This window comes from Vagococcus fluvialis bH819 (assembly GCF_900163795.1).
Taxonomy (GTDB): Bacteria; Bacillota; Bacilli; order Lactobacillales; family Vagococcaceae; genus Vagococcus; species Vagococcus fluvialis_A.
Window position 1 is genome coordinate 1 of record NZ_FWFD01000002.1, and the last position, 57,671, is coordinate 57,671.

Here is a 57,671-nt window from a genome sequence, read left to right on the forward strand (position 1 = left end):
AACGCCTTTTTCATCACTCTATGTAGTCTGGATTCAAAAGGCAGCTCCTGCGGCAGTTTCAGAAATAAAAATCAATTCAAAGGGCGCGAATTATTTTTTGTTTCTTCCAACTGCTTGGAACTAAACGCCTTTTTCATCACTCTACTTCATACACAGTCTTAAACACCTTAGTATGTCCTGGGTTTAGTTCAATCGAACCCCATTTTGGGTGATTGACAATATCAGGTAGTTCTTGGGTTTCTATCGCAATGCCGATTTCAGAGTGCATGCTTTGTCCGTTCACTTTAAAGTCGTCATTAAATCCAGTTGTGGAGAAGATAACTGCTGCTTCTCGGTTAGAAGAGATGTTTAACTTACGACCACTTTTTGTTTCAGTTAAACAAATCTGTGGATGACTTGATTCTAAAATGAAGGCATCGTCAATTCCACCTGTTAATTTAGCTAAGTTATCAGCTAAAGAGGTTGGTTCTCTAAAATCATAACCTGTGTTATCAACAGTTAGGATTTTTCCTGTGGGTAAGTTAATGCTATCTGTTTCAAGAATACCGTTACTTTTAACGAGTAAATCATGACTTGTAATGTCTCGTTTAGCGTTCCCTGAAAGGTTAAAGTAAACATGATTGGTTGGGTTCACAATGGTTTGACTTTCTGAAGTCACCTTTGTGGTCATGACAACAGCTGTTGTTGTTAATTCATAAGTATTAACAACAGTGATTGGACCTGGGAAACCTGAAGCAGTATCCACTAAAGTAAACGCAACTTTTGTGTCACTGATCATCTCGTAGTCCCAAAATTGACACCACCAACCTTGACTGCCACCATGAATATGATGCTCGTCATGAAAGTTTTTTTCTAGAGTGATACCGTTCCACTCTGCATTTTTAATCCGACCGGCAACAGGTCCCACTAAAGCACCAAACTGAGCATTGTCAGCTAAAATACTTTCAGGTGTATCTAAAGAAAGTAAGATATTTTCTTTGTTGCTATCTTTATCAGGGGTTACAAAGTTATGCCATCTTGCACCAAAGTTTAAGAAAGTTGCAGATAAATCACCATTTACTAAGGTAATATAAGCAATCCCTGTTTTTTCATCGATCTTAATTTGATGAGACATCTTATTTACTATTCCAAACAGTTTCTAAATAAGCTAAAGAAAGTTTGCTTGTATCTGGAACAATTGCAATATCGTCTCCTAAGTCTTTAGGTGATCCAACACCGACTGGTAGAGAACCACTTGCTTTAATGGCAGTAATACCAGCTTGAGAATCTTCAATCCCAACAGCTTCTTTAATTGAAACGTTCACTGCTTCAGCAGCCGCAACAAAAATATCTGGCGCTGGTTTTCCAGCAGCCACTGATCCTGGATCAACAATCGCATCGAAGAAATGGCTGATTTCCATTTTATCTAATAAAAGAGGACCGTTTTTACTTGCAGAAGCTAAAGCAATTTTGATGTCAGCCGCTTTTAATTCTTCTAATAATTCTAAAATACCAGGGTAGATATCTTTAGGTGAAATAGCTTGAATCATTTCAACATAGTTGTCATTTTTTACTTTAGCTAATTCAGCAAATTTTTCAGAACTGATTTCGCCAGCTTTATTGCCATGTTCTAAAATTAAAGTTAGTGAATCTTCACGAGACACACCTTTTAATTTTTCGTTGAACGCACGATCAATTGAAATACCTAAATCATCCGCTAATTTTTTCCAAGCTAAGAAATGGTACTCAGCTGTATCAGTAATAACACCATCTAAATCAAATAAAACACCTTTAAACATAAAAAAACATCCTTTCATTTTTAAAAAGCAAGGTGGGTCAAAAGGCGTTTTGCTCCGAGCAACTGGAGGGAAAAGTGAACAATCGCTCTTTTTGATTGATCACTTTTCGTGAAGTTGCCGTGGGAGCTGCCTTTTTATCCCCCGACTAAAAAATTATTCATATAACAAGACAGAGGCTAACGGTAGGGTCAGCCTCTATTTTTATAGCTATCTTTATTTTAATGTATTTTAAATCAGTTGTCTATACAAGTTTATTTTTTGACTGGGGTAGTCATTGTTCCTTCAACGTGATGAACGTCACCATAAACGTCAATATCAAGAGCGTCGCCACTTAATAAAGTGATCGTCACATTAGTATCAATTAAGACATGTAGTAAACGGCCGCGGTAGTTAATGTGGAACGCATATTTACTCCATTTTTCGGGTAAGAATGGGGCAAAGCTTAATTTTTCGTTGTAAGTCTTCATTTGAGCGAATCCTTGAACGATTCCTAACCAGCTACCTGTCATTGAAGTGATGTGTAATCCGTCATCTGTGTCGTTGTTGTAGTTATCAAGGTCTAGTCGGGCTGTCCGTTGATACATTTCAACTGCTTTTTCTTCCATGCCTAATTCAGCAGCTAAGATCGAGTGAATACATGGTGAAAGTGATGATTCATGGACTGTCATTGGTTCATAGAATTCAAAGTTTTTACGTTTTTCTTCCATAGTAAATTCATCGTTAAAGAAGTAAATTCCTTGAAGAACATCTGCTTGTTTGATGAAACATGAACGTAAGATGTGATCCCATGACCAATTTTGGTTTAAAGGTACATCAGTTGCTGCTAAATCAGAAACTGGCATTAATTCTTTATCTAAGAATGTATCGTGTTGAACGTAAACACCTAATTCATCATCTTTAGGGAAGTACATGTTTGCAATAATATCTTCCCAATGGCTGATTTCTTCAGTCGTTAATTTAACCGTTGTTTCAGCTTGGTATTTTTTGTAGTTTTCTAACGTATATTTAAGAACCCAAACAGCGATGTAGTTAGTGTACCAGTTGTTATTAACGTTGTTTTCATATTCGTTAGGACCAGTCACGCCGTGCATCATGTATTGTTTGTTGCGTTTAGAATAGTGAATACGGTCAGCCCAGAAACGAGCGATTTCAGAAAGGACTTCTAAACCTTCTGTTTTAATGTATTCAGTGTCGCCTGTGTAGTTTGTATAGTTATAAACCGCATAAGCAATGGCACCATTACGGTGAATTTCTTCAAAAGTAATTTCCCACTCATTATGACACTCCACACCAGTAAAAGTAACCATTGGGTATAAAGCACCTTTAAGTCCTTGTTGACGGGCATTGTGTTGTGCTTGTGGTAATTGATTGTGACGGTATTTTAATAAGTTTTTAGTTACACTTGGATCAGCTAAGGCTAAGTATAAAGGAACTGCGTAAGCTTCAGTATCCCAATAAGTTGCACCGCCGTATTTTTCACCAGTGAAGCCTTTTGGTCCAATGTTTAAGCGATCATCTTCGCCGTAGTAAGTAGAGAATAATTGGAATAAGTTAAAACGAATGCCTTGTTGTGCTTCGTCATCACCTTCGATAACCACATCAGCTAATTCCCAACGTTTTTCCCATGCAGTAGCGTGAGCTTGTTTTAATTCTTCAATAGAAGAAGCATTAACTTCTGTCATGATTGTTTGAGCCGCTGTTAATTGTTTCCCTTCTTCGATGTCACGACTTGTTGTAATGACTACTTTTTTATCTAGAGAAACCACGTCACCAGATTTAACGTCAAAAGTGAAGCTTTCAGTTGCTAAGAAGGCAGCTGTTTCTTTTTGACTTGTGTGAGTTCCAGTTGCTGTATTTTCCATTAAAGCAGTGATAGTAAATTGTTCAATACCAAAATTATTTGGAACCGTACGAGCAGTCACAACATTTTCAGAAACTTGACGTTCTTCCCAGAACATTTCTTCGTAGTTGCTATCTTCGTTATGCACATTATTATCTAATTTAGAAACAACTTTGATTGTGCCATTTCCTTCTAATACTTCAGCTTTAAGTGAAACCACACCTAATTCTTTCGTCGTAATACTTAAGAAACGCTCAAAAGAGAATTTAACTTTCATGTCACTCATTTCAATCGTGAAGTGACGAGATAAAACGCCATGTTCCATATCTAATTCTTGGTAGAAATCTGAAACAGTTTGTGTTGCTAAGTCAATTTTTGTATCGTTGATGTATAAGTCCATTGCGATGAAGTTAATAGCATTGATTACTTTACCAAAGTATTCTGGGTAACCATTTTTCCACCAACCCACACGTGTTTTGTCTGGATACCAAACACCTGCAATATAAGTTCCTTGATGATTGTCACCACTAAAACCTTCTTCAAAGTTTCCGCGCATTCCCATATAACCATTACCAGTACTTGTTAATGATTCTTGTAAGCGAATGTCTGAGTTATGTAATTCATTCGTTGTTAGTTTCCATGGATCGATATTAAATAATCTTTTTAAATGTTCCACTTATAATTTCCCCCTTAGATTAATGTATAAATCCATGATAAACGCAAACGATTGCGAAATCAACAATAAATAATTAGATAATGAATCTTGTTACCGGTAACGATTTGTTTTGTTTCTATTAATACATCTTTACAAAAAAAGTCTGGAGAGATATAATTTAATTACGAAACCGATTGCGTTAAGATGTGTTTGGCGCAATTGAATTAAGAAAGGTGAATAAAATGAAAAAATTATTGAGTTTTGAGTTTTGGCAAAAGTTTGGTAAAGCCTTAATGGTTGTTATCGCAGTTATGCCAGCAGCAGGATTGATGATTAGTATTGGTAAATCCATTCCACTAATCAATCCAGACATGCATATGTTAGTGACGACTGGTGGTGTTGTTGAGAACATTGGTTGGGCAATTATTGGAAATCTTCATTTATTATTTGCATTAGCTATCGGTGGTAGTTGGGCGAAAGAAAAAGCCGGTGGAGCCTTTGCAGCTGGTATTGCTTTTGTGTTAATTAACCGTATTACAGGGTCAATTTTTGGTGTGACAAGTGACATGTTAAGTAACCCTGACGCTTACACACATACTTTATTTGGTACTAAAATTATGGTTAAAGGTTTCTTTACAAGTGTTTTAGAAGCACCAGCTTTAAATATGGGTGTTTTCGTTGGTATTATTGCCGGTTTTGTTGGGGCAATGGCCTTCAATAAATATTACAATTATCGTAAATTACCAGATGCGTTATCATTCTTTAATGGTAAACGTTTCGTTCCTTTCGTGGTTATTCTTTGGTCAGTTCTTGTTTCATTAGCGTTAGCTATTATTTGGCCATTTATCCAATCAGGAATTAACAACTTTGGTTTATGGATTGCGACAAGTCAAGACACAGCACCAATACTAGCACCATTCCTTTATGGAACATTAGAACGTTTATTATTACCATTTGGTTTACACCATATGTTAACTATTCCAATTAACTATACACAACTTGGTGGTACTTACGAAATTCTTTCAGGTGCACAAGCAGGAACAATGGTTTATGGACAAGATCCATTATGGCTAGCATGGGCAACTGATTTATTAAACTTGAAGCAATCGGGTGATATGAGTCAATACAATCATGTTTTGACAAACTGGACACCAGCACGTTTCAAAGTAGGTCAAATGATCGGTTCTTCAGGTATTTTAATGGGTATGGCTTTTGCAATGTATAAAAACGTTGATGCTGATAAAAAATCTCAATATAAATCAATGTATTTTTCAGCAGCACTTGCAGTATTCTTAACAGGTGTTACAGAGCCTTTAGAATTTATGTTTATGTTTGTGGCAATGCCGTTGTACGGAGTGTACGCAGTGATTCAAGGGTTAGCATTTGCTATGGCAGATATCATCAACTTACGTGTCCATTCATTCGGTAACATTGAGTTATTAACAAGACTGCCAATTTCAATCAAAGCAGGATTGGGTATGGATATTGTTAATTTTGTGATTTGTACGATTGTCTTTGGTGTTGGAACATATTTCTTAGCTAACTTCTTAATTAAGAAATTTAACTTTGGAACACCAGGACGTAATGGTAACTATGAAGTAGATGGTGCGACAGATACAACAGCAACCAATACAGATGCTTCTGGACTTAACCAACAAGTGATTGATGTAATTAATTTATTAGGTGGTAAAGAAAATATTGCTGATGTGGATGCGTGTATGACTCGGTTACGTGTTTCTGTGAAGGATCGTGGTTTAGTTGGTTCCGAAGAAGCATGGAAAAAATGTGGTGCTATGGGCTTAATTATTAAAGATAATGGCGTTCAAGCAGTTTACGGACCTAAAGCGGACATCTTAAAATCAGATATTCAAGACGCATTAGATGCAAATATTGAGATTCCAAAATCAAATTTTAATGATACATCAGTTGAAAAACAAGCTGAAAGTAAACAAGCAATAAATAAAGAAGTCGCATTACTTGCAGTAGCAGCAGGAGAAGTTATCCCAATTGAAGAAGTGAAAGATGAAGTCTTTTCACAAAAAATGATGGGTGACGGATTTGGTGTGAACCCAATGAGTGGTGAAGTTGTTTCACCAGTAGCAGCTGAAATTATGACAGTCTTTCCTTCAAAACATGCGATTGGTTTAGTGACAGAAGATGGCTTAGAAATCTTAGTTCACATGGGACTAGATACAGTAGAGATGGAAAACTCAGCCTTTGATGTAGTTGTTAAAGAAGGCGACAAAGTAGAAGCAGGTCAATTATTAGCAAAAGCTGATTGGAATGCAGTAAAAAAAGCAGGAAAAGGCACAACAATTGTGGTAGTATTTACCAATAGTGATAAATTACAAGCATTAACATTAGACCAAGTCGGACAACAAACAAAAGCTAGCGTGATAGGAAAAGTTAGTTTGTAAATAAGGGTGGCATAAAAATCGCTTTGCTCCGAGCAACTGGAAGAAGTGAAAAACAATCCGCACCTTTGGGATTGTTTTTCACTTGTGAAGTTGCCGAAGGAGCAGATTTTTATGCCCCGACTAAATAAGGATGGTGGAAATGACGTTTTGCTCCAAGCAACTGGGGTAATTGCAGACTTTACATCCAAAATGATTAAAACCAAGTATAAGAAAAGGCTATGGCACGATGCCTGGCCTTTTTCTTTTGAATAGGAAGGATATAAAATGAAAGTTATTAGTTTAAACACCCATAGTTGGATTGAAGAAAAACCTTTGGAAAAATTAGTTCAAATAGGGGATTTTATTTTAAAAGAAGGAGCAGAAGTGATTGCTCTTCAAGAAGTAAATCAAAGAATTTCGGCAGACGTGATTAACCCAGATGGATTTTATTGTTCATATGAAGGAGCAGAAGTTGAAATTAAAGCAGATAATTTTGCTAAATTGTTAGTTGATTATTTAAAAGAAAAAGGGCAAAATTTTTATTGGGGTTGGACATGCAGTCATATCGGTTATGATATTTATGATGAAGGTTCTGCTATTCTTTCAAAATATCCTTTTGAAGCCGAAAGCTTACTTGTGTCACCAACTGAGGATAGAGCAGATTACCATACAAGACGTATTTTACTAGCACATTTAAATGAAGAGAAGCTGACAGTCGGAAGTTGTCATTACTCTTGGTATTCAGAAAATCCAGAAGAAGGCTTTATTTATGAATGGAGTAAATTATTAGTAAACACTGAAAAAATAGGTCATCAAATTTTACTACTAGGTGATTTTAATGCGCCGGCTCACATTGAAGGGGCAGGGTATTCTTTAGTTAGTCAAACTTATACAGATGTGTATCATTTAGCAAAAGAAAAGAAAGGCCAATTTACAGTAGAAAGTAACATTGATGGCTGGGCAGATAATAAAGAAAGGTTGCGAATTGATTTTGGTTTTGTTTTAAACCCAGTTGAAGTCGCAACCTACCAAGTTATTTTTAATGGTGTAGATGGTCCTATCGTTAGTGATCATTTTGGTATTTTATTAGATATGAAATTTTAAGAGGAGAGATCATATGAGTGTTACGATTAAAGATGTTGCTAAAGAAGTTGGTGTGGCACCTTCAACTGTTTCAAGAACCTTAAAAGATCATCCAAGTATTTCACAAGAAACAAAAGAAAAAGTCCGAAAAGCAATGGATAAACTAGGCTATGTGCCTAATGTCTCAGCTCAAAATCTTGCTAACAAATATGTGGATACAATCGGTATTATTTTACCAGTCATTGGTTCAAAAGAAAGAAAAAGTAACCCTTTTTACCTAGAAATTATGACTGCGATGAATGAAGAGGCGAGTAAACAAAAAGTGACGATTTCTGTTGCTTCAGCACCAACACAAGAAGAATTATTAGCTAATGTCGAACTGATGTATCGCCAAAAACGAGTGGATGGTTTTATCTTACTTTACGTAGAAGAAGATGACATGGTTCTGGATTATTTGGTTAAACAAAAAGTGCCATTTACCATGATAGGGCAGCCTTATAAATATTTTAATGAAACAAGTTGTGTGGATAATGATAATCAGCTGCTAGGCTACACAGCAACACAACATTTACTTGATAAAGGCCACAAAAAAATTATTTTTGTAACCAATAATCAAAAAGAGAATTTCTTTAAAGAACGTTATTTCGGTTACCAAAAATGTTTAATGGAAAAAGAAATGACTAGTTTACCTGTTATGTCGTTGATTGATCCACAAAGTTATTTAACGTTTGAAACATGTTTAAAAGAAGAACAACCTACCGCGTGTATTGCCATTGATGATATGTTTGCTTTAAGATTGATTCAAATGCTTAATTTATCTGGTTACAAAGTACCCGATGATATATCTGTGATTAGCTTTAATAATTCAATATTTACTACATTATTACATCCTTATATCACATCAATTGATGTGAACGCAGCGCAATTAGGAAAAACAGCCGTGGAAGAATTTTTAACTCAATTAAAAGAACCAACTGAATTAAAAAAACGAGTGATTATTCCTCATAAATTAATTGAAAATGAAACGGTGATGAAGTTAAAGTAAATTATCATTAAAATGGTATAATATATATAAAGAAGTGTAGCATATCAATGCCAAAGAGGACTAGCATGCAGACTAATCCTCTTTTTTGTCGTCCGGGTTCAAAAGGCAACTTCTCCAGTTGCTTAGAGCTACGTGCCATTTTCACTACTTTGGTTTATGTAATTAAAACTATGTTTAACTGAACTAATGATTTAACTTCTCTTTAATAATCGCTTCAGTTAATGTTTTTGAAAAGTTTAAATGTAATTCTTTACCAAGTTTATCTGCCCACTTTGGAATAGCTAAGGTTTTTTTTATAGGTTCTTCTAATCCTAAGTATTCTATTAAATTAACATTAACCATGGAGATAAATGATTTTTCTGGGTCAAACATAAAATTAAAATCATCATCATCTTGAAACGGGGCATTATGTGTTAAGGACAACTCGTTAATATTGGAAGGTTTTGGAAGCTCTCTCTTATTTTCAAAATCATCGGCTAAACGAATACCCAAATATTCTGAGCCCATTGCGATAGCATCTGGTATATTTATCCCTTGTGTTAGACCATCTAAATCAGGAAAGTAAATTTGAAATGGAACGGACGAACTATTGTCTTCATAATAAAAAATAGCTGGATAACTTATCAACATAATAAAATCCTCCTTATTCAGTAGGAGCTGACTATAATAAGTCAGCGTCCTTCAATATACTCCGTTCAGTTCCCTTTTTTAGTTCACCTTGAGGAATAATGATAGGCCTCGTTAGTCCAGGTTTTGTCATTTTTATATGAGAACCCTTACCACCATTAACTTTTGTAAAGCCATGATTTTTTAAAAACGCGACCATTTCTTTTTGTGTCATCGGCATGTGCACGATACCTCCTGACATGATTATTATAGCACGTGTTACACGTGTAATCAAAAATTAGAGAATAAATGTTTACTTTGTTTAATCCGGATTCAAAAGACAGCGCCTTTTTCACCACTCTAGTGTGTAACACAGTATAATTAGTGTGCAATAGGTAAAGGACTATGCCAATTGTAGAAAGCGTTTCAGAAGTTGGCACGGCTATTGCATATAGTAAGGTGTCAGATAACTTATTGATAATAACAAAAAATTTTAGGGGGAGTTTTTAATGGATGGATTTGTAAAATTCATGGAAGCAAAGTTTATACCTGTTGCTTCAAAAATTGGGGCACAGCGTCATTTGGTAGCGATTCGTGATTCGTTTATGGTGACGATGCCGCTGATGATTTTAGGTGCGTTAGCAGTAATGATCAATAACTTACCAATTCCAATTTTCCAAGATTTCATGAACAATATTTTCGGAGGTGAAGCTTGGAAGGGCTTTGGTGGAAGTGTTTGGAATGGAACTTTTGCAATTATTTCAGTGGCAATTGCCTTTTTAGTAGCATATAACTTAACAAAAGGATACGGAAAAGATGGTGTCGCAGCCGGAATTGTCTCATTAGGTTCATTCTTTGCCTTAGGTGGCGCAACTGGTATGGCTTCAACTGGTCTTTTTATCGCTTTAATTGTCGGAATGGTTTCAGCTGAATTATTCGTTCGTTTAATCGGGAATGAAAAATTAGTGATTAAAATGCCAGATGGTGTTCCACCAGCAGTGGCGAAATCATTTGCTTCTTTACTACCAGCTATGATTATTATCAGTTTATTCGGTTTAGTAGCTGCTGTTTTTGCTGCTGTTGGAGTAACAGATATTGTTGCATCATTCTACAAAGCAGTTCAAGAGCCATTTATGGGATTAGCTAATACTTACCCATCAGCACTTTTAATAGCCTTCATTACACCGTTCTTATGGTTCTTTGGTTTACATGGTGCTAATATGATTGATCCGTTTCTACAATCAATCAATATTCCAGCGATTGATGCGAATGCTTTAGCTGTGTCTGCAGGAGAAAAGGCACCTTACATTGTCAACAAACCTTTTATTGATTCATTTGTTAACTTAGGTGGAACAGGTGCAACATTAGGGCTGATTATCGCCATCTTTTTAGTCGGAAGAAAGCATAAATCTTTCATGATGGTTAACAAATTAAGTGCAGGACCAGGATTGTTTAATATTAATGAGCCAATGTTATTTGGTTTACCAATTGTGTTAAACCCAATCATGTTTATTCCATTTATTTTAGTACCAATGGTTTTAGTAACAACGGCGTACTTCTCAACTAAAATGGGTATTGTGCCAGTTGCGACGGTTATCCCACCTTGGGTAACACCACCAATTTTAGGTGGCTTAATTGCCACAGCAAGCTTCAAAGGTGCCATCTTAGCAGCCGTTAACTTATTAATTTCAATTGTAATCTACATTCCTTTTGTAAAAATCAGTGTTATTCAAGAATTGAAAAAAGAAGCTAATATTTAAAAGAATCATCTCACTCGACAGTTAAAATTCGGGTGAGATTTTTTATTTTGGAAATAAAATTCGGGATTGTAAGAGATATTTTTTATCATATTTGATACTCAAATTTTGACAAAAACTTCGAATGTCTTCTTCATCAAGGGGCAGACTATTTAACAATGCTTGAAACTTTTCTTTTTCTTCTGATGTGGCACATTTTTTGAAGTAGCCCCAAACATGTTGGTAGGCATTGGTTAGGGAACCTTTTGTAGGTGGCGTTTGTTCTGCATGTAAGATAGCTTCTTTAAATTCTTCTTCTAAATTCTCATTTGTAGTAGAAAATAATTGTCTAATATATAAGTACTCTTTTTGGGAATGAGCCATGACAAAGTATTTTTGATACGCCCATTCATTTTCAAGAATTTTAGTCATCATCAAAGACCTCCAAGCTTATTTAACACGTTTTTTTCTATTTCTAGGATAGAAGATAAAACATAGCATCATAGTAATATAAAATAGTAATACTTTGATTCCCATGATAAAGGAGATGTTAAAATTGTCAATGTTATATTGATAGACACCGGTGGTAATGTCATAGCAGTAAATATAAGTCATTGGTAGATATTGGGCATTTTCTTGAATGGGTTGAATAAAGTTAACTAAAAACATGCTTCCAAATAAAATTATACTTGAAAGCAAGAGGGTGGTTAATTTATTTTTAGAAACAAGTGCAAGCAGATAAGTTAGACAAACTAAAAAAATAATCATTAACAGTTGTAAACAGAGGGTTGGTAAAATCGTTTTTTTTACTTCTGCGAAATATATAGTATGAGATGTAAGATTATAGTGTAAAACAGGATAATTGAAACTTCCCATTTTAAAAGGAATCGTTGTGATTAAGAAAGCGACTAATAAAGAACATACTAGAAATGAACAGGCGATAACAAGTCCACTGATTAAATTTTTGGAATGAGTGATTGCTTTTTTTTGTGGTAATAAGTCCATTTTATTAATATCTTCATGAAAGAACGAACCATATAAATTAGATAAAATAAACAAAATAGAGATACTTAAAAGGACAGGGAAAATATAGATAAAAAGGGATAGCGTGTATTGAATGCCAGTATAAGGGTAATTAACGTCTTCGAAAGGAATTGTTTTCTTAGCTAATGTTTCGTATAGTTTTAAGTCTCTATCTAAAGCGTTGATTAGATCTTTACTGGGTTCAGCATAGCTAGTGCTTTTTTGCGATCTTTTTATGTTATCAATCTGTTTTAAATAGACATTTTTCCATTCTTCATTATTAAATTCATTTAGAAAAATTTTATCCTGTTCTATTTGTTTTTTTGAATCCACAAGATTTTTTTCTAAATAGCTTGCCTTTTCAGAGTTGGAATCTTGTTGTGTGGTAATTTCTTGTTCTAAAGTATAAATATTTTCAGCATTTTGTTGGATATTATTTCTAATTTGAGTACCTAAACTTCTTTCTAGACTAGCACTATGGTTTAAAAAAGGAGGAATACTAATAGCTAAAAATAATAAACATAAAGGAATCCATGTTGTTTTTTGTTTAATAACTTGTTTTACTAGAAAAATAAAATGACTCATAGCTTGGAAACCTCCATTGTTTGATTTTTTAGAAGTAATAAATAATCACAAAATTCTTCGATATCTTCTTTATAGTGTGACGATAAAATAATCGTTTTACCTTGTTGCTTTAATTGGGATAAAGTCGTGTACAATATTTTTCTGCTTTCTTCATCTAAGCCATTGGTGATTTCATCCATTAACAAGTAATTGGCATCACTGACTAAATATAATGAAATGAGTAATTTTTGTTTCATTCCTAAAGAATATTTTTTTATAGGTAATCGAATATAATCTTCCATTTGCCATAAAGTAATGATATCTGAAATCTCTTTTGATGAATGCCATTGTTTTTTTATAAAAGTTAAATAATCAAGCCCTGATAAATTAAGATCGAACCATTCATTAGATTCGAAGTAAAAGCAGTGTTTGTTGATTAAAAAATCTGACTTATCTTGAACTTCTTGAATAGAAAAAGAACCAGAATCTATAGGAGTTAGCCCCATAATTGCTCTGAAAAAAGTTGTTTTACCAGATCCGTTAACGGCAACAATGCCATATAAGTGTCCTTTTTCAAAAGTAAATGAAAAACCTGTTAAAATAGGGATCCTTTTTTTTATAGTCAAATGATCAATAAGTAGCATAGTTTCCTCCAAAGATAAAAAGACTGATTAAAAAATCAGTCTCTATTTATTTTACAGTGCTGAATGGATAAGAATTTTTTTTCGTTTAATAACCACCAGAATAGTAGTTCACATGCTCGTATCTGTTGTAGTTCCATCCTCCTCCAACCTGATATTCACTAAAACCTGTATAGCGAGATGAATTTGGTATATTAATATACTGATAAGCATGATAATTCATAGTAGTATTATAATAAGTGTTATAGTCATATCGATATTTTTTTGTAACGCTAACTGCTGAAGCACTAACTCCGCTAAAAGTAGTTATTCCAAGTATTGATAATAAAAATATTTTTTTCTTCATTTTGTATCATCCTTTTCTTTTTAATTTGCTAATCGATTAACTTAAATCTAGTATACTTATTTTTAACGAAGGATAAATAAATATTCGTTATTTTTTAATCATAATATTATTTTTGGATAAATAGAGTGACGTTAATATTTGTTTTTGTGAATATAAGTCTATTATTTTAATATAAAACATCCTTTTAAAAAATAAACGGTTTTTTTATTTAATTGATTTGATAGTAGTTTTAAATTGCTTTAATTTCATTATGTCTATCTTTAATAAAAATAAATTAAACTGAATTAGCACAAAGTACTTAAATTAAAAAAATTTAATGATAAAATAGAAACAGTGACTGTAGAAAATAAGGAGGTAAAAAAATGAATTACCAAGATATACTAGACTTCTGGTTCAAAGAAGCAACACCAGAACAACATTTTAAAAAAGATGATGCGTTTGATGCGTTGATTAAAGAACGTTTTTTAGAGTTACACACTAAAGTAGCACAAGGTGAGTATGCTAAATGGCGTCAAACAATTCATGGACGTTTGGCTGAAGTTATTGTTTTGGATCAATTTTCAAGAAATTTATTTAGAGGAGAAAAAGAATCTTTTGCCTTTGATGGGATGGCGCTTGTTTTAGCCCAAGAAGCGATTGCAACAGGTAAGTTAGATCAATTAACAGTGAATGAAAGAGGCTTTTTGTATATGCCTTTTATGCACTCAGAGTCTGTTAAAATTCATGAAGAGGCACTTAGTTTATTTTCAGAGGAAGGGTTAGAAAACCAACTTGATTTTGAAGAGCGTCATTTTGAGATTATCAAACGATTTTCAAGATACCCTCATCGCAATGAGAGTTTACAAAGAGTGTCAACATTAGAAGAAATCGCATTTTTAAAGGAACCAGGTTCATCGTTTTAAAAGAGTAAAAAGGATTTAGTTAGGAGTTTATGATGAAGTATATTAGAGAGAATTTTGTTAAGACATGGGGATTTATTGGAGAGGCTAAATCTTATTTTCGAGATGTTTTACTGATGCACGGATTTTTGATGTTTTTCTTGAATCCATTTTTAGTAAGTATGACTCGATTTATTTTAAGACAAGGAAATGTCGCATATCTTTCTTATGATAATATCGGCATGATTTTAAAAGAACATCCTTTTGTTTTTCTAGGATTGATAGGTATGATGTTAATTTTAGTGGTGGCTGTATTCTTTGAATTCACTTTCTTACTTTTGAGTATTTATTTTATTCAAATAAGACAGCCGATTTCACTGAAACAGTTAATTAAGGGAACGTTTCTACAATTAAAGAAAATACGAGTAGGGACGCTACTATTTTTCTTGTTTTATTTTTTCTTGATCTTACCAATTAGTGGGATTAAATTTAATTCGGAATTATTGACTAAGTTTAAAATACCTGTTTTTCTGTTAGATTTTATTTTTGAAAATAGAATCATTTTTGTAGCGCTATTTATTTTAGCGTATATCTTTTTAATTTATCTAGCTATTCGCTATATTTTTGCGTTACCCGAGATGATTTTAAAAGATCGTAAATTCAAGGATTCAGTTAAGTTTAGTTGGAATAAAACAAAAGGGAATTTTATAAAAATTTTAAGTCAATTTTTAGTGGTGATGGGAACTTTTGTTGGTATCACAGGTGTATCCTATGCTGTGATTATCTTTATCCAACACTTAGTTGAAGAGTACTTACCTCAGTATGCACTAGGAACAGCAATTGTCTTAATGACAACTCTACAAATAGTTTGGTTATTAAATTTAGTGCTTTCAACTGTGGGAATTTTCTTTGTAACGATTGATTATATGAACCAAGGTAACTTTTTACCATCACGTCCTTCTTGGTTTGAAGAAGAGGAAAAAAGAGAGACAACTAAATGGGTAAAAAGATTAAAATATGCTGGGACAGCTGTTTTAATTATTGGTGTTGTAATTGTTGTGGGAACCTTTAATGAGGATTTTTTAAGCAATCCATCAACCACCAGACCAATTACCGTTTCCCATCGTGGTGTAGATAATGCTAATGGGGTTCAAAATTCAATTACTGCTCTAAAGAAAACCAGTCAAGATACACATCCAGATTATATTGAAATGGACATTCAAGAAACCAAAGACCAGCAATTTGTGGTGTATCATGATTTTAATTTAAAAAGTTTAACAGATGTTAAAAAGAAACCGTATGAATTAAACTTGAAAGAGTTAACAGAAATCACAGTTCATGAAAATGGAATGGAAGAAAAAATTGCCTCTTTTGATGATTATTTAGCAGAGGCCAATCGTCAGAATCAAAAATTAATGATTGAAATTAAACCGACAAAAAATGATAGTCCTGAAATGATTGATAATTTCTTAGCCAAGTATAAAGCAAATATTCTAGAGAATGGTCATATTATTCAATCACTCTCTTTTGATATTGTGGAAGAAATCAAGAAAAAAGAGCCGAAGATTGTGGTGGGTTACATTATGCCATTTAGTGTGGCAGGACCACCTGAGGGCGAGATGGATTTCTTCACATTAGAGTATACAACCTTAAATTCTAACTTCATTAATACAGCTAATGCTGAAGGTAAAGATGTTTATGCTTGGACACCTAATGATGAAGAGACCATGACACGGATGATGTTCTACGGAATTGATGGCATCATTACAGATCAAATGGACATGTTAAACAGTACATTGGTGGATGAGTCAAAAATTACTTATTCGGATAAATTACTTTATTTTGTAATTGGGATGGGTTAAAGAGATGGAGAAAAAAATGAAAGTCGTTATTTTTGATGTGGATGATACCCTTTATGATCAGATTGTTCCTTTTGAAGAGGCATTAAAAGCAAGTTTGCCTCATGCAAGTCAAGAGCTTAAAAAAGAATTAAAAGCCTTATATATTCGCTTTCGCTATTACAGTGATCAGGTATTTCACTTAACAGAAGAGGGAACTCTTTCTTTAGAAGAGATGCGGGTTTACCGAATCCAGGAAGCATTAAAGGATTTTGAAGTGAGTATTACCAAAAAAGAGGCAGAAAAATTTCAACAAGCCTATCGAGACAACCAAGGGAAACTAGAAATGAAACCTGAGATGGCTAGCCTAATCAAGGAGTTATTGGCTGTGGACATGATGCTAGGTATTTTAACTAATGGACCAACTGAGCATCAAAAAGCTAAGTTAGATCAATTAGGGCTAACTAATCTAATCTCAAAAGAAACTATTTTTATTTCAGGTGAAGTTGGATTAGCCAAACCCAGTCAAGCGATTTTTCAACATATTGAGACAAAACTAGATAAAACGAGTGAGCAATTTGTCTATATAGGTGATTCGTATGAAAATGATGTGATTGGTGCTAAATCATCTGGTTGGACGTGTATCTGGTTAAACAAATACGAAAAAGATATCAGAGAAGAATCGTTTCAACCAGACATTGAATTAGTAGATTACACACAAATTCGCCAGATGGTTATGGGACTTATCAAATAAAAAAACGCCAACAGATGTTAAGGAAACAAGTTCCTTCATTTGTTGGCGTTTTTATCTGGTTATTTGGTCCATTCAGCTACTTTGTCTGGATTAGCATCAATCCATTCTTTAGCAGCCTCTTCTGGAGATGTTCCATTGTTGACTTTTAACATCACTTCTTCAATATCTTTAGTTTCCCAATTGAATTTTTCTAAGATTTTATAGGCTTCTGGTTGGTCGTCTTTTAAACCTTTACGAGCTATGGTATTAATTGTTTCTGCATCCCCCATAGATTTCTTAGGATCTTCTAGATATTTTAAATCATATTTAGAGAACATCCAATGTGGAGACCAACCTGTAATAACGATTGGTTCTTTATTTTTGATTGCTTGGTCAAGTGTAACAACCATCGCACCAGAGGATGATGTTTCTAATTTCCAATCACTTAAATTAGAATACTCAGACATAGTTCTTTCTGCAGCAGCAACGACACCTGCACCAGGTTCGATTCCGGTAATAACTTTACCCGCTTCATCTTTCAAGTCATCAATGCTATCTACATCCATATAACTTGGAACAACTATACCGACTTTTGCACCTTCAAGGTTGGTCCCTAAAAGGTCAACAGAGTCTTTATATTGCTTAAATTGTGCGTCGTGAGTACTTGGTAACCATGCAGATACCATAGCATCCGACTCGCCTTTAGCAACTGATTCCCACATAATCGCATTATCAAGAGGTGTTGTATTAACTTTGAAACCTTGTTGTTTTAAAACTTCACCTAAAACATGAGTAGAAGCGACTTCTGAATCCCATTCAACATAAGTTAGATTAATTGTTTTGTTTTTATCGTTTTTATTAGCAAAAATTGAATTAACTAGTGAACCACCAATTAATAAGATGACAGCACCAGAGGCAATTAAAATTTTTCTCTTTTTAGCTCCCTTTGAGGCAACTTTTTTTTCAGCTAATTGTTTTGGTTTGTTTAAATGTTGCGTAAAACGGTCAATGATAATTGCTAAGATAACTAAAGCAACACCATTTACAAAACCGTTACCGACTTGAGCACGTTGAAGTGCAGATAATACGCCACGTCCAAGTCCTGGAGCGCCAATCATTGAAGCAATAACAACCATTGAAAGTGAAAGCATTGTTGTTTGGTTAATACCTGCTAAAATTGTATTCTTAGCTAGAGGTAATTCCAGTTTGAATAATTTTTGTTTCCCTGTTCCACCGAAAGAATCACTGGCTTCAACGAGTTCTTTTGGAACTTGACGAATACCTAAGTTAGTAAAACGAACAGTAGGAGGTAGGGCAAAAATAACAGAAGCAAACACCCCAGGAACCATCCCAATTCCGAAGAATGCGACTGCAGGAATTAGGTAAACAAATCCTGGCATTGTTTGCATGAAATCAAGAATCGGTGTAATAATTTTTTGAGCTGTTTCATTCTTAGCCATTAAAATACCTAAAGGAACCCCGATTATAATCGAAATCACACTAGAAATTAAAACGAGCGTTAATGTATTCATTAAATCTGTCCATAAACCTTGATTTAAAATAAAAGCTAAACCAAAGAATGTAAAGGAGGTTAGGCCCCATTTCTTGTTAGAAATAAAGAAGGCTAAGACTGTTAGTAGCAAAATAAATACGATCGGTGGGACAAATAATAGACCATTTGTAATCCCGTCCATAATATTTTGTCCTAGTACTTGAATAAAAGAAAAGAGACCTGAGAAAGTATCTGTCATCCAAGAGGTTATAGCTTCTACCCAATCTGCTACAGGAATTTTTGAAACTAATAGTATGTTATTCATTTAATTCACCTTCCTCTGATTGATCACTTGTTCCAGTCAGTGCTTCAATAACACGACCTCGAATGATAACACCAAGTAAACGATCATTTTCTACAACTGCAAGAGGCATGGGTGAATCGTAAATGATATTAAAAATATCGCTGACTAGCATGTCTTTTGGAACAGTGGTTACTTCTTCAGTCATCACTTCTTCTAAAGTTAGGCCTCTTTTTCTAGCACGATGCGCGTTGTCAGCTGTAATGTAACCTTTTAGTTGACGTTTTTTGTTAACTGCCAGTAACATACTAACTTCTTCGTTACGCATTCTTTGAAGTGCAACGTTAGGACCGTCGAGTTCAATATTGGTTGTTATCGCAGGAACCATGATGTTGCTAGCTGTTAAGACTTTTGAACGATCGACATCCTCAACAAATTCACGAACGTAGTCATTGGCTGGATTAGTTAAAATCTCTTCACCAGTTCCAATTTGCATAATCTGTCCATCTTTCATAAGAGCGATTCTATCCCCAATACGAAGGGCTTCGTTTAAATCATGAGTGATGAAGATGATTGTTTTTTGGACATTTGCCTGTAAATCAATCAATTCATCTTGCATTTCTCTTCTGATTAAAGGATCTAGAGCTGAAAAAGCTTCATCCATTAGTAGAATCTCAGGATCATTTGCTAAAGCGCGTGCTAGACCAACACGTTGTTGCATTCCTCCTGAAAGTTGGCTTGGATATTGGTCTTTAAAAGAAATTAGACCAGAATTTTCTAAAGCTTTTTCTGCTCGTTTGGTTCTTTCTTCTTTAGGAACACCACGAACCTCTAAACCAAATTCAGTATTTTCTAAGATAGTTCTGTGAGGGAAGAGACCAAAATTTTGAAAAACCATACTCATTTTATGTCTTCTGACTTCACGTAGCTCATCTTTATCCATCTTTGCAATGTCTTTACCATCAATATAGATATCTCCAGAAGTGGGTTCTATTAAACGATTAATTAATCGGATGAGTGTTGATTTACCACTACCAGATAATCCCATAATAACGAAAATTTCGCCTTCGTTGATATCAAAGTTAGTATCGTAAACACCAACTGTAGCACCTGTTTTTTCAAGGATTTCAGTTTTAGGCCGTTGCTCTTGGATCATCTTTAGAGCTGCTTGACTTCTCTTACCAAAAACTTTAGTTAAATTTTTGACTTGAACTTTTACCATATGATTAATTAGCTCCTTTTATGTAAGTTCTTATTATTTTCAGAAAATAATAAGTGACCACATGATAATAACATCGTGTGGTCACTTTGTCAAAGAAGTAATTTTAATTTTTAAGTAAGAAGATGAAATTATAAGCACTTTGTCTCAAGGGATTGTAAAGTAAATTAGGATAGAAGATATTTTTATTTCCTGACTATAAAAAAATAAGAGAGTGTGACAAACGTTGTAGTCACATTCTCTCGTAGCAATCTTTTAATTTGGATAAAAAAAGTTAATCATTCTCTGTGTAGCAAACTCATCACCTACAAAGTAAAGGGTATCGTTTGGGTTTAAAACAGCGTAAGGACCAGGTGATAAGATTAATTCTTCTTTATGTAATATAGCAATAACAGTTGCGCCTGTTTCTTGCCATAAATTTAATTCAGAAATAGATATTTCTAAATGGGAAGCCTCTTTGTTTAAGACAAGTTCAGAGGGGAGTAAAGGATTAACTTGATTAATCTTTACAGTTTGAGAAACAAGTTGATTTACAAGGATAGTTACATTATTTAATTCTTCTTTTTGTTGTTTTAAACTATTCATTAAATTATTTTTAATTTCTTCAATCGATTGAACATCTCTAAACTGTTCTAAAAAAGAAATTGCTCGTTGTTTAGAGGCAACAATCACACCACTACCATGTTTGACTTCTAAAATTTTTAGATCAACTAAAATATTAACTGCTTTTCTGGCTGTTTCAGGAGAAACACTAAAAGTTGAAGCGAGCGTTGAACGAGCATATAGTTTGTCTCCGACAACATAACGATTGTCGACAATTCTTTCAGCAATTTCAATGGCAACTTGCTGATACCTTGGTGACCTGGTTTCTTTTTGTTTTGTCATAATTTTAGGTGCCTCCTTAATAAATCAATTACATCGTACTAAAAAAAGTAAAAAAAAGCAAAAAAACAAAAAAATTAATTATTTACTATTATATTAAAGAAATAAAAAAGTAATGTCTATTGATAAATTAGATAGAAAATAAATGCTGTAAATTGGTATATATTAATAACAAGTGGTATAATCTTTTAATAGTGTCATGTTACGACTAAAGTTAAGGAGTATAGAAAATGAGAAATAAATTTTTAACTATTTTTATCATAGCAACTTTCACTAGTGGTTTAGTAGCACCAGTTATAGGCTACGCAGCTACTTCGTTAGATGATGAAATTAATGTAGAGAGCATTCAAAAAGAAGAAACAAATGAATCGGAAGAAACAAGTGAAACGTCGTCAATAGAAGAAGTTGAAACAACAGAAACAACAGAAACAACAGAAACAACAGAAGAAAGCACTGAAGAAACGACAGTAGACTCATCTACAACAGAGCCGACAACTGCAGAATCAAGTACTGAATCTCAAACGACATCGGAATCAACAAGTGAATCAAGTAAAACAGAAGAGTCTAAAAAACCTGAAACATCAACAACATCTAGCTCTAAAGAAAAGCCAAAAGAAAAACCAGCACCAAAAGAGAAAAAGGCGAAAGAATCGGCTCCAAAAGAAAGTGTTTTGATTACTGAAACGACTGATGTTGTCTTACCACAAGATGAGGAAGTAAGCAGCTTTGCATCAACTTCGGACATCAAATTTATTAAAAATCAAACAACAGAAGATTTTATTGAGAGTATTGGCGATAAAGCAAGAGAAATTGGACAAGAGTATGATTTATACGCTTCTGTTATGATTGCTCAAGCAATTCTTGAAACGGGTTCAGGCAACAGTGAGTTAAGCCAAGCACCAAACCATAATTTATTTGGTATAAAAGGAGCTTACAAAGGTCAATCTGTTTCTTACAGTACAAGTGAAGACAATGGAAAAGGTAAACTTTATACAGTTCAAGCTGAATTCAGAAAATATCCAGGATATAAAGAGTCATTTGAAGATTATGCCCAACTTTTAACAGATACAAAAAAAGGTAACGGGGATTTATACAAAGGTACTTGGAAGAAAAATGCTAAAACTCACCAAGAAGCAACGAAATCTCTAACAGGTAAGTATGCAACTGATACTAGTTATGACCAAAAATTAAATAAATTAATTGAAACATATGATCTAACTTTCTTTGATAAAAAATTAGACGGTGATGCTAAGATTCAAAATGTCTATTATGATGTTAAGTCAGGAGATACAATTGATTCAATTGTTGCTGAAAAAAATATTGATAAAAAAGATTTCTTAGAGTGGAATAAAAAAGTCCTAGATACTAAAAAGGATTTAACGGATAGTCAAAGAGTTATTGTGGGACAAAGAAAAATTTCAAGTTATAAAATCAAAAATTTAAAAACAAAAGAAGTTGGCGACTTTATTATTCCTCTAAAAGATGGTTATAGTATCTCAAGTCCATTTGGATCAAGAGGTGATGAGCATCATAACGGAACAGATATGGCAGTAGCTGAAAATACTTTGATTTATGCTAGTTCAGACGGAAAAGTTGCAGCTAAGGGATTCCATCCTTCTGCAGGAAATTATGTGATCTTACAACATGAAAATGGGTTATATACAAGTTATTTCCATATGAATCGTTCAGCTGTTGCTTTAGATGAAACAGTTAAAATGGGTGACATGATTGGTTACGTTGGTTCAACAGGGAATTCAACGGGAGCTCATTTACACTTTGCAATTAACACAGAACTTTGGTCAGGTTATATTAATCCAGCCAACTATATGAATTTTAATTAGAATTTATAAGAAGAAATGAAGCTAAAAGTATTCATTTCTTCTTTTTTTTGTTAAGATAGTAAGGAATAAAATAAGAAAGTGGCGATACTATGAAAGTACATAAAGCAGAAATCGTGATTAGTGCGGTTCAGCCAGAACAATATCCAAAAACAAAATTACCAGAAATTGCCTTAGCAGGGCGTTCAAATGTGGGGAAATCATCATTTATCAATACATTAATTAGTCGTAAAGGACTAGCCAGAACATCAGGGAAACCAGGGAAAACACAAACTTTAAATTTCTATTTAATTGAAGAAGCACTACATTTTGTAGATGTTCCAGGCTATGGCTATGCTAAAGTTTCTAAAACAGAACGTGTTAAATGGGGAAAAATGATTGAGACTTATATCACAGAAAGAGAACAACTAAAAGCAGTCGTTTCTCTAGTTGATTTTCGCCATGATCCCTCTGAAGAAGATGTTCAAATGTATAATTTCTTAAAGTATTATCAAATTCCAGTTATTGTTGTAGCAACAAAAAGTGATAAAATAAAACGTAGCCAATGGAATAAGCATGAAGCAGCGATCAAAAGAAAATTAGTTTTTGATCCAACAGACGATTTTATTATTTTTTCTTCTGAAACAAAAGAAGGTAAAGAGCAAGCTTGGGAAGCGATTGAAAGCTTTTTATAAAAGCATGTTGAAAAGGGCGTTTAGCTTTAAGCAATTGGAAGAACGTACCAACAATCCGTGGGTTTGGGATTGATGATACGTTTTGAAATTGTCGAAGAAGCTGCCATTTGAAGCTGAACAAAAAAAGCATGTTGAAAAGGGCGTTTAGCTTCAATTCATTAAGAGAATATACGAAAAAAGATGCCTAAAACTAGGCATCTTTTTCATTATTTTTCATAGTAATTGTAGTGTTTTTGATATCCACTGTGAATTGATTATTTTTATTAATCGCTTTTTCATTTTCTTTTTTATCAGGATCAATTGCAAATTCTTCGAACAATTTTTCTAAGCTGTCTTTTTTCTTAAATGTCATTCCCATGTTAATAACACATCCTTTTCTTTTTCTAATTGTACCATGTTTTCTTAAAAGTGTTAATTAGGATAGATGTATTGATTTGGTTTTAGACGATATTCTTCAAAATTTGTTTCTTTTTCTAAAGTCCAATCTGCCAATGTTTTTCCAATAATAGGCCCAGTAGTCAAACCAGAAGAACCTAAGCCACTGGCAACAAACAGTTGTGGTAAAGTATCAATTTCACCAAAAAAAGGAGAAAAATCTGAAGTGTATGCTCTTGTTCCTACTCTACTACCAACAACAGTTGCATTCTCATCAATGGTTGAAATAAAATTTTGAGCCTCTTTTTTTAGTGTTCCAAGTAATTTTTTATCTGGTGAAAGGTCATAATCTTTATCATTTTCGTGGGTCGCACCAATTAATATTTTACCATCGTCAAAAGGAATGATGTCTGTTTCTCCAACCGGCATCAAAACAGGCCAGTTTTTCGTATCAGAGGTAATTTTTATTTCGATTAGTTGTCCTTTTTGAGGTCGAATATCCACATAATAATCAAGGGGACGAAGCAAGTCACCAATCCAAGCGCCACAAGCCAGGATTAGTTGATCAAAAATAAAAGTATCCTGTTGTGTGATAACTTCCCACTGTTTATTCTTATAAGAAATAGACTGAACAACATCTGAAATACTTTGATTTCCGAGTCTCACGACTTCTTTTTTTAAAAGTTGTGTTAAAGCAGCCCCATCAATCTTAGCTCCTCCAGAAACAAAAAGGGCGTCATCGGTCATATTAATATCAGAAATTCTTTCTTTGATTTCAGAGTAAGATAAATGATTAACGTTTCCTATTTCTGGTGCGTCTATTTTTCTTGTTTCAGCTAATGTTTTTAATTTTTCAAGGAGAACAGGGGTATTTTTATAGAGTAATGTCCCGGTTTGTTGATAGACGTGATCTGTCTTTTGATGTTCACTTAGGTCATGAATCAATTTCTGATAGAATTTAGCCCCTTCTTTAGCTAAAAAATACCACTCTTTATTTCGTCTTTGAGATAACCAAGGGGAGATGATACCAGCCGCAGCAGATGTTGCTTGACCAACTCCGCTATCAATTAAGGTAACGGTTTGATTTTCTTTTGTAAGGTAGTAAGCAGCAGTGCTACCAACAATTCCTCCACCAATGATTCCGATTGTTTTATTCATTTTGTGATTCCTCTCTATTAAATTTCATAAAATAAGTATAACAAAAATCACGAGGATATCATAAACATTGGTGCTTATGATATCCTCGTGATTGATTTTAATCTTCAAATGGCTCAACATGAACATCAATATCGAATATATTAAATTTTCTTTTTAAATCTTCTTCCATTTTGTCAACAATTTGGTGGCTTTGTTTAACGGTCCAATCAGGATCAACACGAACCGTCACATCTAAAAAGATATTAGCGCCTAAATTCCTAGCTCTCAACACAGGAACTTCTTTGATTCCTTCAACTTTTAATATTTCTAATTTATATATAATTAATTTCTCACGGTCAAAACCATCAGATAAATAAAAAGTACTTTCTTTAAAGATGCCCAAAGCTGTTTTTAAAATAACAAAAGCAATCACTACAGCAGTTAATGTATCAAGCCATGGTAAGTGAAATGCGGCTGTAAAAACAGCAATTGCAGCACCTAAACTAGTCAACATGTCGCTGAAATTATCTTTGGATACAGCAATTAAAGAGCTGCTATTATATTTTTCACCAAGACTTTTATTGTAAAGATAAACAAAATACATAATAATTGCGGATCCGATTCCGACAACCGCAGCGATTGGATCAGGTTGTTGAATATCATGATGAATTAAGGATTTGACGGCCGTCACTAAAACTTCAATTCCGACAGCAAACATAATTAAAGAGGTTAAAAGACTAGCCATGTTCTCTGCTTTCCAATGTCCATAACGATGCTCATTATCAGCAGGTTTTCTAGATAAACGTAGTCCAATTAAAATCGCAATTGAAGCGATAGTATCTGTAAAATTATTAAGCCCGTCAGCAGATAGAGCTTTTGAATTGGCGTAGCTACCTACACCTAATTTGAATGCAGCTAAGACCACATAAGCTAAAATACTGATTAGAGCTCCTTTTTCAGCTTGTTTTAGTTCTGCACTTCTTTCTGTCATGTTTTGACTCACTCCCTTTTTAGTAACTGAAATGAAAGTATATCAGATAGAGTACCTTTTAGAAAAGGTGGAAAAAAATAATTAAGTGCTCCTAAAAATTAGTCATGGGCAAACAAAAAAACTTTGCACTAGGCAAAGTTTGATTAATTAGAAGGATTAATTAAAATCCCATTAATATTATTAACTGTTGATAAATTAACACGTTCATTGTATGTATTTTCTGTCCCGATTGTTGAAAAGTTTAAATAAAGATCTTCTCCGTTATAAACAAGTTCAAAGAAATCAACTTCTGGATAAACTTTTCTTTCAGTATTATTATAGATCACAACAAGAGCTCCTTTTTCAACATAAAGCATTGAAGTTAAGATTTCATTTGTTGCATCAATAATAGATATTTTTTTTCTAGCCATATCTTTTCACTTCCTTCTAAAACAGTTTATCATACAAAAATAGACTGTTTCAACTAAAAATAATAAAAAATGGAAGTAAACGTATTTTAAAAAATAGTCTTCTTTTTAGATGGTTTTCTATTGAAAAGATAATTCTGCGATTCGATTAAAGGCATCTTCCAAGATGGCCATATCTTGAGTTGCTGCAAGTCGAATATAATCATCACCGGATTCACCAAATGCTTTTCCAGGAATAACTAAAACTTGTTTTTCTTGAAGGAGTTTCATAGAGAAATCAACAGAATTTAATCCTGTTTTAGAGATATTAATAAAAGCATACATACTACCTTTAACAGGGTGTAGAGTTATAAAAGGAATTTCAGCCACACGTTTCTCCACATATTCTAGGCGCTCCTGGAATACAGCCACAACTTTAGGGACTAGCTCTTCTGCATGGTTCAATGCGTAAATACCAGCTCTTTGAGAGGGACTTGGTGCTGAAAAAGTGATGTCTTCATTCAGTAATTTACATGCTTTATTAATATATTCTGGTGCAATCATGTAACCTATTCTCCAACCGGTCATGGCAAAGGCTTTAGAAAAGCTGCTGAAAGTAATGGTATTATCGGGCGCAAAAGTTGCCATTGGCGTAAAGTCGTCATAAAAATTAAAAGCTTCATAAACTTCATCTGAAAGGATAAAGAAGTTATGTTCAATTGCTAAATCAGCAATTTGCTTGAAAGTTTCTTTTGAAAAAACAGCCCCAGTAGGATTATTAGGAGAATTAATAATAATTGCTTTAGTTTTTGGCGTGATAGCTTTTTTAAGAATCTCTAAATTAATCTGGAAACCATCTTCTTCATAAGTAGGAATGATGACTGGTGTTCCGCCAGCTTCAATAACTTGCGTTTTATAAGGTGAGAAGAAAGGTTCATGAATAATGACTTCATCATCTTTGTCGAGTAAAACTTGTAAAGTTAAATACATTCCTTGTAGAGCGCCAACTGATGCTCTAACTTGTTCTGGTTTAAAGTCTAGATTGTATTGGCGTTGATAAAAATGAATCACCGCCTGGATAAATTCTTGGCTACCATCAGATGCGGTATAGTGAGTATGACCTGCTTTAACATCTTTAAAGGCAGACTCAATAATAGCTGAGTCTGTAATTAAATCTGGATCACCAATCGATAGATTTAATAAATCAGTCATTTGACTTGCCATTGTTGTAAAATCCATTAAAAGATTTTCAACGGGTTTTTGGTAAAACTTTGATAAATAAGTTTGATTCATGAATACCCTCCTTAAAATTTAATAATAAAAAACAAAGGTGTTTTAAACCTTTGCTCATTATTCTATAATACTTTACCCAAAAAGTCTTGTGTTCTGCTATTTTGAGGAGAATTAAAAATAGTATCTGGTGTTCCTTCTTCTTGAATAACACCATCTGCCATAAAAATGACACGATCAGCTACTTCTTTAGCAAATCCCATTTCATGGGTTACAACAACCATTGTCATTCCATTCTTCGCCAAATCTTTCATAACAGTTAATACTTCACCAACCATTTCAGGATCAAGAGCAGACGTTGGCTCATCAAAAAGCATCACATCAGGATTCATGGCCAGAGCACGAGCGATTGCTACCCGTTGTTTTTGTCCACCAGACAGCTGAGAAGGAAAACTAGCTGCTTTATCTTCTAAACCAACTTGATCTAATAATGTCAAAGCATTTTTTTCAGCAATATTTTTTGCTTCTCCTTTAACTTTAATTGGACTAATCGTTAAATTATCAAGAACTGATTTATGCGGAAACAGATTAAAACCTTGGAAAACCATTCCCATTTTTTGACGAAGTTCGTTGATATTTGTTTTTTGATCTGTTAAATTGATACCTTCAAATTCGATTGTTCCACTTGTAGGTGCTTCTAATAAATTTAGACATCTAAGAAAGGTACTTTTCCCACTGCCAGAAGGACCAATGACGACTACAACTTCACCTTGTTTGATTGTCACATCAAGTCCTTTTAATACTTCATTTTTATCAAATGTTTTAGTTAAGTTTTTTATTTTAATCATTTGATGCCATTCTCCTTTCAGCAACGCCTAAAATTCTAGATAATGTAAATGTTAAGACAAAGTAAATCATTGAAACAATCACAATTGGTAAGAAGGGTTTGAAACTAGCTCCTTGAACAACGCCACCTTGGAACATTAATTCAGAAACACCAATGACAGAAACCACAGAAGATTCTTTAATAACTGTGACAAATTCATTACCTAATGCAGGTAAAATATTTTTAATTGCCTGAGGAAAAACAATATGTTTCATCGCTTGGAATTGATTCATCCCAAGTGATCTAGCCGCTTCTGTTTGCCCATTATCGACGGCATTAATACCGGCACGGATAATTTCAGCAACATAAGCTCCGCTATTTAAAGAAAGAGCTAAACAACTAGCCGCAAGCGCACTAAGGTCAAGTCCAATCACATTTGAACCAAAGAATACTAAGAAAATTTGAACTAGAAGGGGTGTTCCACGAACGTATTCAATGTAAACCACTGCAATAATTTTTAATAATTTATTTTTAGAAAGTTTCATTAATGCTAGAATAGCACCAATCACTGCACCGAATAGAACACCAACAAATGCTAAAAATACAGTATAAGCCGTTCCTTTTAAATAAAATGAACCATATTTTTTAAAGAATGACTCTTCGTTAAACATTAATTTGTAGGCTTCTTCTTTGTAGCCATCCATTAATTTTTGATCCTTTATATCTCTAATTGATTTATTAACGGAATCAGCAAAATCTGTTGAGTTTTTAGGTATAGCTACTGCAGTTTCTTTTGTTCCGTTCTTAAAAGATAAATCAGAAGCAATAGCAAATAAATCACTTTGAGCGACATAGGCTTCTGCAACAGGTCCTTCAATTACAGCACCATCAATTTTTTTGTTTTGTAATTGTAAAATAATATCTGGTAAACGTTGTAATGAAACTGTATCTGCATGAAGTTCGTCATTTGATAATTCTTCTTGTGTTGATTGCTTTTGAGCCCCAACTTTCAATCCTTCAAAACTATTAATTGAATTAAATTTGTCTTTGTCATCTTTTCTGATAACAACCTTTTGATCAACTGTCATATACGATTCTGAAAAATCAACTTCTTTAAGTCTTTCTGGTGTAGGGGACATACCAGAAATGATCATGTCAATTTTACCTGTTTTTAGAGCACCGATTAAAGCATCGAAGCCATATTCTTCAACTTTTAGCTTAACCCCCATATCATCAGCAATCTTCTGAGCGATATCAATATCAGTTCCCACAATTTTATCTTTACCATCTACTGTAGCATGGAACTCGTAAGGTGCGTAATCAGCAGATAACCCAACTGTTAACACACCTTTATCTTGTACTTTTTTTAACGTAGGATCAGTATTTTCAGCGTGAACAGAAGAAAGACTTATTAAGCTGATTAAAAACATAATAATGATTACTAATTTTTTTTGCCATTTTTTTATCATAAAGTGCACTCCTTTTTATTTATCTTTTTTAATATAAAAAGAAGTATACATAAAAACAACTTGTTATGCAAGTTAAAAATGAATATTTGAATAAAAACTCGAATTTTATTGCATAAAAATCTTGTTTTAATTATAATAATGAATAAAAGGAGAGATAACAATGAACGAAACACTAATTGTTAGAGGAGCACCACAAGAATATATTTGTGAGTTAGGTGCTTGGGACAAACTAGAGAAACACTTAGAAAAAAGAGGAATTACAAAGATACTTATTTTACATGGAAGTGCTTCTTGGTCTGTGGGAGAAAAATTTTTCCCTAAACTAAAAAAAATAGAGCATTATTTTAAGCATTATAAAAATGAATGTAGCTTTGAAAATAAAGCATACTTTACTAATTTTATCCAAAAAAATGAAATAGATGGTGTAATTGCTTTAGGTGGTGGAAAAGTGTTAGATTTAGGTAAATTAGTGGCTAATGAGAGTCACTTACCTTGTGTTTGTTTACCAACATTAGCTTCTACATGTGCAGCTTACACCCCTTTAAGTGTTATCTATAATAAACAAGGTGAAATGGTAGATATGGTATTTTTTTCTCAGGGAATTAGTTTAACCTTGGTTGATCCGAGCGTTATTTTAAATTCACCAAAAGAATTATTAGTTGCAGGAATTGGAGATACATTAGCAAAATGGTATGAATCAGATCCTGTGATTTCACAACATAAAAGTTATTCAGCAGAACTTGCTGTGGCAAAATTTGCTGCGAAAGAATGTTGTGATAATTTATTAATTAGTTCAAAAAAAGCTATCGATGACTTTGAAAATAAACAAGTAACAGAAGATTTCATTAAAATAGTGGAAACAAATATCTTACTTGCAGGGATGGTAGGTGGCTTTGGTGATAAATTTGGAAGAACATCAGGAGCACACAGTATTCATGATGCACTAACTCGTGTACCAGGAACTAAAAAATATTTACATGGAAAAAAGGTTGCTTATGGTATTTTGGTTCAGCTTGTAATAGAAGAAAAGAATCAAGAAGTAGCTAAATTAATTCTTTTTTATAAAAAAATTGGCTTGCCTTATCGCTTTTCTTCATTAGGCGTAACAAGAAAAGATTTAGATTTGATAGCTGAAATAGCAAATAAAGATCCGTTGCTGCATTTACTACCACAGCACATAACACATGAAGTAATCAAATCTGCTATGATTGAATTGGAAGAAAGAGCCTACTGAGGTTATTGTAGACAGATTCAAAAATAATTTTTTTTGAATCTGTCATATTTAATAAAAATGATTTTTTGAAAACGTTGACAATTAAAAAATGATTTGTTATGATTTACCTGTTAATCAAATAAATAGATGGATAGTAACATTGAGTTGGCTAAACCTGATTTTTCTAAAGCAGACGCTTTTTTTGCGTATTTTTTAGAAAGGTTGGGTTTTTTTCTTTTTAAAAAGGGGGAAGGAGATAACAAAATGGTCATTCATAAAGTTCTCAATAATAATGTTGTCATTGTTTTAGATGAAAAAAAGGAAGAACAAGTTGTTACTGGAAGAGGGTTGGCTTATAAGAAAAAAGTAGGTGACAAACTAACGGAAGAGAACATTACACAAGTATTTAAACTAGCCAAAAATCAGACTTTTAATAAAGTTCAAGAGCTTTTAAAAGAAATACCAGTAGATATAATTGAAGTTGTTGATGATATTGTGAAGTTAGCTAGAGTAAGTTTAAATAAAGAAATTAATGACTCAGTTTATTTATCCTTGATGGATCATATCAATGGTGCTATTGAAAGAGAGAAACAGGGAATTGAACTTAAAAATATCCTGATTTGGGATATAAAACGCTTCTTTCCTGAAGAATATTTAGTTGGAAAAGAAGGCCTAAAATTGGTAAATGAAAAACTTAACCGAACTTTATCAAAGGAAGAAGCGGGATTTATCACGTTACATTTAGTGAATGCAGAAATGTCAGATAAATTTGATAATATTTATGAATTAACTGAATTGATGAGTCAAATAACCAATATTGTTAAGTATCATTTTAAAGTAGATATAAATGAACAATCGGTTTACTTTGATCGATTCAGTACACACCTAAAATATTTTTGTTACCGTATTTTAAATCAACGAACTTATAATAGTAAAGGAGATGATGACCTTTTTGAAATGGTAAAAATAAAATATGGTAATGAATATGAATGTGTTACAAAAATTAGCGAATATGTTAAACAGCGTTATAAATACAAAATGCCAAAGGAGGAACAACTTTATCTAATGATTCATATTACCAAACTAATTAATTATGAAAAATAACGAGTATTTGGATGGTAACATTAAGTTGGCCAAACCTTCATTATATAAAAATAGCTTATATGGAGGGAAACACAATGGGAAAATATCAAGAATTAGCGCAAGAAATTGTCAAACAAGTTGGAGGAAAGGAAAATATTAATAGTTTAACACACTGTGTCACGAGACTTCGATTTAAACTAAAAGATGAATCAAAAGCCAACGATGATATCCTAAAAAATATGGATGGTGTCGTAACAGTAATGAAGAGTGGTGGACAATATCAAGTAGTTATTGGGAACCATGTTCCGTTGGTTTATGCTGATGTTGTAGAATTAACAGGCGTTTCAGAAAGCTCAGATAGTACTGATGGAGAAAAAATGAAAGTATTTGATAGAGTGATTGATATCATTAGTGGGTGTTTTCAACCTTTCTTAGGTGCTTTATGTGCAGCGGGTATGATTAAAGGATTGAATGCATTATTAGTCTTTTTGGGAACTATCATTGGTGGTTTTAATTATGAAACAACAGGCGGGACCTATTTAATTTTAAATGCAATTGGAGATAGTGTATTTTATTTCTTACCAGTTATTATAGGGTATACATCAGCTAAAAAATTCAAACTACAGCCTATGATTGGTATGGTAATAGGTGCAGCACTTTGTTACCCAAGTATTCAATTATCAGCTCTATCAGGTACTGAACCAATAGGACAATTATTCGGGACAGATTATTTTTTCAAATTTATGGGGATTCCTGTGCTAGCTAATAATTATGTTTCAACTGTCATACCGGTGATTGCTATTGTAGCGCTAGCAGCATATATTCAAAAATTTGCTAAAAAGATTATTCCAGAAATGCTAGCTAATTTCTTTGTTCCGTTTATAGTTTTGTTAATTGCTCTTCCGATAGGTTTTATTGTTGTTGGGCCGATTATTAGTACATTGACCGCTTTATTAAGTTTAGGTTTTTCAGCGCTTCATGGCTTTTCACCAATTATTTTTGGTTTAGTAGTTGGTTTTTTCTGGCAAGCTTTAGTTATTTTTGGTCTACATTGGAGTTTAATTCCTTTAGCAATGATCAACTTAGCAGAACTTGGCTTTGATAGTATTTTAGCAGCAACGTTTGGTGCCAGTTTTGCTCAATCAGCAGTAGTGCTTGCAATGTATTTCAAATTAAAAGATAAAAAATTAAAAAGTTTATGTATTCCTGCAGTCATTTCAGGGATTTGTGGAGTAACAGAACCAGCAATTTATGGTATTACCTTACCTAAGAAAAAACCTTTTATTTTTAGTATGATTGGTGGCGGAGTGGCAGGCGCATTTATAAGTGCAGTAGGCATTAAGAGCTACACAATGGGGGGCTTAGGAATTTTTGGAGTAGTCAACTTCATTAATACTAAAACTGGTGACGCTAGTGGAATGATTAATTCCTTTATTGCCATTGTTATTGCTTCAGTGATTGGTTTTGTATTAACTTATTTTTTCTGGAAAGATGATTATGTAGAAGATAAAACAGCAGAAACTATTACTAAAACTGTGGCTAAAGAAATTGTGAAAGCACCAATTAAAGGTAATGTTTTACCATTATCGCAAGCAAAAGATGAAGCTTTTGCTGAGGGGATTTTAGGTAAAGGAGTTGTTATTGAACCAACAGAAGGTGTTCTTCAAGCACCGTTTGACGGCACAATTCTTTCTTTATTTCCAACTAAACATGCAATAGGCATTGTATCAAATAATGGGTTGGAGTTATTGATTCATATTGGACTTGATACAGTTCAAATGGAAGGGGATGGCTTTAAGGCTTTCCTAGCTCAAGGTGACACGTTTAAAGCTGGACAAAAATTGTTAGAATTTGATATTGAAAAAATTGAAAAAGCAGGCTTTAGTACGCAGACACCAATTGTTATTACTAATTTTAATGATTATTTAGATATAGTTGAAAATACAGGTAAAAGTATGACAAATGAGGATGAGCTAATGGTTGCCATTATCTAATGTTGAGTGAGAGTGGGTGGTTAGGTTATTTTTAGTGCAAGAAAGATTTATAGTTATTAGAGGGAACAAAAGTAATTAAATTTACTATTAATATATATGATGGAGGTAAGGAATAATGGGATTTAGAAAAGATTTTTTATGGGGTGGCGCGACAGCTGCTAACCAATGTGAAGGTGGCTATGACAAAGACGGTAGAGGATTAGCAAACGTTGATTTAGCACCAGTGGGAGAAGATCGTTTTCCAGTTATTACAGGTGAGATGAAGATGTTTAATTTTGATGATAATCATTTTTATCCAGCGCAAAATGCGATCGATATGTACACTCATTATAAAGAAGATATTGCGCTATTTGGCGAGATGGGATTTAAAACATACCGCTTATCGATTGCTTGGAGTCGCATTTTTCCAAAAGGCGATGAAACTGAGCCGAATGAAGCTGGATTAAAATTTTATGAAGATTTATTCAAAGAATGTCATAAATATGGTATCGAACCTTTAGTTACTATTACTCATTTTGATTGTCCAATGCACTTAGTTGAAAAATATGGCGCATGGAGAAGTCGTGAAATGGTAGGTTTCTACGAAAATCTATGTCGTACTATTTTTAATCGCTATAAAGGGCTAGTTAAATATTGGTTAACATTTAATGAAATCAATATGATTCTACATGCGCCATTTATGGGAGCTGGTCTTTACTTTGAAGAAGGTGAAAATAAAGAGCAAGTTAAATATCAAGCGGCTCATCATGAATTAGTAGCAAGTGCAATTGCTACTAAAATTGCTCATGAAGTAGATCCTGAAAATCAAGTGGGTTGTATGTTAGCAGCTGGAACAAACTATGCGTATACATGTAAACCAGAAGATGTTTGGGCGGCTAAAAAGTCAGATCGTGAAAACTACTTCTTCATCGACGTACAATCACGTGGAGAATATCCTGCATACGCACTTAAAGAAATGGAACGTAATGGTATTAATATCAAAATGGAAGACGGAGACAAAGAGTTATTAAAAGCTCATACTGTTGACTTTATTTCATTCTCATATTATTCATCACGAGTTCAAACGTCAGATCCTAAATTATTAGAAGAAACAGCAGGTAATATTTTTGCCTCAGTTAAAAACCCACATTTAGAAGCAAGTGAATGGGGTTGGCAAATTGATCCACTTGGCTTACGGGTAACAATGAATGATTTATATGACCGTTACCAAAAACCATTATTTATTGTAGAAAATGGTTTGGGCGCAGTTGATACACCAGATGAAAATGACAATGTTATTGATGATTACCGTATTTCTTACTTGGCAGCTCATATTCAAGCCATGAAAGATGCCGTTGAGTTAGATGGTGTTGATTTATTAGGTTATACCTCATGGGGATGTATTGATTTAGTAAGTGCTGGAACAGGGGAAATGAAAAAACGTTACGGCTTTATCTATGTTGACCGAGACAATGAAGGCAATGGAACACTAAAACGTTCTAAAAAGAAATCATTTGACTGGTATAAACAAGTTATTGCGACTAACGGTGAAGATTTAAGTAACAAGTAAGACAATTGAAAGAGGCTGAAATTAGAAAAACAGTCTCTTTTTCTATGATAAAAAATAAAAATGTTTACATAAAAGGGGTAATAATTATGAAAAAGTCAATTAAAATGTTAGGTATCACAGCGTTAACTTTAGCACTATTCACAGCTTGTACACCAGAGAAAAAAGCAGAAGAAAAGACCAAAGAAAAACCAAAAGAAGAGTTAACTCTGTATGTAGTCCGCCATGGTAAAACAATGTTAAATACCACAGATCGCGTTCAAGGTTGGTCAGATGCAGTCTTAACACCAGAGGGTGAAAAAGTTGTTAGTGCTGCTGGAAAAGGCATGAAAGATATTGAGTTTCAAAATGCTTACAGTAGTGACAGTGGACGTGCGATGCAAACGGCAAATTTAATTTTAAAAGAAAATAAAACATCTTCGAAATTAGATCTAGAAACAGATCCAGGTTTAAGAGAATTTAACTTTGGAACGTATGAAGGTGATCTAAACCATACAATGTGGAATGATATTGCTAAACATCAAGGTGTTACACCAGAAGAGTTTTTGAAAAATATGTCACCTGAATCTTTTGCTAATAGTGTGGCAGAAATAGACAAAGAAAAAAATAAAGATGGCAAAAATTGGCCGGCTGAAGATTTTAAAACAATTACAGATCGATTAACTAAATCTGTTGATAGTATTGTCGAAAAAGAAATGAAAAATGATGGTAGTGGCAATGTTCTAGTAGTATCTCATGGATTAAGTATTTCTGCCCTATTAGATACTTTGTTTGATGACTTCAAATTACCAGAAGGCGGTCTAAAAAATGCTAGCGTTTCTGTGATTAAAGTGAAAAATGGCAAGTATACTTTAGAAAGTGTTAATGATACAAGCTATATTGAAAAAGGAAAATAATAATATATTTTAATGAAGAGTAGTGTGGGTCAAAGTAATTTTGATTCACACTATTTTTTTATTAAAATTAAAATTAGATTAAAAAAAGATTGCTTAATTCTCATTTATATAATAGACTTATTCTTATAGTTAATATTAGGGGGATGTTTTTATGAGATATAAAAAATTAATTGGTTCAATAGTTATCTTGAGTTCAGTTGTGCTCTTAGCTGGTTGCTCAAGTGGAGGAGAGAGTAAAAAAAATAAAACAAAGAAAAATGCTACCACAGAGCAAGTTGCAAAATTTGGTATTCCGCAAGAAGTAGCGAGTATTGATCCAGCTAAGGCAACAGATAAAGTCAGTTTTGGTGTATTGAATCAAATATACGAAGGTTTTTACCGTATGGATAAAGATAATCGGCCAGAACCGGCAGGAGCTAAAGAACTAGCCAAAGTAAGTGATGATGGTTTGACTTATACATTAATATTACGTGAAGAAGCAAAATGGAGTAATGGAGAACCCGTTTTAGCTAAGGATTATGTCTATGCTTGGCAACGTGTAGTTAACCCAGAAACAGCTTCAGAGTATGCCTATTTAATTGAAAATGTAAAAAATGCGAAAGCTATTTCAGCGGGAGATAAAAAACCAGAAGAATTAGGAATAGAAGCAGTTAGTGATCATGAAATTAAAATTACACTAGATAATGCGATTCCTTATTTTGATTCATTATTAGCTTTTCCAACTTTTTTCCCATTAAATCAAAAAGCAGTTGAAGAGTTTGATAAAGATTTTGCCAATTCAAGTGAAAAAACTATCTATAATGGTCCGTTTGTTTTATCTGAGTTTGATGGGCCTGGGTCAGATATTGAATGGAAATATTTAAAAAATAAGGACTATTGGGATAAAGAAAATGTGAAGATTAATGAAATTCAAGCGACCGTTGTTAAAGAAGGGTCGACAGCATTAAATTTATATGAAGATGGTCAATTAGACGATGTGATTGTAACAGGTGAGTTAGCAAAACAATATCGTGAGGACCCAAACTTTAATGGAGAAAAAGATGGTCGTGTCATCTATATTGAGCCAAATCGTGAAAGCAAAAAAGCCCCATTTGATAATTTGAATTTCCGTAAAGCACTATACTATTCAGTAGATAATAAAGCTATTGTGGATACTATTTTAGGGGATGGTTCAGAACCAGTTACAGGAATTGTTCCAAAGACATTGGCAGTTAATCCAGAAACGAAAAAAGACTTTGTTGAAGAGTCTGGAGAATACAAAACTTATGATGAGAAAAAAGCAAAAGAATATTTAGAAAAAGCCAAAAAAGAATTAAATACAACAGAATTTAGTTTTGATATCTTAACGGATGATAACGAATCAACTAAAAAATTAGCCGAATATTTACAAGGGGCATTTAAAGATAAATTAGGGGTTAAAACAACTGTTACACCAGTAACTAAACCAATCCGTTTAGAACGAACAACTAAAGGTGATTTTGATATGGTGGTAACAGGATGGGGAGCAGATTACAATGATGTGAGTTCATTCTTAGATTTATTTGAAACAGGAAATAGTTATAATAAAGGGAAATACTCTAATAAAAACTATGACAAATTAATCCAAGATGCGAAGGTTGCTCATGCTACAGATGAAAAAGCGCGTTGGGCAGATTACTTAGCGGCTGAAAAAATTCTTTTAGAAGAAGATTCGGCAGTCATCCCGGTTTATCAAGTAGTAGAGGGACATTTAAGAAATCCTAATTTAACGGGGTACATTGCACATAGTGCGGGTGCTTCTTACGAGTACAAATATTTAGAGATGAAGGAATAAAAGAAGAAAAAGTCTAACTGATTAGTATTGGTGAAGTTGTCGTGAGAGTGGACTTTTTATTCCCTGACTATTAAAAATTATTCATATAAATAAAAATGAGGCTGACATTTGAGTCAGTCTCAACTTTTTTTTCTTTTTTTTGATTATGAATTAAGTGTCTTAAAAATAACGGAATAATAGGAGGAAAATTATGAAAGAAAAAATGTTAGAGCGGTTTATCGCTTATGCAAAGTTAGATACGAGATCAGATGCCACAAGTCAAAGGATTCCTACAACTAAATCTCAAGAAGAATTTGCATACATTTTGAAAGAAGAGTTAGAAAAAATTGGTTTATCAAAAATTAATTACAATAAAAAAAATGGATTCTTAACGGCTTATTTGCCTAAAAATTCAGAGAACTATCCAGCGATTGGTTTCATTGCTCACTTAGATACTGCTGATTTTAATGCAGAAAATATCTCACCTCAAATTCACGAAAACTATAATGGTGAGGACGTTTTGCTAAATCAAGAACAAAACATTGTAATGAAGGTCAGTGAGTTTCCCAATTTAAAAGATTATGTGGGGGAAACATTAATCACCACAGATGGCACAACTTTACTTGGCGCTGATGATAAGGCTGGGATTGTGGAAATTTTAGCTGCTGTAGATTATTTTTTAGGTCATCCTTTAGAAGAGCATGGAGATATTTGGGTGGCTTTTGGACCAGATGAAGAAATAGGTCAAGGTGCAGATCACTTTGATGTTTCAGCTTTTCAAGCAGAGTATGCATACACGATAGATAGTGGTCGTATCGGCCACTTTGAATATGAAACCTTCAATGCTGCCCAAGCAATAATTCAAATAGATGGAACAAGTGTGCATCCTGGTACTGCTTATGGAATGATGGTCAATGCGATTAAAGTGGGGAATTTGATTGATCAGCAATTACCTCAAAATGAAGTGCCTGAGAAAACAAGAGGTAAAGAAGGATTTTATCTACTTCATGATTTTAATGGAACGATTAATCAAGCCAAAATGACTTATATTATTCGTGATCACGATAAGAAATTTTTTGAAAAACGAAAACAAAAAATCGTAAATATTGTAGATGAACTAAATCAAGAATTAGACCGTGAGCGAATTACAGTGACTTTGAAAGATCAGTACTACAATATGAAAGAAATTATCGAGAAGGATATGCGTTCAGTTGATATAGCGGTTAGAGCAATGGAGAATCTAAACATCAAACCAATTATTACTCCTTTTAGAGGGGGGACGGATGGCTCTAAAATTTCATTTATGGGACTACCAACACCCAACCTTTTTACAGGTGGAGAAAATTTCCACGGACAATATGAGTTTATTACTTTAGAAGCGATGGAAATAGCTACAAAGACGATCATTGAAGTAATAAAAGAAAGTCGTATATAGTTAGTAGAGTCTTTGACTAAAAGGGTAAATTAACTTACACTTTAACTAAGAAAGGAAAGTTCAACTGTGTTTCTAAACTTAGGAGGGATCGACTATGTCAAAAATATTAAATGGTAAAAAAGCAATCATCACCGGAGCTGGTTCAGGGATTGGACGAGAGACAGCAATTAAATTTGCTAAAGAGGGTGCGAATGTAGGTTTATTAGATATTAATCCTGAAAGTTTATTAGAATTATCAACAGAACTGACTCAAATCGGTGTTAAAAACTATTTTCAAACAACAGATGTTTCAATTGAACAGGAACTACTAAATTCTATTCAAACTTTAGCTGAAAAGTTAGGTGGTGTAGATATTCTTGTAGTTAATGCTGGTATTAATGGCACGTGGGCACCAATCGAAAGTTTGTCAAATTCTGATTGGGACCGGACTATTCAAACTAATCTAACGAGTACTTTTGTATCGGTTAAGACAGTCATTCCTTATATGAAGGAAACTGGCGGAAAAATTGTTATTACGAGCTCGATTAATGGAAATCGAATTTATAATAACTTTGGAGCGAGTGCATATAGTACGTCAAAAGCAGGACAAGTCGCATTTATGAAGATGGCAGCTTTGGAGCTTGCGAGATATAATATTCGTGTGAACGCTGTTTGTCCAGGGGCGATTGATACCGCAATTAATGCCAGTACGATTGTAACAGAAGAAACAGAAGAAGTCGCAATCAAAGTAGATTTTCCGGAAGGATCACGCCCGTTATCTGATGAAACAGGAAAACCAGACCAAGTTGCTAATGTGATTTGTTTCTTATCATCAGATGATTCGGCTAACGTTACTGGAACGGAAATTTATGTAGACGGAGCAGAATCATTATTATAATAGTAGAAAGAAGAGAAGAAAAACGTTCTCTTCTTTTTTTTCTCCAGTTACTCAGAGCAAAGCAATTTTCAAACCACCTTTAACGGGATTTAAAAATCTGCTCCTTCGGTAACTTCAGCAATAGGGATCAATCGTGAAGAGATCGATTGTTCCCTATTGCTTCCAGTTACTCAGAGCAAAACGATTTTCAAACCACCTTTGTGATTAACGGGGTTCAAAAGGCAGCTCTTACGACAACTTCAGCTACTTAGAGCTAAACACCTTTTTCACCACCTTTGTGAATTAAATTACTTAAAAAAGGTTGATTTATAGATAAAAATATTGTAAGCTCTATTTAATTGTTCAAATAGTCACAAAAAAAGGAGAGTAACAATGAAAAACAAAATGTTGAAATCAGTTACAACGAGTTTGGCGGTATTATTTCTACTAGCTGGTTGTGGTGGAGCTAAAGATACAGCTAAGAAAGAAGAAAAGAAAGATACGAAAGCTTCTAGCACTGAAGTAACAACTGGAGCATCAGAAAAAGGTTATACTGATCCTAAAGAATTAAAAGATGAATATGATATCGTGATTGTCGGTGCTGGTGGAGCAGGTATGGCAGCAGCAATTGAAGCTAAAAATGATGGCAAAAATCCAGTTATTTTAGAAAAAATGCCGGTTGCTGGTGGAAATACACTGAAATCTTCAAGTGGGATGAACGCTTCAGAAACTAAATTCCAAAAAGAACAAGGGATTAAAGACAGCAACGATAAATTCTATGAAGAAACACTTAAAGGTGGACATGGAACAAACGATAAAGAATTATTGCGTTATTATGTAGATAATTCAGCAGATGCCATCGACTGGTTAGATTCAATGGGAATTAAATTAAACAACTTAACAATCACAGGTGGGATGAGCGAAAAAAGAACTCACCGACCAGAAGATGGTTCAGCAGTTGGTGGTTATTTAGTTGATGGCTTACTTAAAAATGTTTACGAAAAAGAAATCCCAATTTTTGTTAATGCTGATGTGACTGAAATTACTGAAAAAGATGGTACAGTTGATGGTGTTAAAGTAAAAGTTGAGAAAAAAGAAAAAGAAATCAAAAGTAAAGCGGTAGTCGTAACAACTGGTGGATACGGTGCTAACCCTGAAATGCTAGAGAAAGAAAAACCTGAACTAAAAGGCTATGTTACTACTAACCAAGCCGGTAGTACAGGAGATGGTATCAAGATGATTGAAAAATTGGGTGGACAAACTGTGGATATGGATCAAATCCAAATTCACCCAACTGTTCAACAAGATAAAGGTATCTTAATTGGTGAAGCAGTTCGTGGTGAAGGTGGTATCTTAGTTTCTCAAGAAGGTAAACGTTTTGTTAACGAAATGGATACACGTGATAATGTGTCAGCTGCAGAAAATAAATTAAAAGAAAAATCTTCTTACTTAATTTTTGATGCTGGCGTAAAAGAACGTGTTAAAGCAATTGATTTCTACGAAAAACAAGGATTTGTTAAAAAATCAGATTCAATTGAAGGTTTAGCTAAAGAGTTAGACATGGACGAAAAAGCATTAAACGAAACAGTAACAACATGGAACAAAGCCGTTGCAGATAAAAAAGATACAGAATTTGGGCGTGCAACTGGTATGGACAAAGGCTTAGAAAAAGCAGACTACTATGCAATCAAAATCGCACCTGGTATTCACTATACAATGGGTGGCGTGAAAGTAAATACTAAAACTGAAGTCTTAGATAAAGACGGCAATGCAATCAAAGGTCTTTACGCATCAGGCGAATTAACAGGCGGATTACACGGTGAAAACAGAATCGGTGGAAACTCAGTAGGAGATATCATCGTATTCGGACGCCAATCAGGAAAAGAATCAGCAGCCTTTGTAAAATAGAGTGAATTTAAAATCGGTTTGCCCCAAGCAACTGGAGGAAATAATAAAGAAGTCCGTGCTCTTTGGATTTTTTATTATTTGTGAAGTTGCCGAAGGGGCTGCTTATATTAAGAAGAGTCTATTAAATTAGGCTCTTTTTTTGGTATACTCAAATAAAAAGGAGAAAATATATGACTCAAGAAGAGTACTTACTAGTGTGTCTAATGGAAGAATGTTCTGAAATATCTCAAGCAGCAGCAAAAGCATTAAGATTCGGCTTAGAGGATACACACCCAGAAAGAGTAGATAAAACAAATGAGTTAGAATTATTAACAGAATTTTATCAGTTATTAACAGTCATGGATATGTTGCAAGAGAATGGTAAAATAAAAAAATTTTCTCCCACTGAAATTCAAGAAATAAAAGATAAAAAGAAATCAAAACTGATAGAATATATGAGTTATTCACAGGATAAAGGAAAGTTGATAGAATAAATAAGTGCCTTTTACTAAACAATTTGATACACTATAAATACAGTAATGGAGTGTATCAGTAAGGAAGGATCTAAATGAAACGAATTGACAAAGTGTATGAATACATCAAAGAGCAAACTAAAGATTTAGATGGGGAAAGTTTGAGGGAGAATTCAGGTGTGACAACTAATCAATTGTCAGAAGCATTAGGTATTCAACGAAGTAATGCAAGTAAAGATTTAAATTGTTTGGTACGAGAGGGATTAATCGATAAGATGGACGGTCGACCTGTTAGGTATGTCTGCAAATCTGTTTTTAGACACAAACCATTTTCAAAATATGTAGAGAGTTATAGAGAAGTCTCAGCACCGGTGCCTAAGTCACGTAAAAAAGAGGAAATTAAATCAAAGGATATTTTTAAACGTGTAGTTGGTTCTTATGGTAGTATGAAAAATTCGACGGAACAAGCTAAGGCAGCCATTCTTTATCCACCTAGAGGTTTAAATTCTTTAATCATTGGTCCGACAGGTTCAGGTAAAACGTTTTTTGCTCATACGATGTTTCAATTTGCCAAACAAAATAAAGTCGTTGGAAAAGATAAAGAAATGATTGTCTTTAATTGTGCGGATTATGCGAGTAATCCTGAACTTTTAATGAGCCATTTATTCGGTCATGTTAAGGGAGCGTTTACAGGTGCAGAACAAGAGAAGGATGGAATTATCAGTTTAGCTAACGATAGTTTTTTATTCTTAGATGAAATTCACCGCTTACCACCTGAAGGACAAGAGATGGTTTTTTATTTTATGGATACTGGAACGTTTGCTAAATTAGGTGAAACACAAAAAAATAATCGAGCTAATGTGCGTATCATCTGTGCCACAACAGAAGATCCGGCATCTTCTTTACTTAATACTTTTGTCAGAAGAATTCCAATTACAATCCAACTTCCTAGTTTTAAAGATCGAACTGCCAGAGAAAAGATTGATTTGGTTAAAATGATGATGACGATGGAAGCCAAGCGAATTCAGCGCAAAATCATTTTAAGTGAAGATGTAGTGAAAGCTTTAGTTGGTAGTGTTTCTTATGGGAATGTAGGGCAGTTAAAATCTAATGTTCAGTTAGTGAGTGCTCAATCCTTTTTAAATCAAATGGATCGAGAAGAGCTCCATATTAGCTTGGATGAATTGAACGAAGGAATAAAAGAAGGGTTAATAAGCCTAGCACATGATCGAAGAGCAATGGCAGAAATCACACCATTACTTTCGCCACAAATGGTGATTTCACCTAATGAGCCTTTAGAAATGTTTGCTGAAGACTCATATGAGTTACCTTATAATTTATATGAAATTATCGGTGATAAAGCGGCTGTCTTAAAAGAAGATGGCTTAAGTCAAGATGCAATCAATCATTTTATTTCAACAGATATTAATGTACATTTAAAATCATTTTATCGTAATCATGGTTTCACATTTGATACAGAAAGTAAGTTAACAGAGATTATTGATCAACGGATTATTAATACGACAAGAAAAATATATGAATATGCCAGAGAAGCTCTGAATTATGATTTTCAGACAAATTTTCTTTATGCTATGGGATTTCATATCAGTTCATTTCTGAACCGTCTTCAAAATAAAGCTGACAGTTTGACGCATGATAATGAGAATATTAAGAATATGGTTGCACATTATCCAGAAGAAATGGAAGTGGCAAATGTTCTAAAGAAAATAATCGAAGAGGATTATCAAGTAGAAGTCCCAACATCAGAAGTTCACTATTTAACGGTTTTATTGGTCTCTTTAAGGGAGAATAAAGAAGAAGGTCGAATCGGAGTTGTTGTTGCTGCTCATGGAAATAGTACAGCGACAAGCATGGTTCAAGTAGTGACACAATTATTAAAGGTTGATAATCTACGAGCTGTAGATATGCCTCTTGATATGAAGCCTAAGGAAGCTTACGAAAAAATCGTAGACGAAGTAGTTTCTGTTAATGAAGGAAGTGGGGTGATGTTACTTGTTGACATGGGGTCACTAGGCACATTTTCTGATGATATTAAACAAGAAACAGGCATCGAAATCAAAGTGATTGACATGGTAACCACAGCAATTGTTTTAGAAGCAGCAAGGAAATCAAGTTTACTGGATACATCATTAGATGATTTATTTGAATCTTTATCTCATTTTTATGGATACACTATGCAAAACGTTTCTAATACAACAGAGATAACTGGCACACAATACAAAGAAAAAGCAATTGTTGCCATTTGTGCTTCTGGAAAAGGAACAGCTCAGAGGATGAAGGAGTTAATTGATCGTTACTTAGTTTCAAAATTACAAACGGAGATAGTTGTTTTTCCTGTATCCGTTGTGACGCTAAATAAAGACATTCAAAAAATTAGAGAGAACTATCAAATTATCGCAACTACAGGAATTAAGGATCCTAAAATTGAAGTGCCATTTATTTCAATGGATCATCTATTTTCTGATTCAGGTGCGTTGATTTTAGAGGAAGTCTTAAATAATAATTATGAACCCAGTACATTAGAACTTTCAGAGGATGAGGGTCAAAAAATGTGTTATGAGTATATGCAAGAAAGTTTTACATTTATTAACCCTGAAAAATTAGTCCAGCCATTATGGGATTTTACAGATAACATTTGCCAGATTAAACAGTTAGAGGCGGAAATTCCTTTCTATATTAATTTATGTATGCACACTGCTGGAGCAATTGAAAGAGAGTTAAGAGATGATAGACTGACAGCTTCTCAGGAAGAATTAAATAATTTGGGTCAATCTTCACTATATCAAGATATATTACCAGCTTTTAATCTAATAGAAAATTTATTACAATTAAAAATATCGGAGGCTGAGCGCTACTTTATTATTAAAATAATAGAAAATGAAATTGAAAAAAAATAAAAAGACACAGTAAAGATACACTGACTCCTATTAGTAAGTGTATCTTTATTGTGTTTTTAGTGTATCTAAATAGTGCTGAATGTTGATGTATCAGTCGTTTGTTAGACTTAATTTAGGGTTGAAAAGTTGGCACAGTTATTGCATAATATAATATCGTAAGAGGAAAAGTTAATTTAGTGTTTTTTACATGGGAGGTTTTTTTATGAGCGTTGATGTTCGCTTAGTTCGGATTGATGATCGTTTAATTCATGGTCAAGTAGCGACTACTTGGTCAAAGCAAATGGGAATTGATCGGATTTTAGTTATTAGTGATGTAGCGGCGAATAATCAATTAAGAAAACTTTTGCTAAAGCAAGCAGCTCCAGCGGGTATCAGGGTGAATGTAATTAGTGTTGCCAGAATGATTGAAGTTTATCAAAGTGATATTCTCCAATATGAAAAAGTGGCCCTTTTGTTTACCTCACCTCATGATGTAGAAATACTCGTGAGAAAAGGAATGATTCTTTCTTCTATTAATATAGGAGGCATGAGTTTTTCAAGTGGTAAACGGATGCTAACTAATTTCGTATCACTAGATGAACAGGATATAAAATCCTTTGTTTACTTAGCTGAAAAAGGAATTGAGCTTGAGATTAGAAAAGTTCCTGCTGATCATAAAATCGACTTAATAGAAGCATTAAAAAAACAAAACTTCTTGTAAACGTTAAAGTAAATTTAGATGGCATCATCTGAATTTCTTTGATAGATAAAAATAAAAGTAGGAGGTAAAGGAATGGTAGGGATTATCCTAGCAAGTCATGGCGAATTTGCGTCTGGTATTTTACAATCTGGATCAATGATTTTTGGAGAGCAAGAAAATGTAGCAGCAGTTACTTTAATGCCTTCAGAAGGACCAGAAGATGTTAAGAAAAAAATGCAAGATGCAATTGCAAGCTTTGACAATCAAGATGAAGTGTTATTCTTAGTTGATTTATGGGGTGGAACACCTTTTAATCAAGCAAGTAGTCTACTTGAAGAACACAAAGAAAAATGGGCAATTGTAGCAGGTATGAGTTTACCAATGGTTATTGAAGCATATTCATCACGTTTTTCTATGGAAAGTGCGCATGAAATTGCCTCACATATTATTGGAACTGCCAAAGAAGGCGTAAAAGTTAAACCAGAGGAACTTGAACCAGAAGTAGAGGTTGCCTCAGCAAATGTACCAGAAGCAGCAGCTGGAAAACCAGGTAAGTTAGACTACGTATTAGCACGTATTGATACTCGTTTATTACATGGTCAAGTAGCAACAGTTTGGACTAAAACAACTGGACCAACACGTATTATTGTGGTTTCTGATGTGGTAGCACAAGATGATTTACGTAAAAAATTGATTCAACAAGCAGCTCCTCCTGGAGTAAAAGCACACGTTGTACCAATCGACCAAATGATTAAAATTTCTAAAGATGACCAACATTTTGGTGGTCAAAAGGCATTATTATTATTCGAAACACCACAAGATGTATTAAGAGCAGTTGAAGGTGGCGTACCAATTGCAACGGTTAACGTTGGATCTATGGCTCACTCACCTGGAAAAGTACAACCGAATAAAGTTTTAGCTTTCAGTCAAGATGATATTGATACATTTAATCAATTAAAATCAGCTGGCGTTTCATTTGATGTACGTAAAGTACCAAGTGACTCAAAAGGTAACATGGAAGAGATTATTAAAAAAGCACAAGAAGAAATCAATAAAAAAAATAGTTAATATTAAGAAAATGGAGGATTAATACTCATGGAATTAAACATTATTCAAATGATATTAGTCGTTTTTGTAGCGTTTTTAGCTGGTGTTGAGGGGATTTTAGATGAATTTCATTTCCATCAACCAGTTATCGCATGTACATTAATCGGCTTAGTTACAGGGCAACTTGTTCCTTGTCTTATTTTAGGTGGAACACTACAATTATTAGCGCTTGGTTGGGCAAATATTGGGGCAGCTGTTGCACCTGATGCTGCACTAGCTTCAGTAGCATCTGCAATTATTTTAGTTTTAGGTGGACAAGGTAAAGCCGGAGTAGATTCAGCAATTGCATTAGCAATTCCTTTAGCTGTAGCGGGTCTTTTACTAACAATTTTAGGACGTACTTTAGCAACTGCATTTGTACATTTAATGGATGCTGCAGCTAAAGAAGGAGACTTCAGAAAAATCGAATTCTGGCACATCATGGCTATTTGTATGCAAGGTATCCGTATTGCGATTCCAGCTGCACTTATTTTAGCAATTGGTGAAGGTCCAGTGCGTGCATTATTAGAATCTATGCCAGAATGGTTAACAGCTGGTTTAGCAATTGGTGGTGGAATGGTAGTAGCTGTTGGTTTTGCAATGGTTATCAACATGATGGCAACAAAAGAAGTATGGCCATTCTTCGCATTAGGCTTCGTTATTGCAACTGTTTCAGAAATTACTCTTATCGGACTTGGTGCAATCGGCATGTCACTAGCTCTTATCTATCTAGCCCTTTCTAAACAAGGTGGCGGATCAGGTGGAAATGGTGGATCAAATACTGGTGACCCTGTTGGCGATATCATCGATAACTACTAAAAGGAGGCGGACATTAAAATGACAGAACAACAAAGAATTGAATTAAGTAAAAAAGATCGTAAATCTGTTTTCTGGCGTTCAACGTTTTTACAAGGTTCTTGGAACTATGAACGTATGCAAAATGGTGGTTGGGCATTCTCAATGATCCCAGCGATTAAAAAATTATATACAACTAAAGAAGATAGAGCGGCTGCTTTAGAGCGTCACTTAGAATTCTTTAATACACATCCATATGTGGCTTCACCTATTTTAGGAGTAACACTAGCTCTTGAAGAAGAACGTGCTAATGGCGCTCCTGTTGATGATGCAGCGATTCAAGGGGTTAAAGTTGGTATGATGGGACCTTTAGCTGGTATCGGCGATCCTGTTTTCTGGTTTACAGTTAAGCCAATCTTAGGCGCTTTAGCAGCAACTTTAGCCATTAGTGGAAATATCTTAGGACCAATCATCTATTTCGTTGGTTGGAACTTAATTCGTATGGCATTTATGTGGTACACACAAGAATTTGGCTACAAAGCTGGTTCTAAAATCACAGAAGATTTATCAGGTGGTATCTTACAAGACATTACCAAAGGTGCCTCAATTTTAGGGATGTTTATCTTAGGATCCTTAGTAAACCGCTGGGTATCGATTAACTTTACGCCAGTTGTTTCTAAGGTGAAATTAGACAATGGTGCCTTTATTGATTGGGATAGCTTACCAAAAGGTATCGAAGGTGTGAAAGTTGCGTTAGAGCAACAAGCTGCTGGATTATCTTTAAGTGAGTACAAAATTACGTCATTACAAGATAACTTAGATAGCTTAATCACTGGATTAGTTGGGTTATTATTAACTCTATTCTGTATGTGGTTACTTAAGAAAAAAGTATCGCCAATCGTTATCATTTTAGGTTTATTCGTTTCAGGTGTTGCATTACACTTAGTAGGTTTAATGTAAGAAAATCTTAGTCTGGGCTAATCAACTGGCTCAGACTATTTTTTTATGAATATGATATAATAATATAAAAAAGAAACGGAGAGATCAAACAAATGGTTGAATCAATCAATACCAAGGTCGATTTGGTAGAAAGTGCAACTTCTTTTTTAGGTTTTACAGATTACGGTAAAATCATGATTGGTGACAAAGGTTTTGAATTCTTTAATGAACGCGATGCGAAGAAATTCATTCAAATTCCTTGGGAAGAAATCGATACTGTCATTGTTTCAGTTATGTTAAAAGGTAAATGGATTCCAAGGTTTGCTGTTAAAACAAAGAAAAATGGAACCTTTACTTTTTCAGCCAAAGATCCTAAAAAACTTCTCCGAGGTATTAGAGAATATGTTGACGCCAATAAAATTGTTAAATCGCTTAGTTTTTTTCAGGTAATTAAACGCTCAACAACACAACTTTTTTCATCTAAAAAAAGTAAATGAGAAATGTTAACTAAATAAACCAATAATCATGGGAATTTTTTTAATTTTTATGATTATTGGTTTATTTTTTATTATTTACTAATTTTTAAAGAAAAGTTTTCAAATTAATAAAAAAGTGAATACTTAGTGGATAAATAAAGAATAATTAGATAGAAAAAAGCACTTTCAAATGATTAATTGTCAGAATATTCGGTTTTTCTAATAAAATAGTAAGTATCTTCTTGCAAAATGATGAGAATTAATATAATATTATTATTATATTTTAATTGAATTTTAATTTTAAGGTAATAGGGGGAAGTAATAATGAAAAAAAGAAAAATTATGTATGTTGGTTTATTATCAACAATGATCTTAACTCTAGCAGCTTGTGGGGGCGGAGCGAGTAAAAATGACTCGAAAGATAAAAGTGCTTCAAAAGGTGAAGAGCAGGTAGCTGCTAAGCAGGAATTTACCGTGAATGTTACACAAGAAATGCCATCTGCAGATTTATCACTTAATACAGATGTAATTGGTTCTGTGGCGCTTAACAATGTTTATGAGGGTATCTATCGTATTAGTAAAGATCAAAAGCCGGAACCAGCTGGAGCAACCGAAAAGGCTGAAGTCAGTGAAGATGGTTTGACCTACAAAATTAAGTTACGTGAAGATGCAAAGTGGTCGGATGGCAAACCAGTAACTGCTAAAGATTACGTTTACGGTTGGCAACGAACAGTTGATCCTAAAACACAATCTGAATATGCTTATTTACACGAACCAGTAAAAAATGCAGCTGAAATTACAGCAGGTAAGAAAGATAAAAGTGAGTTAGGGATCAAAGCAGTTAGCGATTATGAGTTAGAAATCCAATTAGAGAAAGCAACACCATACTTTGATTATTTATTAGCCTTTACAACTTATATGCCACAACGTGAAGATATTGTTGAGAAATATGGTAAAGAGTACACAACAACAAGTGAAAAAGCTGTTTATAATGGACCGTTTAAATTAGCTGATTTTGATGGACCAGGAACTGATACAGAATGGACATACGTTAAAAATGACCAATACTGGGATAAAGAGACAGTTAAATTAGATAAAATTAATGTCAGTGTTGTAAAAGAAGCATCAACAAGCTTGAACTTATTTGAAAGTGGAAAAGCAGAAGATGTTATTTTAACAGGTGAATTAGCACAACAAAAAGCTGATGATCCAGAATTTGTAAGTGAAATGAAGGCATCATCTCGTTATATTGAGTTGAATCAACGTGATGATAAGTCAGAATTTAAGAATGAGGATTTAAGAAAAGCTATTTCATATGCAATTGATCGTGAATCATTAGCTAATCAAATTTTAGCTGACGGTTCAGTAGCTTCAAAAGGATTAGTACCAAAAGATGTTGCAAAATCTCCTAAAGGTGGCAAAGACTTTACTGAAGAAGCCGGTAGTGAGTTAGGTTATGATAGCAAAAAAGCCAAAAAACATTGGGAAAAAGCTAAAAAAGATTTAGGTAAAGAAACAATTAAAGTTGATTTACTAGCTTCAGATACAGATTCATCTAAAAAAGCAATTGAGTTCCTGAAAGGTTCTCTGGAAGAAGAATTACCAGGTCTTAAAGTTAATTTAAGTCCAGTACCATTTAGCGTTCGTCTAGATCGTTCTAATAAAGGTGATTTCAGTATGGTTTATGGTGGTTGGATTGCCGATTACCCAGATCCAAGTAGCTTCTTAGATTTATTTACTGCAGATAATTCATATAACCGTGGACGTTACAGTAATCCAGAATATGATAAATTAATCAAAGATGCAGGTACAACGAATGTTAATGATCCTGAAAAACGTTGGGAAGATATGATAAATGCTGAAAAATTAATCACTAAAGAAGTTGGAGTTGTTCCATTAATTCAAGAAGCAGAAGCGCATTTACGTTCTGATAAAGTTAAAGGTGTGGTATCACATCCATCAGGGGCAATGTTTGATTACAAATGGGCATACAAAGTAGATTAAAATTTGCCTATTTATTTTCAATAGAAAATTTATCAAGTAGTTGGTAAGGAGAATTATTATCTTTGACAAGTTAATAAAAAGAGACTGACCCAAATGTCAGTCTCGTTTTTATTTATACGAATAATTTTAAAAGTCAGCGGATAAAAAAAGTCTACTCCCATGACAACTTCATCATTTGATTTCTAGTTGCTTGGAGCAAAATGACTTTTAACCACCTAATTTCTTAGTCCTTATGATAGAAAATTAAAGAATAGGCTAATAATTAAAAGTGTTCCACCTACACTTAACCAGTATATTGGTTTTTTCTCAAATATTTGAGAAAGTGGGACATAATCTTTTGGTTCATTTTTTTTACGGCGCCACATTAGTTGTTTCATGTTTTTTTGAAAGAAATCAAAAAAACCAGATGAAAGAACTAAGATTGTAGCACCGATAATTATAAAGAAGAGAGAGACTAGAAAGAAGTTATCAGAAAGATAAGTCGTTGTTATTTCTTTTTTTGTCATCAATGTTACTAATGGAATAATTAATGCTAAACTAATAATACTTAAAATTATTTTTTTCTTATTTGTCATAAATAAATACCTTCTTACAAACGTGATAAATTAACTCTAATTCATTTATTAATCATTGTCAAAATATTTTAAAGGGGGAAAAGTAAATGAAGAATTTTGCCAAGTTTTTTCTAAAACGTGTGATGTTCATGTTAATTACTCTATGGTTGATTACAACAATCACATTCTTTTTAATGAAATTACTTCCTGGTTCGCCATATGCTAATCAAGAAAAACTATCACCAGAACAAATTGAGATGTTAAATGAGCAGTCTGGGTTGGATAAACCAGTGATTCAACAATATGGTATCTATATGGGAAACATCGTTCAAGGTGATTTTGGAACAAGTTTCCAATTTAAAAACCAACCTGTTTCTAAATTATTGAAAGAAAGAATTGGGCCTTCCGTCCAGTTAGGAGTACAAGCTATTATTTTTGGAACAATTGTGGGGATTATTTTAGGCGCTATTGCAGCCATGAAGCAAAATACATGGGTTGATACGATAGCAACACTTATTGCCATACTAGGAAGGTCAATTCCTAACTTTGTTTTCGCTGTATTACTACAATATGTCTTTGCTATTAAATTAGGAATCTTGCCTATTGCAAAATGGGATCAAGGATTTATCTCAACCATTTTACCGACTCTAGCACTTTCTATGTCACCTTTAGCTGATTCAGCAAGGTTCATTAGAACAGAAATGGTAGAAGTTTTGGGTAGTGACTACATTGAATTAGCAAGAGCTAAAGGGTTGAGCCGAACGCAGGTTGTCTTTAGACATGGACTTAGAAATAGTTTGATTCCATTAATTACCTTACTTGGGCCACTTGCAGTCGCTTTAATGACTGGTTCATTGGTGGTAGAAAATATTTTTGCAATCCCAGGAATTGGTGAGCAATTCGTAAAATCAATTATGACAAATGATTATCCAACAATCATGGCTGTAACAATTATGTTCTCAGCAATGTTAGTTTTTGTTATCCTTATCGTTGATTTATTATATGGTATTGTAGATCCAAGAATTCGTGTTTCAGGAGGTGGCAAAGAATAATGGAAAAATTAGATATTAAAAATATTCCACAAGAAAAATTTGAGAGAATTTCGATTGAAAATAATTTAGATCGTGAAAAAATTAGTGCTCCTTCTTTGAATTTTATACAGGATTCATGGCGTCGACTCAAAAAAAATAAGGGAGCTGTTATTTCTCTTATTATTTTAGGAATTGTAACCTTGTTAGCTTTTGGCTCTATCTGGGTATCACCACATGATCCAACGAAACAAAATCCTAAATATATTAATTTACCACCAAAAATTCCAGGTATTGGAATAGATGGATTTAATGGAACTGCTGTTGTCGGTGGAAAACGTATTGATAAATATGAACAAGCCAAAGTTCCAGAAGGTGAACATTTTTACTTAGGAACAGATGGTCTGGGTCGTGATGAGTTATCTCGTTTATTAATGGGAACTAGAATGTCATTAATTATTGCTTTTGTAGCAGCATTTCTTGATTTAACGATAGGTGTTATTTATGGGTTATACTCAGGCATGAAGGGCGGTCGAACGGATAATGTCATGCAGCGGATTCTAGAGGTTCTATCTGGTGTCCCTAACTTAGTGGTAATGATCTTAATGTTAATGGTGTTCAAACCAGGTCTTATGTCAATTATTTTAGCAATGATCGTGACTGGATGGATTACTATGGCTCGGATTGTTCGTGCCCAATCATTGAAAATAAAGGACCAAGAATATGTTTTAGCCGCAACTACTTTAGGTGAATCTCAATCTAAAATTGCGATTAAACATATCTTACCAAATATTTCAGGTGTTATTATCGTGCAGATGATGTTTAGTATTCCTTCAGCGATTTTCTTTGAAGCTTTCTTAAGTTTTATTGGATTAGGACTAACGCCACCAACAGCTTCACTAGGTACTTTGTTAAACGAAGGGTACAAGACGTTTAGATTTTTACCTCACTTAATGTGGGCGCCAGCGATTACGCTATCAGTTATTATGATTTGTTTCAATTTACTTGCTGATGGTTTACGTGATGCTTTTGACCCGAAAATGAATGATTAGGATGGTGATGAAAAATGGAAAAAGTATTAGAAGTTAAAGACTTAAATATCTCATTTGATACTTTTGCTGGTAAGGTTCACGCCATTCGTGGGGTCAACTTTGATTTGCATAAAGGTGAAACACTAGCAATTGTAGGAGAATCAGGTTCAGGAAAATCAGTAACAACAAGAACAATCATGCGTTTATTAGCCAATAATGCCAATATAGATGAGGGTAAGATTCTATTTAAAGGGGAAGATTTGGTTCATAAAACAGAGAAAGAGATGCAATCGATTCGTGGGAAAGACATTGCCATGATTTTCCAAGACCCGATGACATCTCTAGATCCAACTATGAACATAGGGAATCAAGTCGCTGAATCTTTAAGGAAACATCGTAAAATTTCAAAAAAAGATGCGTTAGATCGTGCCTTAGATTTATTAAATTTAGTAGGAATTCCAAATGCTGAAAAACGGTTAAAAAATTATCCCCATCAATTTTCAGGTGGGCAGCGTCAACGGATTGTGATTGCTATTGCTTTGATTTGTTATCCAGAAGTTTTGATTGCTGATGAGCCAACCACAGCGCTTGATGTAACAATCCAAGCACAAATTATTGATTTAATGAAAGATATTCAGAAAAAAATTCAAACATCGATTATCTTTATTACCCATGATTTAGGGGTAGTAGCTAACGTGGCTGATCGTGTAGCGGTTATGTACGGTGGTCGAATTATTGAAATTGGAACAGCGGATGAAATTTTTTATAACCCACAACATCCATATACGTGGGGCTTATTAAGCTCAATGCCTACTTTAGATAGCAGAGGTCAAGAGCTATATGCAATTCCAGGTTCGCCACCAGATTTACTGGATCCACCAACAGGAGATGCTTTTTATCCACGTAATGAATATGCGATGCAGATTGATACAGAAGAGGCACCACCATTCTTTGATGTTTCCCCGACGCATAAAGCTGCTACTTGGTTATTAGCACCTAACGCACCAAAAGTAACGCCACCAGATGAGATTGTTCGTCGTCGTGAGAAATACAAAGGACGCTTTGGTGCGTAGAAAGGGGGAAATCTGATGGAATCTATAAAAGATAAAAAATTATTGTTAGAAGTAAATAATTTGAAACAATATTTTAATGTTGGCCGTCATGATGAAGTGAAAGCAGTGGATGATATTAGCTTTTCGATTTATGAAGGTGAAACATTTGGTTTAGTAGGAGAATCTGGTTGTGGAAAATCAACAACAGGACGAAGTGTTATTCGTTTGTATCATCCAACAAGTGGTGAGATTAAATTTAACGGGGAAGACGTTTCAAAAATTAAAGGACGTAAAAACCTCAATCAATTTAGACGAGATGTTCAAATGATTTATCAAGATCCCTACGCCTCTTTAAACCCAAGGATGAAAGTGAAAGATATTATTGCTGAGGGAATTGATGTTCATGGTTTAGCTAAAACGGATGCAGATCGAACAAATCGAGTCAATGAGTTATTAAAAACTGTAGGACTTGATCCAAGTCACGGGACACGTTATCCTCATGAATTCTCAGGTGGCCAGCGTCAACGTATTGGTATTGCTCGTGCTTTAGCAGTAGAGCCTAAGTTTATTATTTGTGATGAACCAATCTCGGCATTAGATGTTTCGATTCAAGCACAAGTAGTTAACTTATTGCAAGAACTTCAAGAAAAAGAGAATTTGACTTATCTTTTTATCGCCCATGATTTATCTATGGTGAAATATATTAGTGATCGAATCGGTGTCATGTATTATGGTAAATTAGTTGAAGTTGGATCTGCAGAAGAGATTTATAATCATGGACTACATCCTTATACAGAAAGCTTATTATCCGCTATTCCGTTGCCAGATCCTGATTATGAACGAACACGTCAACGTATCACTTACACACCACAAGTGGATGATGGAAAGATTCGTTCGTTACGAGAAGTAGCACCAGAACATTTTGTTTATTGTAGTGATGATGAAGTTGAAATGTATCGCAATAAACTCCAAGCAAAGAAAGATCAGTAGTTATTTTCCCCCGCTACTGTTTCTTATAAATACTAAAGAGAGGATGACAGTTTTAAAGTCATCCTCTCTTTAGTTTTTTTGCGTGTCCTAGTAGTATGGAGCAGAACGATTGTTTATCCACTATGTTTTAGTTAGGGATAAAAAATCTACTCCTTCGATAACTTCACTAATATCAAGCAATCCAAAGAACGTATTGTTTGATATTACCTCCAGTTACTTGGAGCAAAACGATTGTTTATCCACCCTGTTTTAGTTAGGGATAAAAAATCTACTCCTTCGATAACTTCACTAATATCAAGCAATCCAAAGAGCGTATTGTTTGATATTACCTCCAGTTACTTGGAGCAAAACGATTGTTTATCCACCCTATTTTTATACAGTATTTGATTTTATGATTTTAACGGGTAATTCGAAATTTTTAATTTCTTTTTCTGGATTTTTAATTTTTTTTAATAATAATTCGACTAAAAGATTAGCATAATCAGGAATTGGTTGAGCAATTGTTGATAACTGAGGGTAATAATTTTGAATAAATTGAGTGCCATCATAACCAACAATTTTAACATCCTGAGGAACTTTCAATTCTAATTTATCTAATTGTTGCATGGCTAAGATAGCAGTTAAATCATCTGTGCAAAAAATACCATCAAACTGATTTTCTTCTAAAATTTGTTTGATTTTAGTTGATTTAATGATAGGAGAAACTGGCGTTGGAAAATGAAAAACATGCTCCGTTAATTTATTTTCAGAAATGGCAGATCGATAACCATCAACGCGTCGATTAGTTGGTGAAAGAGAGTCATTTTTACCAGAGAAGATAGCAATATTCTGACATTTTGCATCAATCAGAGTCTGGGTTGCTAGCTGTCCACCTAAAAAGTTATCACTACCGACAATCGGGATAGATTCTCCTAAGTGACGGTCAAAAGAAACAATAGGTAAAGAAACATTTTCATATTCTT

General features: G+C 33.8%; 52 protein-coding genes (1 of these 52 running past the window's edge). 31 read left to right on the forward strand and 21 right to left on the reverse strand.

From position 1 onward, the window contains the following. Window positions 1-136 precede the first annotated feature (136 nt). From FM121_RS00065 to FM121_RS00075, 3 genes are all read right to left on the reverse strand, one after another. Window positions 137-1,114, reverse strand: a complete 978-nt coding sequence (locus FM121_RS00065; RefSeq protein WP_086950117.1) for an aldose epimerase family protein — start codon at window positions 1,112-1,114, stop codon at window positions 137-139. Window position 1,115: 1 nt separating this feature from the next. After that, entirely contained in the window at window positions 1,116-1,778 is a 663-nt protein-coding gene (gene pgmB, locus FM121_RS00070; protein ID WP_086950118.1) for a beta-phosphoglucomutase, read from the reverse strand. 251 nt (window positions 1,779-2,029) lie between these two features. Beyond that, window positions 2,030-4,294 carry a glycoside hydrolase family 65 protein gene (locus FM121_RS00075; RefSeq protein WP_086950119.1) on the reverse strand — a complete coding sequence of 755 codons (2,265 nt, stop codon included), beginning with the start codon at window positions 4,292-4,294 and terminating at the stop codon, window positions 2,030-2,032. A gap of 221 nt (window positions 4,295-4,515) precedes the next feature. Between FM121_RS00075 and FM121_RS00080 the strand changes: the two genes are divergently transcribed. The 4 genes from FM121_RS00080 to FM121_RS00090 all read left to right on the forward strand — a co-directional run bounded on the left by FM121_RS00080 (window position 4,516) and on the right by FM121_RS00090 (window position 8,797). Then, window positions 4,516-6,690, forward strand: coding sequence for a PTS transporter subunit IIBC (locus tag FM121_RS00080; protein ID WP_086950120.1), 2,175 nt, complete (start codon window positions 4,516-4,518; stop codon window positions 6,688-6,690). A gap of 111 nt (window positions 6,691-6,801) precedes the next feature. Further along, window positions 6,802-6,942, forward strand: a complete 141-nt coding sequence (locus FM121_RS14380; RefSeq protein WP_179203754.1) for a hypothetical protein — start codon at window positions 6,802-6,804, stop codon at window positions 6,940-6,942. Between the two features lie 12 nt (window positions 6,943-6,954). After that, window positions 6,955-7,773, forward strand: coding sequence for an endonuclease/exonuclease/phosphatase family protein (locus tag FM121_RS00085; RefSeq protein ID WP_086950121.1), 819 nt, complete (start codon window positions 6,955-6,957; stop codon window positions 7,771-7,773). 13 nt (window positions 7,774-7,786) lie between these two features. After that, window positions 7,787-8,797 carry a LacI family DNA-binding transcriptional regulator gene (locus FM121_RS00090; protein ID WP_086950122.1) on the forward strand — a complete coding sequence of 337 codons (1,011 nt, stop codon included), beginning with the start codon at window positions 7,787-7,789 and terminating at the stop codon, window positions 8,795-8,797. Between the two features lie 183 nt (window positions 8,798-8,980). On the opposite strand, the gene FM121_RS00095 is transcribed toward FM121_RS00090, so the two are convergent. Together FM121_RS00095 and FM121_RS00100 are read right to left on the reverse strand one after the other, a co-directional pair. Beyond that, the gene (locus tag FM121_RS00095; RefSeq protein WP_086950123.1) at window positions 8,981-9,427 is read right to left on the reverse strand and encodes a type II toxin-antitoxin system HicB family antitoxin; all 447 of its coding nucleotides are present in this window, start codon (window positions 9,425-9,427) and stop codon (window positions 8,981-8,983) included. Window positions 9,428-9,458: 31 nt separating this feature from the next. Continuing rightward, window positions 9,459-9,644, reverse strand: a complete 186-nt coding sequence (locus FM121_RS00100) for a type II toxin-antitoxin system HicA family toxin (RefSeq protein ID WP_086950124.1) — start codon at window positions 9,642-9,644, stop codon at window positions 9,459-9,461. A gap of 268 nt (window positions 9,645-9,912) precedes the next feature. On the opposite strand from FM121_RS00100, the gene FM121_RS00105 reads away from it, so the two are divergent. Then, the gene (locus FM121_RS00105; protein ID WP_086950125.1) at window positions 9,913-11,163 is read left to right on the forward strand and encodes a PTS sugar transporter subunit IIC; all 1,251 of its coding nucleotides are present in this window, start codon (window positions 9,913-9,915) and stop codon (window positions 11,161-11,163) included. 42 nt (window positions 11,164-11,205) lie between these two features. Here the strand turns inward: FM121_RS00105 and FM121_RS00110 are convergent, their stop codons facing one another. The 4 genes from FM121_RS00110 to FM121_RS00125 form a co-directional block, all read right to left on the reverse strand. Continuing rightward, on the reverse strand, window positions 11,206-11,574 hold the full coding sequence (locus tag FM121_RS00110) for a YbgA family protein (protein WP_086950126.1): 369 nt from the start codon (window positions 11,572-11,574) through the stop codon (window positions 11,206-11,208). Between the two features lie 15 nt (window positions 11,575-11,589). Then, window positions 11,590-12,747, reverse strand: a complete 1,158-nt coding sequence (locus FM121_RS00115; RefSeq protein WP_086950127.1) for a hypothetical protein — start codon at window positions 12,745-12,747, stop codon at window positions 11,590-11,592. Next, complete coding sequence (locus FM121_RS00120) at window positions 12,744-13,370, reverse strand: ATP-binding cassette domain-containing protein (protein WP_086950128.1); 627 nt, start codon at window positions 13,368-13,370, stop codon at window positions 12,744-12,746. The genes FM121_RS00115 and FM121_RS00120 overlap by 4 nt, the downstream gene beginning before the upstream one ends. Window positions 13,371-13,455: 85 nt before the next feature. Then, window positions 13,456-13,713 carry a hypothetical protein gene (locus tag FM121_RS00125; RefSeq protein WP_086950129.1) on the reverse strand — a complete coding sequence of 86 codons (258 nt, stop codon included), beginning with the start codon at window positions 13,711-13,713 and terminating at the stop codon, window positions 13,456-13,458. Window positions 13,714-14,075: 362 nt separating this feature from the next. On the opposite strand from FM121_RS00125, the gene FM121_RS00130 reads away from it, so the two are divergent. From FM121_RS00130 to FM121_RS00140, 3 genes are read left to right on the forward strand one after another with little or no spacing between them, the layout of a single operon-like run. Beyond that, complete coding sequence (locus tag FM121_RS00130) at window positions 14,076-14,615, forward strand: DUF924 family protein (protein ID WP_086950130.1); 540 nt, start codon at window positions 14,076-14,078, stop codon at window positions 14,613-14,615. Between the two features lie 32 nt (window positions 14,616-14,647). Further along, entirely contained in the window at window positions 14,648-16,453 is a 1,806-nt protein-coding gene (locus FM121_RS00135; protein WP_086950131.1) for a glycerophosphoryl diester phosphodiesterase membrane domain-containing protein, read from the forward strand. Window positions 16,454-16,457: 4 nt separating this feature from the next. Next, window positions 16,458-17,183, forward strand: a complete 726-nt coding sequence (locus FM121_RS00140) for an HAD family hydrolase (RefSeq protein WP_086950132.1) — start codon at window positions 16,458-16,460, stop codon at window positions 17,181-17,183. A gap of 59 nt (window positions 17,184-17,242) precedes the next feature. Here the strand turns inward: FM121_RS00140 and FM121_RS00145 are convergent, their stop codons facing one another. From FM121_RS00145 to FM121_RS00155, 3 genes are all read right to left on the reverse strand, one after another. Next, a complete protein-coding gene (locus tag FM121_RS00145; protein WP_086950133.1) occupies window positions 17,243-18,979 on the reverse strand; it encodes an ABC transporter permease/substrate binding protein in 1,737 nt (578 codons plus the stop codon). After that, window positions 18,972-20,177: a quaternary amine ABC transporter ATP-binding protein gene (locus FM121_RS00150; RefSeq protein WP_086950134.1), complete on the reverse strand. Its 1,206-nt coding sequence runs from the start codon at window positions 20,175-20,177 to the stop codon at window positions 18,972-18,974. Before FM121_RS00150 ends, FM121_RS00145 begins: the two co-directional genes overlap by 8 nt. 252 nt (window positions 20,178-20,429) lie before the next feature. Beyond that, window positions 20,430-21,059 carry a GntR family transcriptional regulator gene (locus FM121_RS00155; RefSeq protein ID WP_086950135.1) on the reverse strand — a complete coding sequence of 210 codons (630 nt, stop codon included), beginning with the start codon at window positions 21,057-21,059 and terminating at the stop codon, window positions 20,430-20,432. 227 nt (window positions 21,060-21,286) lie between these two features. On the opposite strand from FM121_RS00155, the gene FM121_RS00160 reads away from it, so the two are divergent. Then, on the forward strand, window positions 21,287-22,897 hold the full coding sequence (locus FM121_RS00160; protein WP_086950136.1) for a glucosaminidase domain-containing protein: 1,611 nt from the start codon (window positions 21,287-21,289) through the stop codon (window positions 22,895-22,897). 89 nt (window positions 22,898-22,986) lie between these two features. Beyond that, on the forward strand, window positions 22,987-23,568 hold the full coding sequence (gene yihA / locus FM121_RS00165; RefSeq protein ID WP_086950137.1) for a ribosome biogenesis GTP-binding protein YihA/YsxC: 582 nt from the start codon (window positions 22,987-22,989) through the stop codon (window positions 23,566-23,568). A gap of 190 nt (window positions 23,569-23,758) precedes the next feature. On the opposite strand, the gene FM121_RS14385 is transcribed toward yihA, so the two are convergent. The 7 genes from FM121_RS14385 to FM121_RS00195 form a co-directional block, all read right to left on the reverse strand. Then, a complete protein-coding gene (locus FM121_RS14385; protein WP_179203755.1) occupies window positions 23,759-23,926 on the reverse strand; it encodes an SPJ_0845 family protein in 168 nt (55 codons plus the stop codon). 53 nt (window positions 23,927-23,979) lie between these two features. Further along, entirely contained in the window at window positions 23,980-25,101 is a 1,122-nt protein-coding gene (locus tag FM121_RS00170; protein WP_086950138.1) for an NAD(P)/FAD-dependent oxidoreductase, read from the reverse strand. Window positions 25,102-25,198: 97 nt separating this feature from the next. Next, the gene (locus FM121_RS00175) at window positions 25,199-26,071 is read right to left on the reverse strand and encodes a cation diffusion facilitator family transporter (protein ID WP_086950139.1); all 873 of its coding nucleotides are present in this window, start codon (window positions 26,069-26,071) and stop codon (window positions 25,199-25,201) included. A 143-nt stretch (window positions 26,072-26,214) separates the two neighbouring features. Then, window positions 26,215-26,481, reverse strand: a complete 267-nt coding sequence (locus FM121_RS00180) for a hypothetical protein (protein ID WP_086950140.1) — start codon at window positions 26,479-26,481, stop codon at window positions 26,215-26,217. A 117-nt stretch (window positions 26,482-26,598) separates the two neighbouring features. After that, window positions 26,599-27,750: a pyridoxal phosphate-dependent aminotransferase gene (locus tag FM121_RS00185; RefSeq protein ID WP_086950141.1), complete on the reverse strand. Its 1,152-nt coding sequence runs from the start codon at window positions 27,748-27,750 to the stop codon at window positions 26,599-26,601. A 62-nt stretch (window positions 27,751-27,812) separates the two neighbouring features. Further along, window positions 27,813-28,535 carry an amino acid ABC transporter ATP-binding protein gene (locus FM121_RS00190; RefSeq protein WP_086950142.1) on the reverse strand — a complete coding sequence of 241 codons (723 nt, stop codon included), beginning with the start codon at window positions 28,533-28,535 and terminating at the stop codon, window positions 27,813-27,815. Beyond that, on the reverse strand, window positions 28,528-29,982 hold the full coding sequence (locus tag FM121_RS00195) for an ABC transporter substrate-binding protein/permease (protein WP_086950143.1): 1,455 nt from the start codon (window positions 29,980-29,982) through the stop codon (window positions 28,528-28,530). Before FM121_RS00195 ends, FM121_RS00190 begins: the two co-directional genes overlap by 8 nt. Window positions 29,983-30,142: 160 nt before the next feature. Here FM121_RS00195 and FM121_RS00200 point away from each other — a divergent pair, with 160 nt between their 5' ends. The 17 genes from FM121_RS00200 (at window position 30,143) to FM121_RS00280 (ending at window position 52,054) form a co-directional block, all read left to right on the forward strand. Next, window positions 30,143-31,216, forward strand: coding sequence for an iron-containing alcohol dehydrogenase family protein (locus FM121_RS00200; RefSeq protein ID WP_086950144.1), 1,074 nt, complete (start codon window positions 30,143-30,145; stop codon window positions 31,214-31,216). 243 nt (window positions 31,217-31,459) lie between these two features. Beyond that, a complete protein-coding gene (gene licT / locus FM121_RS00205) occupies window positions 31,460-32,299 on the forward strand; it encodes a BglG family transcription antiterminator LicT (protein ID WP_086950178.1) in 840 nt (279 codons plus the stop codon). Window positions 32,300-32,373: 74 nt separating this feature from the next. After that, window positions 32,374-34,272, forward strand: a complete 1,899-nt coding sequence (locus FM121_RS00210) for a beta-glucoside-specific PTS transporter subunit IIABC (protein ID WP_086950145.1) — start codon at window positions 32,374-32,376, stop codon at window positions 34,270-34,272. Between the two features lie 115 nt (window positions 34,273-34,387). Beyond that, window positions 34,388-35,821, forward strand: coding sequence for a 6-phospho-beta-glucosidase (locus FM121_RS00215; RefSeq protein WP_086950146.1), 1,434 nt, complete (start codon window positions 34,388-34,390; stop codon window positions 35,819-35,821). 86 nt (window positions 35,822-35,907) lie between these two features. After that, entirely contained in the window at window positions 35,908-36,714 is an 807-nt protein-coding gene (locus tag FM121_RS00220) for a histidine phosphatase family protein (RefSeq protein ID WP_086950147.1), read from the forward strand. A gap of 151 nt (window positions 36,715-36,865) precedes the next feature. After that, window positions 36,866-38,527, forward strand: a complete 1,662-nt coding sequence (locus FM121_RS00225) for a peptide ABC transporter substrate-binding protein (RefSeq protein ID WP_086950148.1) — start codon at window positions 36,866-36,868, stop codon at window positions 38,525-38,527. A gap of 190 nt (window positions 38,528-38,717) precedes the next feature. Beyond that, the gene (pepT, locus tag FM121_RS00230; RefSeq protein ID WP_086950149.1) at window positions 38,718-39,941 is read left to right on the forward strand and encodes a peptidase T; all 1,224 of its coding nucleotides are present in this window, start codon (window positions 38,718-38,720) and stop codon (window positions 39,939-39,941) included. A 94-nt stretch (window positions 39,942-40,035) separates the two neighbouring features. Beyond that, window positions 40,036-40,818 carry an SDR family oxidoreductase gene (locus FM121_RS00235; protein WP_086950150.1) on the forward strand — a complete coding sequence of 261 codons (783 nt, stop codon included), beginning with the start codon at window positions 40,036-40,038 and terminating at the stop codon, window positions 40,816-40,818. 372 nt (window positions 40,819-41,190) lie between these two features. After that, window positions 41,191-42,705 carry a flavocytochrome c gene (locus FM121_RS00240; RefSeq protein WP_086950151.1) on the forward strand — a complete coding sequence of 505 codons (1,515 nt, stop codon included), beginning with the start codon at window positions 41,191-41,193 and terminating at the stop codon, window positions 42,703-42,705. A gap of 170 nt (window positions 42,706-42,875) precedes the next feature. Continuing rightward, on the forward strand, window positions 42,876-43,178 hold the full coding sequence (locus FM121_RS00245) for a hypothetical protein (protein ID WP_086950152.1): 303 nt from the start codon (window positions 42,876-42,878) through the stop codon (window positions 43,176-43,178). Between the two features lie 74 nt (window positions 43,179-43,252). After that, window positions 43,253-46,075 carry a sigma-54-dependent transcriptional regulator gene (locus FM121_RS00250; protein WP_086950153.1) on the forward strand — a complete coding sequence of 941 codons (2,823 nt, stop codon included), beginning with the start codon at window positions 43,253-43,255 and terminating at the stop codon, window positions 46,073-46,075. 202 nt (window positions 46,076-46,277) lie between these two features. Further along, window positions 46,278-46,775: a PTS system mannose/fructose/N-acetylgalactosamine-transporter subunit IIB gene (locus tag FM121_RS00255; RefSeq protein ID WP_086950154.1), complete on the forward strand. Its 498-nt coding sequence runs from the start codon at window positions 46,278-46,280 to the stop codon at window positions 46,773-46,775. A 72-nt stretch (window positions 46,776-46,847) separates the two neighbouring features. Continuing rightward, a complete protein-coding gene (locus FM121_RS00260; protein ID WP_086950155.1) occupies window positions 46,848-47,822 on the forward strand; it encodes a mannose/fructose/sorbose PTS transporter subunit IIA in 975 nt (324 codons plus the stop codon). A 27-nt stretch (window positions 47,823-47,849) separates the two neighbouring features. After that, window positions 47,850-48,659 carry a PTS mannose/fructose/sorbose transporter subunit IIC gene (locus tag FM121_RS00265; protein WP_086950156.1) on the forward strand — a complete coding sequence of 270 codons (810 nt, stop codon included), beginning with the start codon at window positions 47,850-47,852 and terminating at the stop codon, window positions 48,657-48,659. 18 nt (window positions 48,660-48,677) lie between these two features. Next, complete coding sequence (locus FM121_RS00270) at window positions 48,678-49,595, forward strand: PTS system mannose/fructose/sorbose family transporter subunit IID (RefSeq protein ID WP_086950157.1); 918 nt, start codon at window positions 48,678-48,680, stop codon at window positions 49,593-49,595. Between the two features lie 92 nt (window positions 49,596-49,687). Further along, complete coding sequence (locus FM121_RS00275; RefSeq protein WP_086950158.1) at window positions 49,688-50,071, forward strand: DUF956 family protein; 384 nt, start codon at window positions 49,688-49,690, stop codon at window positions 50,069-50,071. A gap of 303 nt (window positions 50,072-50,374) precedes the next feature. Continuing rightward, window positions 50,375-52,054, forward strand: coding sequence for a peptide ABC transporter substrate-binding protein (locus FM121_RS00280; protein WP_086950159.1), 1,680 nt, complete (start codon window positions 50,375-50,377; stop codon window positions 52,052-52,054). A 230-nt stretch (window positions 52,055-52,284) separates the two neighbouring features. Here FM121_RS00280 and FM121_RS00285 read toward each other — a convergent pair whose 3' ends face one another. Next, window positions 52,285-52,629 (reverse strand): DUF3899 domain-containing protein, encoded by a 345-nt coding sequence (locus tag FM121_RS00285; protein WP_086950160.1) that lies wholly within the window; start codon window positions 52,627-52,629, stop codon window positions 52,285-52,287. A gap of 86 nt (window positions 52,630-52,715) precedes the next feature. On the opposite strand from FM121_RS00285, the gene opp3b reads away from it, so the two are divergent. Genes opp3b through FM121_RS00305 form a run of 4 tightly spaced genes read left to right on the forward strand, consistent with a single transcriptional unit; the run spans window position 52,716 to window position 56,709 of the window. Next, window positions 52,716-53,660, forward strand: a complete 945-nt coding sequence (gene opp3b / locus FM121_RS00290; RefSeq protein WP_086950161.1) for an oligopeptide ABC transporter permease — start codon at window positions 52,716-52,718, stop codon at window positions 53,658-53,660. Further along, on the forward strand, window positions 53,660-54,688 hold the full coding sequence (gene opp3C, locus FM121_RS00295; RefSeq protein ID WP_086950162.1) for an oligopeptide ABC transporter permease: 1,029 nt from the start codon (window positions 53,660-53,662) through the stop codon (window positions 54,686-54,688). Before opp3b ends, opp3C begins: the two co-directional genes overlap by 1 nt. 14 nt (window positions 54,689-54,702) lie before the next feature. Continuing rightward, window positions 54,703-55,740 (forward strand): ABC transporter ATP-binding protein, encoded by a 1,038-nt coding sequence (locus FM121_RS00300; protein ID WP_086950163.1) that lies wholly within the window; start codon window positions 54,703-54,705, stop codon window positions 55,738-55,740. A gap of 15 nt (window positions 55,741-55,755) precedes the next feature. Next, complete coding sequence (locus FM121_RS00305; protein ID WP_086950164.1) at window positions 55,756-56,709, forward strand: ABC transporter ATP-binding protein; 954 nt, start codon at window positions 55,756-55,758, stop codon at window positions 56,707-56,709. Between the two features lie 372 nt (window positions 56,710-57,081). Here the strand turns inward: FM121_RS00305 and FM121_RS00310 are convergent, their stop codons facing one another. Further along, on the reverse strand, window positions 57,082-57,671 hold the 3' portion of the coding sequence (locus tag FM121_RS00310) for a LacI family DNA-binding transcriptional regulator (RefSeq protein WP_086950165.1). Its footprint extends 388 nt past the window's final position; the window shows 590 of its 978 coding nt (coding positions 389-978); its start codon lies beyond the right edge, outside the window — the gene reads right to left on this strand; the stop codon is at window positions 57,082-57,084.

Coding starts and splice junctions, on each gene's coding strand:
- FM121_RS00120 (WP_086950128.1), bottom strand. CDS start 13,370: ATGCTACTTATTGATCATTTGACTATAAAAAAAAGGATCCCTATTTTA.
- FM121_RS00105 (WP_086950125.1), top strand. CDS start 9,913: ATGGATGGATTTGTAAAATTCATGGAAGCAAAGTTTATACCTGTTGCT.
- pepT (WP_086950149.1), top strand. CDS start 38,718: ATGAAAGAAAAAATGTTAGAGCGGTTTATCGCTTATGCAAAGTTAGAT.
- yihA (WP_086950137.1), top strand. CDS start 22,987: ATGAAAGTACATAAAGCAGAAATCGTGATTAGTGCGGTTCAGCCAGAA.
- FM121_RS00155 (WP_086950135.1), bottom strand. CDS start 21,059: ATGACAAAACAAAAAGAAACCAGGTCACCAAGGTATCAGCAAGTTGCC.
- FM121_RS00270 (WP_086950157.1), top strand. CDS start 48,678: ATGACAGAACAACAAAGAATTGAATTAAGTAAAAAAGATCGTAAATCT.
- FM121_RS00110 (WP_086950126.1), bottom strand. CDS start 11,574: ATGATGACTAAAATTCTTGAAAATGAATGGGCGTATCAAAAATACTTT.
- FM121_RS00245 (WP_086950152.1), top strand. CDS start 42,876: ATGACTCAAGAAGAGTACTTACTAGTGTGTCTAATGGAAGAATGTTCT.
- FM121_RS00240 (WP_086950151.1), top strand. CDS start 41,191: ATGAAAAACAAAATGTTGAAATCAGTTACAACGAGTTTGGCGGTATTA.
- FM121_RS00185 (WP_086950141.1), bottom strand. CDS start 27,750: ATGAATCAAACTTATTTATCAAAGTTTTACCAAAAACCCGTTGAAAAT.
- FM121_RS00100 (WP_086950124.1), bottom strand. CDS start 9,644: ATGCCGATGACACAAAAAGAAATGGTCGCGTTTTTAAAAAATCATGGC.
- FM121_RS00150 (WP_086950134.1), bottom strand. CDS start 20,177: ATGGTAAAAGTTCAAGTCAAAAATTTAACTAAAGTTTTTGGTAAGAGA.
- FM121_RS00160 (WP_086950136.1), top strand. CDS start 21,287: ATGAGAAATAAATTTTTAACTATTTTTATCATAGCAACTTTCACTAGT.
- FM121_RS00190 (WP_086950142.1), bottom strand. CDS start 28,535: ATGATTAAAATAAAAAACTTAACTAAAACATTTGATAAAAATGAAGTA.
- FM121_RS00285 (WP_086950160.1), bottom strand. CDS start 52,629: ATGACAAATAAGAAAAAAATAATTTTAAGTATTATTAGTTTAGCATTA.
- FM121_RS00225 (WP_086950148.1), top strand. CDS start 36,866: ATGAGATATAAAAAATTAATTGGTTCAATAGTTATCTTGAGTTCAGTT.
- FM121_RS00135 (WP_086950131.1), top strand. CDS start 14,648: ATGAAGTATATTAGAGAGAATTTTGTTAAGACATGGGGATTTATTGGA.
- FM121_RS00175 (WP_086950139.1), bottom strand. CDS start 26,071: ATGACAGAAAGAAGTGCAGAACTAAAACAAGCTGAAAAAGGAGCTCTA.
- FM121_RS00280 (WP_086950159.1), top strand. CDS start 50,375: ATGAAAAAAAGAAAAATTATGTATGTTGGTTTATTATCAACAATGATC.
- FM121_RS00180 (WP_086950140.1), bottom strand. CDS start 26,481: ATGGCTAGAAAAAAAATATCTATTATTGATGCAACAAATGAAATCTTA.
- FM121_RS00220 (WP_086950147.1), top strand. CDS start 35,908: ATGAAAAAGTCAATTAAAATGTTAGGTATCACAGCGTTAACTTTAGCA.
- FM121_RS00115 (WP_086950127.1), bottom strand. CDS start 12,747: ATGAGTCATTTTATTTTTCTAGTAAAACAAGTTATTAAACAAAAAACA.
- FM121_RS00145 (WP_086950133.1), bottom strand. CDS start 18,979: ATGAATAACATACTATTAGTTTCAAAAATTCCTGTAGCAGATTGGGTA.
- FM121_RS00095 (WP_086950123.1), bottom strand. CDS start 9,427: ATGTTGATAAGTTATCCAGCTATTTTTTATTATGAAGACAATAGTTCG.
- FM121_RS00305 (WP_086950164.1), top strand. CDS start 55,756: ATGGAATCTATAAAAGATAAAAAATTATTGTTAGAAGTAAATAATTTG.
- FM121_RS00265 (WP_086950156.1), top strand. CDS start 47,850: ATGGAATTAAACATTATTCAAATGATATTAGTCGTTTTTGTAGCGTTT.
- pgmB (WP_086950118.1), bottom strand. CDS start 1,778: ATGTTTAAAGGTGTTTTATTTGATTTAGATGGTGTTATTACTGATACA.
- FM121_RS00125 (WP_086950129.1), bottom strand. CDS start 13,713: ATGAAGAAAAAAATATTTTTATTATCAATACTTGGAATAACTACTTTT.
- FM121_RS00235 (WP_086950150.1), top strand. CDS start 40,036: ATGTCAAAAATATTAAATGGTAAAAAAGCAATCATCACCGGAGCTGGT.
- FM121_RS00200 (WP_086950144.1), top strand. CDS start 30,143: ATGAACGAAACACTAATTGTTAGAGGAGCACCACAAGAATATATTTGT.
- FM121_RS00215 (WP_086950146.1), top strand. CDS start 34,388: ATGGGATTTAGAAAAGATTTTTTATGGGGTGGCGCGACAGCTGCTAAC.
- FM121_RS00080 (WP_086950120.1), top strand. CDS start 4,516: ATGAAAAAATTATTGAGTTTTGAGTTTTGGCAAAAGTTTGGTAAAGCC.
- FM121_RS00195 (WP_086950143.1), bottom strand. CDS start 29,982: ATGATAAAAAAATGGCAAAAAAAATTAGTAATCATTATTATGTTTTTA.
- FM121_RS14380 (WP_179203754.1), top strand. CDS start 6,802: ATGCCCCGACTAAATAAGGATGGTGGAAATGACGTTTTGCTCCAAGCA.
- FM121_RS00065 (WP_086950117.1), bottom strand. CDS start 1,114: ATGTCTCATCAAATTAAGATCGATGAAAAAACAGGGATTGCTTATATT.
- FM121_RS00260 (WP_086950155.1), top strand. CDS start 46,848: ATGGTAGGGATTATCCTAGCAAGTCATGGCGAATTTGCGTCTGGTATT.
- licT (WP_086950178.1), top strand. CDS start 31,460: ATGGTCATTCATAAAGTTCTCAATAATAATGTTGTCATTGTTTTAGAT.
- FM121_RS00085 (WP_086950121.1), top strand. CDS start 6,955: ATGAAAGTTATTAGTTTAAACACCCATAGTTGGATTGAAGAAAAACCT.
- FM121_RS00275 (WP_086950158.1), top strand. CDS start 49,688: ATGGTTGAATCAATCAATACCAAGGTCGATTTGGTAGAAAGTGCAACT.
- FM121_RS00255 (WP_086950154.1), top strand. CDS start 46,278: ATGAGCGTTGATGTTCGCTTAGTTCGGATTGATGATCGTTTAATTCAT.
- FM121_RS14385 (WP_179203755.1), bottom strand. CDS start 23,926: ATGGGAATGACATTTAAGAAAAAAGACAGCTTAGAAAAATTGTTCGAA.
- FM121_RS00130 (WP_086950130.1), top strand. CDS start 14,076: ATGAATTACCAAGATATACTAGACTTCTGGTTCAAAGAAGCAACACCA.
- FM121_RS00210 (WP_086950145.1), top strand. CDS start 32,374: ATGGGAAAATATCAAGAATTAGCGCAAGAAATTGTCAAACAAGTTGGA.
- opp3C (WP_086950162.1), top strand. CDS start 53,660: ATGGAAAAATTAGATATTAAAAATATTCCACAAGAAAAATTTGAGAGA.
- opp3b (WP_086950161.1), top strand. CDS start 52,716: ATGAAGAATTTTGCCAAGTTTTTTCTAAAACGTGTGATGTTCATGTTA.
- FM121_RS00140 (WP_086950132.1), top strand. CDS start 16,458: ATGGAGAAAAAAATGAAAGTCGTTATTTTTGATGTGGATGATACCCTT.
- FM121_RS00170 (WP_086950138.1), bottom strand. CDS start 25,101: ATGAATAAAACAATCGGAATCATTGGTGGAGGAATTGTTGGTAGCACT.
- FM121_RS00090 (WP_086950122.1), top strand. CDS start 7,787: ATGAGTGTTACGATTAAAGATGTTGCTAAAGAAGTTGGTGTGGCACCT.
- FM121_RS00300 (WP_086950163.1), top strand. CDS start 54,703: ATGGAAAAAGTATTAGAAGTTAAAGACTTAAATATCTCATTTGATACT.
- FM121_RS00250 (WP_086950153.1), top strand. CDS start 43,253: ATGAAACGAATTGACAAAGTGTATGAATACATCAAAGAGCAAACTAAA.